Source organism: Enterobacter asburiae (assembly GCF_001521715.1).
Classification (GTDB): domain Bacteria; phylum Pseudomonadota; class Gammaproteobacteria; order Enterobacterales; family Enterobacteriaceae; genus Enterobacter; species Enterobacter asburiae.
The window spans coordinates 1-57671 of the sequence record NZ_CP011863.1; the positions used below are offsets into that span (position 1 = coordinate 1).

General features: G+C 52.8%; 51 protein-coding genes and 4 pseudogenes (1 of these 55 running past the window's edge). 30 read left to right on the forward strand and 25 right to left on the reverse strand.

Annotated features, from left to right (window positions below; translation table 11 throughout):
- Positions 1 to 2 precede the first annotated feature (2 nt).
- The 5 genes and pseudogenes from ACJ69_RS25550 to ACJ69_RS00020 form a co-directional block, all read left to right on the forward strand.
- Positions 3 to 257: pseudogene (locus tag ACJ69_RS25550) on the forward strand (hypothetical protein); the annotation flags it as partial.
- A pseudogene (locus tag ACJ69_RS00005) lies at positions 257 to 3150 on the forward strand (hypothetical protein). The pseudogenes ACJ69_RS25550 and ACJ69_RS00005, both read left to right, overlap by 1 nt.
- Before the next feature lie 64 nt (positions 3151 to 3214).
- Positions 3215 to 3556 (forward strand): hypothetical protein, encoded by a 342-nt coding sequence (locus tag ACJ69_RS00010; protein ID WP_047359753.1) that lies wholly within the window; start codon positions 3215 to 3217, stop codon positions 3554 to 3556.
- The gene (gene terL / locus ACJ69_RS00015) at positions 3553 to 5163 is read left to right on the forward strand and encodes a phage terminase large subunit (RefSeq protein ID WP_059346218.1); all 1611 of its coding nucleotides are present in this window, start codon (positions 3553 to 3555) and stop codon (positions 5161 to 5163) included. The genes ACJ69_RS00010 and terL overlap by 4 nt, the downstream gene beginning before the upstream one ends.
- Before the next feature lie 20 nt (positions 5164 to 5183).
- Entirely contained in the window at positions 5184 to 6920 is a 1737-nt protein-coding gene (locus ACJ69_RS00020; protein ID WP_059346219.1) for a phage tail fiber domain-containing protein, read from the forward strand.
- Here the strand turns inward: ACJ69_RS00020 and ACJ69_RS00025 are convergent.
- Positions 6917 to 8032, reverse strand: coding sequence for an SGNH/GDSL hydrolase family protein (locus tag ACJ69_RS00025; RefSeq protein WP_059346220.1), 1116 nt, complete (start codon positions 8030 to 8032; stop codon positions 6917 to 6919). The genes ACJ69_RS00020 and ACJ69_RS00025 overlap by 4 nt on opposite strands.
- Positions 8029 to 9099, reverse strand: a complete 1071-nt coding sequence (locus ACJ69_RS00030) for an acyltransferase family protein (protein WP_059346221.1) — start codon at positions 9097 to 9099, stop codon at positions 8029 to 8031. Before ACJ69_RS00030 ends, ACJ69_RS00025 begins: the two co-directional genes overlap by 4 nt.
- A gap of 147 nt (positions 9100 to 9246) precedes the next feature.
- Here ACJ69_RS00030 and ACJ69_RS00035 point away from each other — a divergent pair, with 147 nt between their 5' ends.
- Genes ACJ69_RS00035 through ACJ69_RS00045 form a run of 3 tightly spaced genes read left to right on the forward strand, consistent with a single transcriptional unit; the run spans position 9247 to position 10462 of the window.
- Positions 9247 to 9570 carry a hypothetical protein gene (locus tag ACJ69_RS00035; RefSeq protein WP_054830347.1) on the forward strand — a complete coding sequence of 108 codons (324 nt, stop codon included), beginning with the start codon at positions 9247 to 9249 and terminating at the stop codon, positions 9568 to 9570.
- Complete coding sequence (locus tag ACJ69_RS00040; protein ID WP_059346222.1) at positions 9567 to 10103, forward strand: lysozyme; 537 nt, start codon at positions 9567 to 9569, stop codon at positions 10101 to 10103. Before ACJ69_RS00035 ends, ACJ69_RS00040 begins: the two co-directional genes overlap by 4 nt.
- A complete protein-coding gene (locus tag ACJ69_RS00045) occupies positions 10100 to 10462 on the forward strand; it encodes a hypothetical protein (protein ID WP_022647173.1) in 363 nt (120 codons plus the stop codon). The genes ACJ69_RS00040 and ACJ69_RS00045 overlap by 4 nt, the downstream gene beginning before the upstream one ends.
- Positions 10463 to 10754: 292 nt before the next feature.
- Here ACJ69_RS00045 and ACJ69_RS25875 read toward each other — a convergent pair.
- Positions 10755 to 11157 (reverse strand): annotated as a pseudogene (locus ACJ69_RS25875) (tyrosine-type recombinase/integrase); the annotation flags it as partial.
- A gap of 187 nt (positions 11158 to 11344) precedes the next feature.
- Here ACJ69_RS25875 and ACJ69_RS25095 point away from each other — a divergent pair.
- The 3 genes from ACJ69_RS25095 (at position 11345) to ACJ69_RS00060 (ending at position 14671) form a co-directional block, all read left to right on the forward strand.
- A complete protein-coding gene (locus ACJ69_RS25095) occupies positions 11345 to 11764 on the forward strand; it encodes a hypothetical protein (RefSeq protein ID WP_155616766.1) in 420 nt (139 codons plus the stop codon).
- Between the two features lie 253 nt (positions 11765 to 12017).
- Entirely contained in the window at positions 12018 to 12320 is a 303-nt protein-coding gene (locus ACJ69_RS00055) for a hypothetical protein (RefSeq protein WP_233424639.1), read from the forward strand.
- 665 nt (positions 12321 to 12985) lie between these two features.
- Positions 12986 to 14671: a DUF262 domain-containing protein gene (locus ACJ69_RS00060; protein WP_081051404.1), complete on the forward strand. Its 1686-nt coding sequence runs from the start codon at positions 12986 to 12988 to the stop codon at positions 14669 to 14671.
- Here ACJ69_RS00060 and ACJ69_RS00065 read toward each other — a convergent pair.
- From ACJ69_RS00065 to ACJ69_RS00085, 4 genes are all read right to left on the reverse strand, one after another.
- Positions 14606 to 15303, reverse strand: a protein-coding gene (locus ACJ69_RS00065; RefSeq protein ID WP_223274117.1) for an IS1 family transposase whose coding sequence is annotated in 2 segments (ribosomal slippage) — positions 14606 to 15054 and positions 15054 to 15303 — 699 coding nt in all. Because the reading frame shifts where the segments join, the coding sequence is not laid out codon by codon here. The genes ACJ69_RS00060 and ACJ69_RS00065 overlap by 66 nt on opposite strands.
- A 346-nt stretch (positions 15304 to 15649) precedes the next feature.
- Positions 15650 to 16327: a type A chloramphenicol O-acetyltransferase gene (gene catA / locus ACJ69_RS00075; RefSeq protein ID WP_059346223.1), complete on the reverse strand. Its 678-nt coding sequence runs from the start codon at positions 16325 to 16327 to the stop codon at positions 15650 to 15652.
- A 63-nt stretch (positions 16328 to 16390) separates the two neighbouring features.
- Positions 16391 to 18322 (reverse strand): putative bifunctional diguanylate cyclase/phosphodiesterase, encoded by a 1932-nt coding sequence (locus tag ACJ69_RS00080; RefSeq protein WP_059346224.1) that lies wholly within the window; start codon positions 18320 to 18322, stop codon positions 16391 to 16393.
- A gap of 17 nt (positions 18323 to 18339) precedes the next feature.
- Positions 18340 to 18816: a putative pterin-binding protein gene (locus tag ACJ69_RS00085; RefSeq protein ID WP_059346225.1), complete on the reverse strand. Its 477-nt coding sequence runs from the start codon at positions 18814 to 18816 to the stop codon at positions 18340 to 18342.
- Positions 18817 to 18870: 54 nt separating this feature from the next.
- Between ACJ69_RS00085 and ACJ69_RS00090 the strand changes: the two genes are divergently transcribed.
- Positions 18871 to 19568, forward strand: a protein-coding gene (locus tag ACJ69_RS00090; RefSeq protein ID WP_223274117.1) for an IS1 family transposase whose coding sequence is annotated in 2 segments (ribosomal slippage) — positions 18871 to 19120 and positions 19120 to 19568 — 699 coding nt in all. Because the reading frame shifts where the segments join, the coding sequence is not laid out codon by codon here.
- A 437-nt stretch (positions 19569 to 20005) separates the two neighbouring features.
- Here ACJ69_RS00090 and ACJ69_RS00095 read toward each other — a convergent pair.
- From ACJ69_RS00095 to ACJ69_RS00125, 5 genes are all read right to left on the reverse strand, one after another.
- Positions 20006 to 20701: a potassium channel family protein gene (locus ACJ69_RS00095; RefSeq protein ID WP_059346226.1), complete on the reverse strand. Its 696-nt coding sequence runs from the start codon at positions 20699 to 20701 to the stop codon at positions 20006 to 20008.
- A 270-nt stretch (positions 20702 to 20971) separates the two neighbouring features.
- Positions 20972 to 22179, reverse strand: a protein-coding gene (locus tag ACJ69_RS00100) for an IS3 family transposase (protein WP_116799391.1) whose coding sequence is annotated in 2 segments (ribosomal slippage) — positions 20972 to 21858 and positions 21858 to 22179 — 1209 coding nt in all. Because the reading frame shifts where the segments join, the coding sequence is not laid out codon by codon here.
- A 319-nt stretch (positions 22180 to 22498) separates the two neighbouring features.
- Positions 22499 to 24043, reverse strand: a complete 1545-nt coding sequence (locus tag ACJ69_RS00115; protein ID WP_059346228.1) for a DHA2 family efflux MFS transporter permease subunit — start codon at positions 24041 to 24043, stop codon at positions 22499 to 22501.
- Between the two features lie 13 nt (positions 24044 to 24056).
- The gene (locus ACJ69_RS00120) at positions 24057 to 25199 is read right to left on the reverse strand and encodes an HlyD family secretion protein (protein WP_047648609.1); all 1143 of its coding nucleotides are present in this window, start codon (positions 25197 to 25199) and stop codon (positions 24057 to 24059) included.
- A 49-nt stretch (positions 25200 to 25248) separates the two neighbouring features.
- On the reverse strand, positions 25249 to 25821 hold the full coding sequence (locus ACJ69_RS00125) for a TolC family protein (protein ID WP_059346229.1): 573 nt from the start codon (positions 25819 to 25821) through the stop codon (positions 25249 to 25251).
- A gap of 101 nt (positions 25822 to 25922) precedes the next feature.
- Here ACJ69_RS00125 and ACJ69_RS00130 point away from each other — a divergent pair, with 101 nt between their 5' ends.
- From ACJ69_RS00130 to ACJ69_RS00140, 3 genes are all read left to right on the forward strand, one after another.
- The gene (locus ACJ69_RS00130) at positions 25923 to 26903 is read left to right on the forward strand and encodes an IS5-like element IS5 family transposase (protein ID WP_000019402.1); all 981 of its coding nucleotides are present in this window, start codon (positions 25923 to 25925) and stop codon (positions 26901 to 26903) included.
- Positions 26904 to 27545: 642 nt separating this feature from the next.
- Positions 27546 to 28520, forward strand: a complete 975-nt coding sequence (gene hemB / locus ACJ69_RS00135; protein ID WP_059346230.1) for a porphobilinogen synthase — start codon at positions 27546 to 27548, stop codon at positions 28518 to 28520.
- A 127-nt stretch (positions 28521 to 28647) separates the two neighbouring features.
- Positions 28648 to 30372 (forward strand): lysophospholipid acyltransferase family protein, encoded by a 1725-nt coding sequence (locus ACJ69_RS00140; protein WP_059346231.1) that lies wholly within the window; start codon positions 28648 to 28650, stop codon positions 30370 to 30372.
- A gap of 67 nt (positions 30373 to 30439) precedes the next feature.
- On the opposite strand, the gene tauD is transcribed toward ACJ69_RS00140, so the two are convergent.
- The 6 genes from tauD to mmuP form a co-directional block, all read right to left on the reverse strand.
- On the reverse strand, positions 30440 to 31291 hold the full coding sequence (tauD, locus tag ACJ69_RS00145) for a taurine dioxygenase (protein WP_059346232.1): 852 nt from the start codon (positions 31289 to 31291) through the stop codon (positions 30440 to 30442).
- The gene (tauC, locus tag ACJ69_RS00150) at positions 31288 to 32115 is read right to left on the reverse strand and encodes a taurine ABC transporter permease TauC (protein WP_010427972.1); all 828 of its coding nucleotides are present in this window, start codon (positions 32113 to 32115) and stop codon (positions 31288 to 31290) included. The genes tauD and tauC overlap by 4 nt, the downstream gene beginning before the upstream one ends.
- Entirely contained in the window at positions 32112 to 32879 is a 768-nt protein-coding gene (gene tauB / locus ACJ69_RS00155; RefSeq protein ID WP_029739736.1) for a taurine ABC transporter ATP-binding subunit, read from the reverse strand. Before tauB ends, tauC begins: the two co-directional genes overlap by 4 nt.
- 10 nt (positions 32880 to 32889) lie before the next feature.
- Entirely contained in the window at positions 32890 to 33852 is a 963-nt protein-coding gene (gene tauA / locus ACJ69_RS00160; RefSeq protein WP_023293188.1) for a taurine ABC transporter substrate-binding protein, read from the reverse strand.
- Positions 33853 to 34074: 222 nt separating this feature from the next.
- On the reverse strand, positions 34075 to 35007 hold the full coding sequence (mmuM, locus tag ACJ69_RS00165; RefSeq protein ID WP_054830264.1) for a homocysteine S-methyltransferase: 933 nt from the start codon (positions 35005 to 35007) through the stop codon (positions 34075 to 34077).
- Positions 34994 to 36394, reverse strand: a complete 1401-nt coding sequence (gene mmuP / locus ACJ69_RS00170) for an S-methylmethionine permease (protein WP_023334652.1) — start codon at positions 36392 to 36394, stop codon at positions 34994 to 34996. The genes mmuM and mmuP overlap by 14 nt, the downstream gene beginning before the upstream one ends.
- A gap of 363 nt (positions 36395 to 36757) precedes the next feature.
- Here mmuP and ACJ69_RS00175 point away from each other — a divergent pair, with 363 nt between their 5' ends.
- Entirely contained in the window at positions 36758 to 37867 is a 1110-nt protein-coding gene (locus ACJ69_RS00175) for an AI-2E family transporter (protein ID WP_029739734.1), read from the forward strand.
- Positions 37868 to 37987: 120 nt separating this feature from the next.
- Positions 37988 to 39772, forward strand: a complete 1785-nt coding sequence (locus ACJ69_RS00180) for a diguanylate cyclase (protein ID WP_059346233.1) — start codon at positions 37988 to 37990, stop codon at positions 39770 to 39772.
- A 12-nt stretch (positions 39773 to 39784) separates the two neighbouring features.
- Here the strand turns inward: ACJ69_RS00180 and ACJ69_RS00185 are convergent, their stop codons facing one another.
- Both ACJ69_RS00185 and ACJ69_RS00190 read right to left on the reverse strand, forming a co-directional pair.
- Positions 39785 to 40189, reverse strand: a complete 405-nt coding sequence (locus ACJ69_RS00185) for a helix-turn-helix domain-containing protein (protein WP_054830263.1) — start codon at positions 40187 to 40189, stop codon at positions 39785 to 39787.
- A gap of 123 nt (positions 40190 to 40312) precedes the next feature.
- Positions 40313 to 40957: a TetR/AcrR family transcriptional regulator gene (locus tag ACJ69_RS00190; protein WP_059346234.1), complete on the reverse strand. Its 645-nt coding sequence runs from the start codon at positions 40955 to 40957 to the stop codon at positions 40313 to 40315.
- A gap of 179 nt (positions 40958 to 41136) precedes the next feature.
- On the opposite strand from ACJ69_RS00190, the gene ACJ69_RS00195 reads away from it, so the two are divergent.
- Complete coding sequence (locus ACJ69_RS00195; RefSeq protein ID WP_071886537.1) at positions 41137 to 42069, forward strand: efflux transporter outer membrane subunit; 933 nt, start codon at positions 41137 to 41139, stop codon at positions 42067 to 42069.
- Between the two features lie 108 nt (positions 42070 to 42177).
- Here the strand turns inward: ACJ69_RS00195 and ACJ69_RS00200 are convergent, their stop codons facing one another.
- The gene (locus tag ACJ69_RS00200) at positions 42178 to 43158 is read right to left on the reverse strand and encodes an IS5-like element IS5 family transposase (RefSeq protein ID WP_000019402.1); all 981 of its coding nucleotides are present in this window, start codon (positions 43156 to 43158) and stop codon (positions 42178 to 42180) included.
- A 58-nt stretch (positions 43159 to 43216) separates the two neighbouring features.
- On the opposite strand from ACJ69_RS00200, the pseudogene ACJ69_RS00205 reads away from it, so the two are divergent.
- Positions 43217 to 44767, forward strand: a pseudogene (locus tag ACJ69_RS00205) (autotransporter outer membrane beta-barrel domain-containing protein); the annotation flags it as partial.
- Positions 44768 to 44858: 91 nt separating this feature from the next.
- On the forward strand, positions 44859 to 45482 hold the full coding sequence (locus ACJ69_RS00210; RefSeq protein WP_054830101.1) for a helix-turn-helix domain-containing protein: 624 nt from the start codon (positions 44859 to 44861) through the stop codon (positions 45480 to 45482).
- A gap of 2 nt (positions 45483 to 45484) precedes the next feature.
- On the opposite strand, the gene ampH is transcribed toward ACJ69_RS00210, so the two are convergent.
- Positions 45485 to 46645 (reverse strand): D-alanyl-D-alanine-carboxypeptidase/endopeptidase AmpH, encoded by a 1161-nt coding sequence (gene ampH, locus ACJ69_RS00215; protein ID WP_059346236.1) that lies wholly within the window; start codon positions 46643 to 46645, stop codon positions 45485 to 45487.
- A 204-nt stretch (positions 46646 to 46849) separates the two neighbouring features.
- On the opposite strand from ampH, the gene ACJ69_RS00220 reads away from it, so the two are divergent.
- The 3 genes from ACJ69_RS00220 to ACJ69_RS00230 all read left to right on the forward strand — a co-directional run bounded on the left by ACJ69_RS00220 (position 46850) and on the right by ACJ69_RS00230 (position 49831).
- Positions 46850 to 47383, forward strand: a complete 534-nt coding sequence (locus tag ACJ69_RS00220; protein ID WP_059346237.1) for an isochorismatase family protein — start codon at positions 46850 to 46852, stop codon at positions 47381 to 47383.
- Between the two features lie 115 nt (positions 47384 to 47498).
- A complete protein-coding gene (gene sbmA / locus ACJ69_RS00225; RefSeq protein ID WP_059346238.1) occupies positions 47499 to 48719 on the forward strand; it encodes a peptide antibiotic transporter SbmA in 1221 nt (406 codons plus the stop codon).
- Positions 48720 to 48733: 14 nt separating this feature from the next.
- A complete protein-coding gene (locus ACJ69_RS00230) occupies positions 48734 to 49831 on the forward strand; it encodes a DUF1615 domain-containing protein (protein WP_054830103.1) in 1098 nt (365 codons plus the stop codon).
- On the opposite strand, the gene ACJ69_RS00235 is transcribed toward ACJ69_RS00230, so the two are convergent.
- On the reverse strand, positions 49828 to 50127 hold the full coding sequence (locus ACJ69_RS00235; protein WP_008503287.1) for a DUF2755 family protein: 300 nt from the start codon (positions 50125 to 50127) through the stop codon (positions 49828 to 49830). The genes ACJ69_RS00230 and ACJ69_RS00235 overlap by 4 nt on opposite strands.
- A gap of 249 nt (positions 50128 to 50376) precedes the next feature.
- Here ACJ69_RS00235 and ACJ69_RS00240 point away from each other — a divergent pair, with 249 nt between their 5' ends.
- Positions 50377 to 50604, forward strand: coding sequence for a DUF2754 domain-containing protein (locus ACJ69_RS00240; protein WP_054830104.1), 228 nt, complete (start codon positions 50377 to 50379; stop codon positions 50602 to 50604).
- Here ACJ69_RS00240 and ddlA read toward each other — a convergent pair.
- The gene (ddlA, locus tag ACJ69_RS00245) at positions 50601 to 51701 is read right to left on the reverse strand and encodes a D-alanine--D-alanine ligase (protein WP_054830105.1); all 1101 of its coding nucleotides are present in this window, start codon (positions 51699 to 51701) and stop codon (positions 50601 to 50603) included. The two genes, ACJ69_RS00240 and ddlA, sit on opposite strands and share 4 nt — an antisense overlap.
- Positions 51702 to 51804: 103 nt before the next feature.
- Between ddlA and ACJ69_RS00250 the strand changes: the two genes are divergently transcribed.
- The 6 genes from ACJ69_RS00250 to adrA all read left to right on the forward strand — a co-directional run bounded on the left by ACJ69_RS00250 (position 51805) and on the right by adrA (position 57473).
- Positions 51805 to 52488 carry an extensin-like domain-containing protein gene (locus tag ACJ69_RS00250; protein WP_059346239.1) on the forward strand — a complete coding sequence of 228 codons (684 nt, stop codon included), beginning with the start codon at positions 51805 to 51807 and terminating at the stop codon, positions 52486 to 52488.
- Positions 52489 to 52656: 168 nt separating this feature from the next.
- Positions 52657 to 53871: a multidrug efflux MFS transporter gene (locus ACJ69_RS00255; protein ID WP_029739748.1), complete on the forward strand. Its 1215-nt coding sequence runs from the start codon at positions 52657 to 52659 to the stop codon at positions 53869 to 53871.
- Positions 53872 to 54081: 210 nt separating this feature from the next.
- Positions 54082 to 54342: an anti-adapter protein IraP gene (iraP, locus tag ACJ69_RS00260; protein WP_024906786.1), complete on the forward strand. Its 261-nt coding sequence runs from the start codon at positions 54082 to 54084 to the stop codon at positions 54340 to 54342.
- Between the two features lie 99 nt (positions 54343 to 54441).
- A complete protein-coding gene (gene phoA / locus ACJ69_RS00265; RefSeq protein WP_059346240.1) occupies positions 54442 to 55857 on the forward strand; it encodes an alkaline phosphatase in 1416 nt (471 codons plus the stop codon).
- An 89-nt stretch (positions 55858 to 55946) separates the two neighbouring features.
- A complete protein-coding gene (gene psiF, locus ACJ69_RS00270; RefSeq protein WP_023310534.1) occupies positions 55947 to 56267 on the forward strand; it encodes a phosphate starvation-inducible protein PsiF in 321 nt (106 codons plus the stop codon).
- 102 nt (positions 56268 to 56369) lie between these two features.
- Complete coding sequence (adrA, locus tag ACJ69_RS00275; protein ID WP_047648592.1) at positions 56370 to 57473, forward strand: diguanylate cyclase AdrA; 1104 nt, start codon at positions 56370 to 56372, stop codon at positions 57471 to 57473.
- Positions 57474 to 57487: 14 nt separating this feature from the next.
- On the opposite strand, the gene proC is transcribed toward adrA, so the two are convergent.
- Positions 57488 to 57671: the 3' end of a pyrroline-5-carboxylate reductase gene (gene proC, locus ACJ69_RS00280; protein WP_024906789.1), read on the reverse strand. 626 nt of this gene lie beyond the right edge of the window; only the last 184 of its 810 coding nucleotides appear in the window; its start codon lies off the right edge, out of view; it ends in the stop codon at positions 57488 to 57490.

Here is a 57671-nt window from a genome sequence, read left to right on the forward strand (position 1 = left end):
AGGATGGTATCGAGGCGGTACAACCGTTCTACGATTCGTACGGCAGGCCGATGCGCTGGAAACCGTTACTGGAAGAGTGGGCGCCATACAAAAAAATGCAGGAAGAGCGCGAAGAACATGATCGCAATGAGTTGCAACGCGGTCAGGATATTCGCGGGTTCAAAGATAAACACCGCGCGCTCGATGAACAATATAAACGTCTGCATAACGAGCGTATGGACAGGGTTAAAAATTACTTTTCGTGGAGCACTGAATAATGCCGGTATACGCCACTCCTGAAGAACTGAATAACGGATTCACTCCGGCGGGTAATGTTCTGGCAGCACCTACAGGATTTGATGTGCCTTTACCCGAAGGTACCAACCCTGAGCCTCAACAGGATGAGCCCTCTGTCTGGGGGCAGCATTTCGCCAGAATAACCTGCTTGGCGAAATGTTCCGCCCGGCCAAACAGTTTGAGCCGGTAGAGGGTTATAACCCTTATGCGGATAAAACCGAGCTGCACGGGTACGAACAGTGGGGCTCGGCGTTTGCTGATTCCCGATCGCCGGAGGAGACCGCCTGGCTGAAACAACAGATTGACGACGAAAACGAGGACCGCAGGGTACTTTCCGAGGCTGGCGGCGAAGGTGTCCTCGCCAGCATTGCAGCCGGAGTGGTAGACCCTGTCACCGTAGCTTCCATGTTTATCCCCGGTGCGCAGGGCGGCGCGGTTGCCCGTATCGCGTCGCAGGCTGCAATCGGTGCAGCTGCAACAGCAGCGAGCGAGGTTGTGCTGAATAATCAGCAGATAACACGCACGTGGGGGGAAAGCGCCTCCCACGTCGCAGCGGGTGCGTTGATGAGCGGCGTATTCGCTGCTGCCGGGGCTGCTTTATCGCCATCTGTTCGCACTGCGGCCACGCGCGAAGTGGCTGACGCGCTCGATAATATGAGCATCACGTCAGCGACGGACACAGCTGCTGCCTCGCTCCCCGAAGGGGGCAGCGTCGGCGCGGCGAGAATCAGTGAGGCAACGCTCGAGGATCTCACTCCTGCAGCTGGCGGTCCGGTTGGTAAACTGGCACGCAAGGCGGGCAGTTATCTGACGCCGTTCACCCGTCTTTATGGAGTCACCGTCCAAAACCTCCCGCCGTACGGCGCTGGAGCTGGCAGAAAATAACTACACACTGCAGGGTAACGCCCGGGGTATTGAGACACCCGTCGCGGCAGAAACCCGCGTTCGCGGGTGGCGTCGTGAAGAGGCCGCCGTCGTGGTGACGAACAAGCAGGCCTACAGCCAGTATAAAGCCGCTGGCGGTGACCTGAGTTTTTCCAGTTCCGTGAGGAAGTCGGTAACGCCATGCGCAGTGGCGATGTGCATGCTAACCCGGTGGTGCAGGAAGCGGCGCAGGCAATGCGCACCGTGGTTAACCGGGTGAAAGTGGCTCAGCAAAAGCTTGGCCTGCTGCCGCCGGACGAGGAACTGAAAGCCATCGGCCAGGAAAGCTATTTTCCCCGCGTGTACAAAGTCGGCAAGATCGTCAACGAGCGTGATAAATTCCGCGAGATGCTGGTCGACTGGTGGTCGCGCGGCGAAAAAACCATGTCCCGCGAAGAGGCGGAAATTACTGCTGATGCCACGATCAATAAAATCGGTCGGCGCAAAAATTCCTCAGGATTTTGCGAACGTCTTTATGGTGAAAGCGGCAGGCAGCACCCGTCGCGTACGCTCCAGCGTTCCCGATCGTCTGATGAAAGATTATCTGGAGAGCGACGCCAATTATGTACTCGCAGCGTCATATCCGCGAGGCGTCAGCAGAGGTTGAGCTGACGCGCGCATTCGGTAACAAATCGCTGGAAAAGCAGCTCAAGGATATTCAGGATGAATACGATGCGCTGATGCGTCAGAACCCCAAAGACCAGGCGAAGCTGGCGAAAGCCCGCGATAACGATATTCGTGATATCACTGCGCTGCGCGACCGTCTGGCGGGTACCTACGGCATGCCGGACGATCCATCATCATTTTTCGTACGTGCTGGCGCGTTCCTTCGCAGCGCTAACTTTGTTACCAAGCTGGGCGGTATGACCGTTTCCGCTATTCCTGATCTCGCCCGCGGTGTGATGGTTAACGGGTTTGGCAATACCATGCGCGGCTACTCTGCGCTGATAACCCGGTCGCCGGCATTCAAGGCCAGCCGGGCCGAACAGTTAAAAATGGCCGTCGGGCTGGAAAACCATCCTGCATACCCGTGCGCGTACGATGGGTGACCTGGTAGACAGTTCCGCCCGCACTACAGCGGTAGAAGCGGGAATGGAGCGCGTCACCGATGCGTTCGGCAAGCTCACGCTGATGGGCCACTTCGACGATATGAACAAATCGGTAAACGGGATGATCACCTCCGACGGCATTTTGTCCGGCGCGTTCGCTGGCCGCCGCCTTGCCAAGCTCGGCATTAACGACAATATGGCCGCGCGTATCCGCAGCGAATTCGAAAAGCACGGCGAGGTAATCAATGGCTGGCATATCGGCAATTTTGAAAAATGGGACGATCAGCATGTGGCTGGTGTCTTCCAGTCGGCGGTGCTCAAAGACGTTAACAATACCGTTATCACACCGGGGATCGGTGATACACCACTGTGGGCCAGCACGCCGCTGGGTAAAACTATCTTCCAGTTTAAATCGTTCGCTACCGCGTCCTACAACCGCGCAACGCTGGGCGGCCTGCAGGAGGGAACCGGCCAGTTTTATTACGGTACCGCTTTCCAGATTGGCCTCGGCGCACTGACGTACGCACTTAAACAATCTGCAAATGGTAAAGAGGTTGACTGGTCGCCTCAGAAACTGGCCATTGAGGGTATCGACCGATCCGGTATTCTCGGCCCGCTGATGGAATATAACAACATGGCAGAAAAAGCCTCCGGCGGTATGGTGGGGCTGGGTGCACTGCTCGGTACCGGAACGCAGTCACGTTATGCCAGCCGTGGTTTTATTGGCTCTGCGCTTGGTCCAACGTTCGGCCTGCTCGATACCGTTACCGATGTGACCGCTGGCGTGCTCAACGGTGATGCTGGCGATCGGGTACTGCATAACGTGCGTACGCTGCTGCCGGGTAATAATCTTTTCTGGATAGCGCCGCTGATAAATCAGGTTGACCCCGGCATGCGGTAATCGGTCGGGATTCCGACCTCTGGACTGCTCCATCATAGCCCTGTATTCACTACGGGGCTTTTTTATGCATCAGGATTACAAAACACGCCTTACCGCACTGAGTGATAAACTCACCGACGTGGTGCTCGAAGAAGCCGATCCGGAAAACTGGCCGGGGGCGGGGAAGAAACCGAGCGAACTGACCAAGGATGAACGCGGCGATCGCTACTGGGATAAGAAGAATGCAGCCGCATCGCTGACGCTGCTGATTAAGGTGCACTCCCTGATTGGCATGCAAACGCGCGGCGGTACGCCATCCGATAATCCAGGTCAGGATGATGAAGCCTTTGCGCTGGGCCAGCAGGTTTCAAAAGCTGAGCGAGAGGCGGCCGCCATTATTGAGCGCCTGCAGAAAGGGAAAAAATGATTTCGTTCCTCGCCTTCTTTTTAATGTGGGCGGAGCGAATGAACTGGGACGTTCCGGACTGCCACTATCAGGCCTGCCACTGGCTGGAGCATCGCGGAAACCTCGCGGTGCTTCGTTGTTTCCGTGGTTTCGGTAAATCAACGATCCTTGCGGTCTATAATGCCTGGCGATACTACTGCGATCGTCAGTACCGCATTCTTCACCAGTCGGAATCAGACGGAACCGCGTATAAAACCAGCCGTGACACTCAGAACGTCCTGCGTAATCATCCGCTGACCAAAGGCATGCTCCCTGACGGGCAGGGAACCGTTGAGCAATGGTGGGTTAATGGCGCGCTGGATTTACGTAACGGCAGCATGTACGCAAAAGGCATCCTGTCTAACGTAACTTCGGCGCGCGCCAACGAATGCCAGAACGACGACGTGGAGGTACCACGTAATATCCAGACTCCGGAGGCGCGCGAAAAGCTGCGCTATCGACTGGGAGAGCAAACCCACATCCTGATCCCCGGCGGCCGCAAGCTTTATATCGGTACACCGCACACACATGACAGCCTTTATGATGAGGTGGAGTCTATGGGGGCCGACTGTCTTACCATCCGGTTATTTGATAAAGAAAAGCGCATTGAAGCGAAAGAGGCCTCGCAGCTGCGCTACGCCGTGCCTTTTCGCCCGGATTATGTTTTTGCTGGCATCCACAAGGCGGCGCGGCTGTTGGTCGAAAATGTGGATTATAAGCTGACCGCCGACGGCGTTGAGTTTGCGGCCGCACCGGACACGGTTATCGATTTTTATGCAGACTGCGCCTGGCCTGAACGGTTCACCCGTGAAGAAATGGAAAACCGCCGCAAAGAAACCCGCACGATTAACGAGTGGGATAGCCAGTATCAGCTGCACAGTAAACCCGTTGGAGACGTTCGCCTCGACCCTGACCGCATCCGGGAATACAACATTCATCCTCAAATTCGCTATGCGAACCGTACGGCTTCGCTGTGGCTGGGTAACGTGCAAATCGTTGGTGCGGTCGCCTGGTGGGATGTGGCAACCGGTAAAGTTAAGGCCGACGCCTCGGCGTTCTCTCTGATACTTACCGACGCACGCGGCCACCTGTACTGGCATGTCTGCCAGGAGCTTACGGGGGAGCTGGCCGAATTCGACGACAACGACAAAATCACTGGCGGCCAGGTGGCGCAGATAAAAGAGTTGGTGCTCAAATATCAGATCCCGGTTGTGTGCGTTGAGGTAAACGGACCCGGCAGCTTCGCGGGTAAATTGCTGCGTCAGGCGCTCAAGGGTACCAGCTGTGGTGTTCGGGAAGAATTCAGCATCACTAACAAGCAGAAACGTATCCTTGACGCGTTTGAAGCGCCGCTGTCGTCGCGATTCCTGTGGGCACATACTGACGTGCTCGACGGCCCTGTGTACGACCAGATGCGTGACTTTAACCCGGCGTTGACCAACCAGCCGGACGACTTTATAGACTCTGGCGCGGGAGCAATAAGTCAGACCCCTGTACGCATCGGGAAAGTGGTCGGGATTCCGACCGGGCATGCGCGCGAAGATTGGCAGTTAAGTGACGGAGATCATCTGGTCGACGTCGATTACTAACCTGCCAGAGGTTTCCCATCATGTCGGTACCGAACCAGACTCCGTACATAATTTACAACGCTAACGGTCTGACGACCGTTTTTCCCTTCGAATTTTATATTATCAACGCCAGTGATATACAGGTGACCATTAACGGGACACCGGTCACCAGCGGTTATAGCGTCTCGGGTGCGGGCAACGTCGGTGGCGGAGATGTCATTTTTATCACTCCACCCGCCAACGGTTCTGTCGTGATGCTGGAGCGCGTGGTACCAACATACCGGCTCACAGATTACCAGGACAACGGCGACTTATTGGCTGATACGGTTAATAAAGACTTTGATCGTCTATGGATGGCTATTCAACGGTCATTTATTTATCTTGGGCTGGCACTTCGCCGGCCGCTTTTCGGTGGTCCATTTAATGCCGAAGGGTACCGGATTGAAAAGCTTGCGGATCCGGTGAACCCTCAGGATGCCGCTACAAAAAATTATATCGATAATTTCAGCCTGGTTCGCACTTTGCGAGTGCCTGAAAGTTCGATTGGTATGCTGCCAGGAGTGTCTGGCAGGCGAAACCTGCTTCTTGCTTTTGATAGTAACGGTAACCCCATAACGGTCCTGCCTGAGAGTGGTAGCGCAGCTGACGTTCTCATTTTATTAGCTGAGCTGGACGGTCTGAGGCGGATCGGCACGAAAGTTAATTATGGGATTCCGGCAGGGTCTTCACTGACAGAGGGGCTTACATTCGCATTTGATAATGTAAAAGGCTGGCTTCGGGTTGGCGGGGCTGACGTTTTGCCGCTGGATGATGAGAGAAACTTCTGGCGCGGTCTTCCAGATCCTAAAAATTCATGGTGGAACCCTGCTCTGATTGGGGATTATTCGGTTTCATTTAACCGTAATGGTGCTGCTTACGCAGTTTACTCATCTACTTTCGGGCATGACTGCGTTACTTATGGTGTTGCCTCATTAGCTGGTGGTGCCGGTAGTGCTTCTGGTGATCCGGATAACCCAATCAACCCATCCGAATCTCAGGGATATTGCTCATTTGCCTTCGGGAAAAATGTTATCGCCCTTGGCGCAAAATCTGCGGCTTTCTGTGAAGAAAGCGATGCTTTGTCTCGAGCTGCATTCGCTGCGGGTTACAGAACGCAGGCGCGTAAAGGGCTAAGCACAGACCCGGGCGGTGAGGCGAGCGACGGTATCGGAGCTACAGCTTTAGGTGAGAATACTCGAGCTGCAGGTGATGGGGCCTTTGCCGCAGGGAAAAACGTTCAGGCTTACGGTGGCTCGATTGCGATTGGGAGTGGTATCAATGACGGTAATCCAGCAGTCAATTCACATAAAGACTCAGTGATGCTGTTTGCAAAATCGCTTATTCCAGGTATTGCCGTTGTACCTGGTGGCGGCGGGCTGGGGGACCCCTCGCGTGTAGGGGTGCACACAAAATACCCTAAAGAAATCGTGGACGTCGTACTGGAAGGGGGAGGCCGCGCAGCCCTCAGAATACCAGGGACAGGAACTGGTAAGCTCTTGCTGCAAGGGACAGATAACAACGGCAATCCACTTACTATCGCGACGCTTGAATGGACAAGTGCCAATGGTGGTAGCGCAGTAGGAACCCTGAAAATCAATATGAACAATGATGCTGCATGTATTGAGCTATCGACCGCTGGAATGGTTGCGCTAAAGAACGTTAAAACACTGGGTGAAATATCTGGTGCCCCGGCGGGCACCATTTACAAAGACGCTTCTAACTTCCTTAAGATTGTTTAAGAGAAGTCATCGCCAAGGAAGGCGGTGAGTAGCGCCTCGGCTATTACTCTGTGACCAAAATCACCAGGGTGATTTACCCCATTTCCTGTTATTGCCCATATATTCTTGCGTTTCAGAATCTGATTCCACACATCTGTAATATCTATGAAGGTGGTGCGCTCATATTTTTTTGAGAGTCCTCTCAGCCCCTTCCTGTATCCTTCAAAGTACTCTTTCTTAGGCAATACCCATTCTGGGTTTGGGCGTGTTGGTGACATTAATACGATTCGCGCATGGTTATTTTTGGTTTTAATGTCTTTGATAAGCTTTTCAATGTTAGCAACGAATGTTTTAGGTTCTATATCATTGCTGTCATTCACGCCAAATGCAATCACATACACATCTGAATCAAACTTTAGCATTCGACCAGTTTCATCGCTAACTGCATTAGCACTGTTCCATCCTGGTACAGATGGATTGTACCACTGCACATCCCCGCCACGAATCATCGCAAGGTACGCTGAAGTAAGGTCAGTAAAAGGTGGTTGGTTGGGAGCGGAGTAGATCCCAGTAGCATTTGCGCCAAACGTTATGCTATCCCCGAAGTAAGTTATCTTTAGGTTTTTCTTATCTTTAATTATTTTTCTCAGGTCTGTAATGCTACCACTCATTAAAAGGCGCATACTTTCATTTTTTTTGTATGACACAGACATCTGATGGAATGGATATTCAAGTGTGACTCTTACGTTAAAATCCTTATCTTCTTTATCCGGCTTGCTGAAACCAACAGGTGCAAGGTCAACGGTTGTTGAAGAAGGGAACGACACATGATCGCCATGGACGGAAAAATCTTTACCGGCAACTAAAAGTTTGCCTGTCATCTGATTAAACATCATCACTGGACCTTCAGGAGTAAAAAGCAACCCTTCGTTCTTGTATTCCTTGGATGCATAAACCATGTCCGAATAAACATAATGACCACCAAAGAATGAAGGGTGGATGTTGAATTTATTAACGACATAATTGCTGCAAGAATCATCATTGCACGTTGTGTATTTATCAGCCAGCGCTGGAAGCTCCGCGCTAGCGGAAAGAGAAATAAACAGGCATGCAAGTATCTTTAAGTGTTTCATTTAGCTTTTCCGTATGCTTTTTTCTTTATCCAGCCATTAACAGGCTTTTCAATAAATTTGTAGCAGGCAAGGGCGATAACCTGACAGTAGATGTAATAGACGATTACATAAGGCACGATGCTAACAGTCTTATCGAGGCCAAACTGTGTCCAGATAAACAGAAATACCGGTGCTGAGATACCGTGAGACAGATACAGGCTGTACGAGGAATCGCCAAGCAGCAGGAAAGAGCGGTTATGAGGAATGACCCCCTCAAGGCTCAGAGCCGACCAGACAATCACGAACGCCGGGATGCCCCATGTGAGCAGCCGGGAATAATCGTTATAAGCGAAAACACCCGAGTTAGCGAACGCAAAAAGCGGAAAGAAAGAAGCGATGCCCACCCACGCTAGCCACTTCGGCAGTACGCATCCTGCGGAATACATACGGTACAGATACATGCCAAGGATAAATTCGATAAACATCTGGCTGGATAGCGTTACCAGAACCTTACTTTCGCCATGAACCAGAGCATTGCCAGCACCGAAAACTACAAGAGCGCAGACTGAATAAAACTCGAGTGAGTTGGCTTTTTTAATACCAATCGCAAGCAAGCCAGCGAGTAAGAAATAGAACAAGAATTCAAACTGTAAAGTCCAGCCGATACCAAGAATAGGGGGCTTGTCGAAGTTCATGAACGTCATTGTTTTGACGAACCACATCATGTCCAGTCTCGAGCCATTAAAGATATAAGCAAAGTCTGCGGTTGGTTGAGAAATGACGCCAGAGTCAACAAACCATGATATGCATATGACCACCAGCGTTGCTACAAGGTACAAAGGCCATATGCGAGTGATGCGGCGTTTAATGAACCCCACCGGCGTTAACTTCGGCATCATGCCATCATTATAGAGCCCGCCGTAAATGATGTACGGCATGATAAATCCGCTGATGATGAAGAATATATCCACACCGACACCACCCAGGTTTGTTATCTGAGGCGTGATGCCGTAAACAGCTAAGTTGGCATATGCATATATCACGAGGAAAGCAGCAAGAAACCGCAAATACTGAATGTTGGCAATCATGAATAAGATCTAATTATTAAGAAGGGGGAAAAGTATACCAACGAACCCGAAGCAGTTCATTACCTTTCATATGGTCAGGATTCCGACCTTAGCCTAACCATACTCTTGCGGGACTACATAAATTTCCCTCCGGGGTAAGGTTTGGGGATGAATCCGCAAAACAACTGGCTGTCCTGGATCGGCAATGGGTTAACCACCCTTGCAGCTTATCTCGGCATTACCACTCTTGATTTAACATATCTCGTGCTTGCAGTTCTCGGTTTCCTGCTCTCGTTTCTTGGCTGGCTTGACCGCCGGGCAAAGATTAAAGCTGATCGCCACGCATCCGCAGAACGTCTGGCATTAGACCGCCAGCGAACAAGAGCGGTTATCGAGTTCCTGAGCAAGTCGGATTCACACAACCTCGAACAAGCCGACGAAGTTGTCGCTAAAGTCCAGCGGGTGATGACTGAAACGGAGATTCAATCATGAATAGCCGGGCGAAACTAAGTGCCGCCGTTCTGGGGCTGGTACTCGCTGGTGCACCAGCATCGGTCATTCTCGATCAGTTCCTGAATGAGAAAGAGGGAAACAGTCTCACCGCGTACAAAGATGGCAGTGGCATCTGGACGATCTGCCGTGGTGCCACAATGGTTGATGGCAAGCCGGTGATACCGGGCATGAAAATGACGCAGGCGAAATGCGACCAGGTAAACGCCATTGAACGCAATAAGGCTCTGGCATGGGTAGACCGCAACATCAAGGTACCGCTGACAGAGCCGCAGAAAGCCGGGATTGCATCCTTCTGTCCGTACAACATCGGACCCGGCAAATGCTTCCCGTCAACGTTCTATAAGCGAATGAATGCCGGTGACCGAAAAGGTGCATGTGAGGCGATCCGCTGGTGGATCAAAGACGGGGGCCGTGACTGTAGACTGACCAAAGGCCAGAAGAATGGCTGCTATGGTCAGGTTGAGCGCCGGGATCAGGAAAGCGCGTTAGCGTGCTGGGGGATAGACCAGTGACGATAAAAGCAAAGCTGTTAGCACTGGCCGTTCTGCTGGCGTTTTTTGTCGGTACCTTTTATGTAGGTTACCTCAAAGGGTGGTATGCGCACAGCGAGCACGTTAACAGCCAGGCAAAAGCGAAGCAGAAGAAAGCTGAGAAAGCCGTCGCCATCGGCGAGCAGAAAGCGGCGGCGGCCAGTGCAGAGGGTAAAGTGATTTACCGGACCATTTACCGAGACGTGGTGAAATATGTTAACGACCCGAATCATGTTAAGTGTGATTTTGACGATCACGCTGTGCAGCTGCGTCAGCGAGCCCTCGACGCGGCTAACTCCATCAGCGGATTTGATGCAGGAGCCGTGCAAGGGAGCGAGTAAAGCTGGAACAGACAGCGACGAAGATCTGCAAGCAGACATCGAAACAGCGGAATGCCTGCGCCAGTTACGGCTGGATAAGTATCGTTGGCAAGCGTGGTACAGGGCTACGGAATAGCGTGTTTTGTTCCTCAATCGGGAGCGAAAACAAAACGGGTATCAATTCGGGTATCTATCTCATTGTTAAAAATAAATCACAGTAAATACATGTATTTATTTGCTGTGTTTTACTCCTATTATCGGCACCAGTCATTTCAAGTACTTATCTAAGATTTAATTAAACCACCTTCTCCTTTTAAGCCGTATTTGTGACATTTCGACTAATAGTTGAGTCTATTTTGCTTGCGTGTTCTGTTAAGTGTCCGGCTGAAAGATGAGCGCACCTCTGAACCATTTCGAGCGTTTCCCACCCACCCATCTCTTTAAGTGTAAGAAGGGACACGCCAGACTGAACCAGCCAGCTTGCCCTCGTATGCCTGTGGTCATGACAGCGGAAATTGCTAATGCCTGCCGGCTTTCGTTTCATCATGGGGCATCCATGCCATCCGTTTATCTAAGTCAACCAGTGACCATTCAAGACTCGTAACATTAGACCGGCGTAGCCCTGTTGTGATGGCGAATATTTCAACCGGAAAGAAGTAACGTGCTATCTCTTCAAACAGACGCTTCGATTCTTCCTCTGTAAACCATCTTATCCGCAACGATCCGGATCTGAACGAACAGGCAAAAAACCGCAGGGCAGGTGAAGCCCGGAACCCGGACACGCTCAAAGACTTTACCCGCTGGGTGGCAGCCGTAAGCGAGCAGGCCGCAAACATTCTCGATTACCTGAAGAATAAGCTCGCTCCGGTTAATCCCTTGGCAACTGATGATGTTCAGGGATTCATGCGTGACAGTGAAATGCGTCAGGCATTCGCCCGACTGGATCGCCGCAGCCAGGAAAAAATGCTGCTGTCGATGCACAGTGGAAAGCATCAGGAGCTGGCGAACGCTTTACTAAGGGCGCACGCAGTGTGTTCTGGACTCGATACGGAACAGCTAAAACGTCTCGGCTTCTCCCGTATCGCATCGGAGAACGGGCTGGTGATTAGCGCGGTTGCCGAGCTGGTCGATGCGGTAAGGAAAGACGTCGCACAAATTACAGCTGTCCGAACCTGGTATAACAATCTCCTTTACGGGAAGAACGACGATCCATCAGTAGTTCTGCCCCGTATGACAGGCCTTGATCAGTTAAGCGAACATGTCAGCGCGATGCTCAAAGGCAGCCAGCGCCAGATAAATTCAGAAGAGAAGCAGGCCGCCTGAGGGCGGCTTTTTTCTGCCCGGAGGGAAACATCACGATGCTGTTAAGTAAATCAGCCTACGCCAGGCATATGGGCGTCAGCCGGCAAACTGTTTACGGCTGGATAGCCCGCGGTGAAATTGTAATTTCAGGCGATAAAGTGGATGTCGAAGCATCGCAGGCTAAACAAAATTCTGCTGGTACTGGTACTGGTACTGGTACTGGTACTGGTGCTGGTGATCATCACAATGCAATGACGTGGGCGCAGGCCGCCGCGTGGGTATGGGGCATGACGGCGGGAAAGAGCTGCCGGCTGATATTAATGCTGGCCAGCGAATAGAGGCAGCAGCCGCTGAGCTGGGTTTTGATGTTCAGCACGAGCCCGATGAACAATTTCTGATTCTCTTCCGGCCGGATGAAGAAACCCACAGCTTCTATGGCAAAGACCGTGCAGCAGGCGCTTTACGGTTTCTTCGTTCTGAGCTGGCTTACGTTGCCACAATGCACCCCGATACGCCGGATGACTGGAACAAAACTGGTTTAATGTCACTCTGCCTGCTGGACGGCGAAAAACTGTAAACCCCCAGCCCCTCAAACTTGACACTTTTTCGCGAGAAACTGGGAAAAGTGTCAACCCAACCTAACGGATCCTGACGCCTACGAACAGCAGCTACAGCAGAAGTGTAAAGGGCTGGCGTTGAGATTTGTTGAGCCTTGGCTGTTAGCTTTTGTTCATCCTGATGCGAAGCAGGGCAGGTGTCAGCCTGTTATGGTTTGTTATGCCTTACCAGGGAAAACTAGGGGGAAAGTGTCAACCGCTACCGCTTCAGAAAACTTCAGGTACACGAACTCGTGAAGGGGAGGTGTTAAGCACACCCGCTCTGCAACCATCCTCGAGCCTCTTTCAGATCGATGTTCCAGTTTACCCGGAAGCTGGCGTTCAGATTGAGTTGTCAAAAGTTGTCACCCACCGGCAGCGCCAGTGGGGATTTTTGGCAGAACGCGCTCTAAGTTACAGTTGCTTCAGTCAGTAATTTAGATATATTTAGAATAACTTTTAACCTTTCTACTGCTTGTTCAAAGCGGCCAAGTTGATTGTCTCTGATGATGTAGAGCGCCAGAAGTGTCTCTTAGTGCTCGAATCGTTTATCGTGCATCATAGCTATGAAACTCTCATCATAATGTCTTGTTAATAATTAACAGCCTTATGATAACGTCATTTTAAAATAACGGGATTTGATTAAATGGCAAAGCAATTTATGTTGATGGAACCAAAAAATGAGAATTTTAATGAATTAATAGGTGGGCCTAACAAATATATTGTGCCTAGATTCCAGCGAGACTATGCATGGGATGTGGGACAATGGGAGGATTTGTGGGCAGATATAAATTCTCTTGATGATGAAGGTTTCCATTATATGGGCTACATTGTCCTTCAACAAAAAGAACAGTATCAGCATGAAATTATAGATGGGCAACAACGCTTAGTTACGTTATCGATTATAGTTCTGGCTGCAATGAAAGCGATCAAAACTTTAATTAATAATGGGGAGGATGTTCAGGGCAATACTGAACGACTCGATGGTATAACTCAGAATTTTGTCGGAAGTAAGAACTTCGTTACGCTTAAAGTAATTAATAAATTAGAACTAAATAGAAATAATAAGAGTTATTTTCAAAGAATGTCATCTCATTTAGAGGCTCAAAATTCTCGCGGTATAACATCAACTAATAAATTGATACGTAAGTGTTTTGACTTTTTCTGTAAGAAAGATTACGGCAAAACAGGTGCGGAGATTGCTCAGTTTATTGCAGATTTTTCTTCAAGTATGATTTTTACAAAGATAATTGTACAAGACGATCTTAATGCCTATAAAGTTTTTGAAACTTTGAATGCTAGAGGGGTCCAATTGTCTACTCCGGACCTACTAAAAAACTATTTGTTTTCAATTGTGACTAAAGATGATCAAATCGGAGAAGAAGAGCTCAATGATTTGGACGAGCAATGGTCAGAAATGATTGTCCAACTTGGAGAGAGCAATGTTTCTGATTACATTAGATATCACTATAATTCACAGAGAAGAATGGTTACTAAGAACAACCTTTTTTCCTCAATGAGAAAAATATTAACGAAACCGGAAGAAGCGTATCAGTATTTGAAGTCATTAATTGACTACTCACCTATCTATGCATCATTGATCAATCCCAATGATGCATGGTGGGGAGATCAAGATGTGAAATACAGAAATGTATTGCACTATCTTAATGGCATAAGATTATTTAATATCAAGCAACCACTAACAATATTTCTTGCTGCCTTTGGTAATTTTTCTCCAGAAGAGTTTGTTAAGCTCGTAAAATATATATATGTATTATCTATTCGATATAATATTATCTGCCATTTATCACCTAGTGAACAAGAGAATATTTATAATCAAATTGCGAACAAGGTTTATAATCGAGAGTTCTTAAGAGCTAGTCATGTGAAAAATAGCGAGGAATTTAAACGTTTGTATCCCGATGATAATACATTCTTTAATGCTTTTGAATTTCATAGAATGCCAAGTAGACAAACAGCGAAAAAAATACGTTTTTTACTTTCTGAAATTGAAGGCTATTTAGGTAATCCATGTGATTATGAAAAAACGACATTAGAGCATATTTGCCCTTATCATCCAGAAAAAGAGTGGAGCGGATCTTTTGGTGAAGGAATTAATGATGTAAAAGATAGACTTGGAAACATGATCTTAATGGATAAAGATAATTTAAAACGCTCATCCTTTGAAGAGAAGAAAAAAGAATATACAAAATCCGGATATAATTTGGCCTTAAAAGTGACAGAATATGCAGGTAATGACTCCAACTTACTGATAGTGTTTTATGTTCAGATAATGCCCGATGACTTTGTCATGCAGCTCCACCGATTTTGAGAACGACAGTGACTTCCTGCCCAGCCTTGCCAGATGCTGCCTCAGATTCAGGTTATGCCGCTCAATGCGCTGCGTATATCGCTTGCTGATAACGTGCAGTTCTCCCTTCAGGCGTGATTCATACAGCGGCCAGCCATCCGTCATCCATACCACGACCTCAAAGGCCGACAGCAGGCCCAGAAGACGCTCCAGCGTGGCCAACGTGCGTTCACCGAATACGTGCGCCACAACCGTCCTCCGTATCCTGTCATACGCGTAAAACAACCAGCGCTGGCGTGATTTAGCGCCGACGTAACCCCACTGTTCGTCCATTTCCGCGCAAACAATGACGTCACTGCCCGGTTGTATGCGTGAGTTTACCGACTGCGGCCTGAGTTTTTTAAGTGTCGTAAAATCGTGTTGAGGCCAACGCCCATAATGCGTGCACTGGCGCGACATCCGACGCCATTCATGGCCATATCAATGATTTTCTGATGCGTACCGGGTTGAGAAGCGGTGTAAGTGAACTGTAGCTGCCATGTTTTACGGCAGTGAGAGCAGAGATAGCGCTGATGTCCGGCAGTACTTTTACCGTTACGCACCACGCCTTCAGTAGCTGAACAGGAGGGACAGCTGATAGAAACAGAAGCCACTGGAGCACCTCAAAAACACCATCATACACTAAATCAGTAAGTTGGCACCATTACCGAATATGCAGAGTGGAATTTAGAATCTGTCAATGATTTTCAAAAGTGGATGTCACAACAAGCAGTTAACGTTTGGAAGGTTGATTAGTATCTGTAAAAACATCAACCATGCTGGCGGGCTGTCTATTAGACAGCCCGCAATTTTTTTGCTGTCAGAGTTCAGACGAGATCTGATTGGGGGTACTTTTGGGGGTACATTAAAAATCATGATGAATATAAATTACTGAAAATAAATAGGATGCATGGCTACGTTATGTTCCTATTATCCCATTTTAAAATAGCCTTCGGCTTATCAGCTATTTAATCCCTCCGACAGCTCCGGCAAACCATCACACATCTCCTGCAACTCATTAAACATCCTTGCCACATGGAAACCATCGCACACGGAATGATGGACCTGCACCGCCATAGGCAACAACACTTTCCCGTCCTGCTCGTAGTATTTTCCAAACGTGAACATAGGAGAAAAGAAGTTCTTCATGTGCGCAATGTTCATCGTAAAGTTCGTAAACGTTACCCAGGGAATAGATGATACGAAAAAGACATTTTCCCGTGACTCTTCCTTCGGCCAGTAAGAAAGGTTATTGCCATAGCGCGCAACGTCTTCTGCATAGGTGTTCTGGAAGTGCTGAATATTGCCGTCGAAGTGGCTCCACAATGACGAAAAAGTCTCGGTTTCAGGGTGGAAAATGGTATAGCTGGGATGAATTTCATTCCATATGACAAGCTCATTGTCCTTAATGGCCATACGGAATTCCGGATGCCGGTTCATGATTTTAGAGAGGAGGAAAATAATCGTCGGGTAAAACTTCCAGCCGACCTTTTTGATATGTTTCCGCAGCGCGGTGATGTCGATCAGAACCGTTTGGTTAATTGTACACTCGGCAAATGACTGGAATACTTCAAAATGCTCCTTCCTGGCCCAACGAGATAAATCAACAGGCGTATATTCTGGGGCTGTTTTTTTCATTGTTTAACCTTTGATTATCAATCGCCTAAAGGGTTTTGGGCCAGAAAAAGCCGCGCAACCATTTCAACCGTATCTAATCTTCCTGTCAATCTCAGCCTGTGGTTTTCCGAACAGATATCCCTGGACGAGATCGCAGCCAAGCGCCTGAAGACGTTCAAGCTGCGCTTCTGTTTCAACACCTTCTGCAATTACCCTCATATTGAGGCTCTTCGCCATGCCGGTTATCAATTTAACGATATTAAGGGCATCATCCTGCGTGGATATCGGGTTCACAAAGGATTTGTCGATTTTAATTTTATCAAAATTCAGTTCACTCAGACGTGAGAGCGACGAATAACCCGTTCCGAAATCATCGATTGAGATTCTTACACCCAGCGTTCTCAGCTTTTTGAGAATAGTAAGCGGCGTGTTGCTGTCGCTGAAGAGCGATGACTCCGTAACCTCTAATTCAAGACGGTTTGCCGGAAGTCCAGTCTCCTTCAGGATGGACTGTACCATCGCCGTAAATGATTTCGTGCCCAGCTGAACGGGTGAGACGTTCACAGAGATCCTTGCCGGAACCGCCCAGGAAACCGCTTCCCGGCAGGCAAGCTCAAGCACATTTTTACCGATCTGATTGATCATCCCCGTTTTTTCAGCGACAGAAATAAAGTAATCAGGTGACAGTATCCCCTTCACCGGGTGTATCCAGCGAATAAGCGCTTCATAGCCGTAAATTTCATTGCTGAATGAATCGACAATAGGCTGGTAATAAACAACGAATTCATGGTTATCGATCGCCAGTGCCATATCATGTTCAAGGGTTCGGCTTTCCTGTAACTTTTGCAGCATCCACTGACGGAAGACTTTTATCTGCTGTGAACCCTCTTTTTTGGCTTCGTAGAGCGCCAGATCGGCAAATTTATAAAGGTAGTCAGAGCGCCGCTCATTATCAGATAATACGATACCCACGCAGGTGGCGATTTTTATCAGCTGGTTATTAATCGTATAGGGCTGGCTGATGTGTTCGCTGATTTCTTTGGCGCGCGAAACGGCGGCTGCTTCGGTAAGCCCACTGGAAAGCAGGGCAAACTCGTCTCCGCCCAAACGGTAAAATGTATCCGTGGCGCTGCTCATTGAGGTGAGGCGTCTGGATACCTGATTCAACAGCAAATCTCCGGCATCATGGCCATAGGTATCGTTGACCTCTTTGAACCGGTCTAAATCAAATAACATCACCGTGACGGGGACGTGGTTTTTATCTGCCTGAAGATTAATTTTATTGAGATCGTCCCAGAAGAAAAGGCGGTTTTTCATGCCGGTGAGGGAGTCATGATAAACATCATACTCAAGCTTCGAGTTCTGAATTTGCAGCGTTTCTTTTGATATCTGCAGTTCGTCAGCAAGGCTTTTAACCTGCATGTGTGCTTTGAGAATGTTTTTATTCTGGTAGATCATTAAGAAACCAAGAATAAAGCTTAATATCACCAGGAGTAATGAAAGTGCGGAGTAAATATAGTAAAGGATCTGTATTTTATGGTTGGATTCATTAACCGTGTTAATATCTTTCGTCAGTGCCGTTGCAGAAAGCTGGCTCAGCGGCGCGTCGAGAGCATGCATATTTGTCAGGTAAGCCTGTAACTCTGGATGGCTCATTTTCTCTAGATGGCTATCCAGATAAGTCAGTATTTTCTCTAAGCGCAAAGCAAGCTCCTGATGCGCTTTATCGCTGTCAATATAGCGACCTAAATCTCCACCCTTCATTAAATCGCTCTGGCTGAGCATAATTTCGAGACGCATGCGGACCTGGTCTATCGTAACGTCATCGGTATCGGTTGCGTATAGACCAAGCCATGATTCAAAACGGTAATACTCTGATACCAGTTGTGCCACGGACCAGGACTCGGTGTATTGAGTCAGTTTTTGCAATTCTTGCTGTCGATCGTAAACAAGGAATGCAATATATCCTGTCGTGATAAAAAGAGAAAAAATGATACCAACCAGTATCCTGTTCATTATGTTCTCCTGAACGACTACTCAATCTTCATTTTGCTAACCTGCCATGCTGAACGCGAGTAATAAATCTGATTATTCAACTCAGGAAGACTGTCATAGGGGTATACAATGAATGATGGGCCTTTATCGCGGATGCGCATATATTCGCCATTGATCTTTAAGGCAAGTATGGCGTTGTATTTTTTAAAGTCGCTGAGAGGGATCACGGTAGAGTAATCATTGAGCGCAATAACATTAACGTTAGTTCCCTTCGCACCCACATAATCCATGAGTTTATTCATGGGAACACCCTCAAACTTCGTACGACCGTTATACCAGGGAGATGTCGTCTCGAAACTCACCACACCCAGTTTTTCTAGGCTGGCGAGATCAAACACTGCTTTCCCATTTTCATTGGTATTTTCTATATTACCGTAAATCGTTAAAATGGGTTTACCAACTGGTTTTGGCAGTTCGCCAGCCCAGGTTACACTTTGTACGAGACAGCATAACAGGTAATGGTGCCAACTTACTGATTTAGTGTATGATGGTGTTTTTGAGGTGCTCCAGTGGCTTCTGTTTCTATCAGCTGTCCCTCCTGTTCAGCTACTGAAGGCGTGGTGCGTAACGGTAAAAGTACTGCCGGACATCAGCGCTATCTCTGCTCTCACTGCCGTAAAACATGGCAGCTACAGTTCACTTACACCGCTTCTCAACCCGGTACGCATCAGAAAATCATTGATATGGCCATGAATGGCGTCGGATGTCGCGCCAGTGCACGCATTATGGGCGTTGGCCTCAACACGATTTTACGACACTTAAAAAACTCAGGCCGCAGTCGGTAAACTCACGCATACAACCGGGCAGTGACGTCATTGTTTGCGCGGAAATGGACGAACAGTGGGGTTACGTCGGCGCTAAATCACGCCAGCGCTGGTTGTTTTACGCGTATGACAGGATACGGAGGACGGTTGTGGCGCACGTATTCGGAGAACGCACGTTGGCCACGCTGGAGCGTCTTCTGGGCCTGCTGTCGGCCTTTGAGGTCGTGGTATGGATGACGGATGGCTGGCCGCTGTATGAATCACGCCTGAAGGGAGAACTGCACGTTATCAGCAAGCGATATACGCAGCGCATTGAGCGGCATAACCTGAATCTGAGGCAGCATCTGGCAAGGCTGGGCAGGAAGTCACTGTCGTTCTCAAAATCGGTGGAGCTGCATGACAAAGTCATCGGGCATTATCTGAACATAAAACACTATCAGTAAGTTGGAGTCATTACCGTAATCATCTTACACCACTTATTTTACCCGTGATGAAACGGCGAGCGTGCAACCGCTCAGCATGGGTATCGCCCTCTTGAAAGCGGCGCGGCCGGCGCTGTGCACAATTCGTCCACCTCACGTGAAAAGCCACTGGTTACGCAGCTCCCGACGGGATGAATACTATCCTGCCGGTTTGCGCGGGCAACACGCCTGCTAAAAACGTTAACGCCTGCAGAATGAGCTTTTTCTTAAGCCATGGCAGAAAATGTAAATAATGAAGAGAAGGGGGTGTGAGATATTATCGATGAGATCGTCAGTTTACGGTTTCAATCTGTGTCTGAATAATTGCCTGATTTTTGGACGCTTCTTCCACTGGGAAGCGTCCACTTTTTTCTGCCAGCAAAATGATATATATCCGGCATGTTAAAAATAGCGTTTATTCACTTTTTTGACGCAGGAGTCCTCTGTGCTATATGTAAACCGACTAAAATAGCGATCATTGTTCCCATATAGAATTGACCCATCACCGCTTCAAGCATCGCCAGATTGCGTGCAAAAAGATGTATTGCCAGAATATCTCCATAGCCAAGGGTGGTTAGCGTGGTGAGGCTGAAGTAAAGCATCGTTTCAATTGAGTTATCGTCCGATATTCCTGTATATGCATCTGGAATGAATCCCACCAGTAAACAGTCCAGCAGCGCAAACAAAAGTGAGATATTCAGATAGATAACCATGGCGCCGCGAATGCGATGCAGCGTCACAACACCCTCATCGAAAACCTGTTTCGCCACAATCCAGCTAACGTTGAGACAGAAAAAAATCCCTGACAGGAGAACCAGTACCCCTGTGGTTTTGTGCGTGGTCGTTGTTGACCCGACGGCCAACCCGACCAGACAAAAAGAAAAACTGAGGATAGCCAGATACCTTTTTATATCCTTCGAAACAATGAATACCGAAATCAAGGCCATTGCTGAGAACAGCGCATTGTTAAGCCAGTGATAGTTTTTATGTTCGCTCTCCGTAACGGGTGAAATGATAAAAATGGTTAAAACCTGCAGTATTAGAAGAATGGTGAGACAAACATCCTTATAATCGCTATTCTTTTCAATAAGACATTGAAAGTCACTCATTTTCATGATGTTAACCTGAATTTAGAGTTTTTATATATGTCACATCCGGAATGTTAATCAGCCGGGAAACGGCTTGCGGTTTATTACGTTACTTGCCTGATGGTTTCAAATCAGGAAGCCCGTCAGCCATGTTCTGTCAGGATGATTTTCAGGTAATTGTTCAAGGATATGAATTAACGTATTCTGGTTGTCCTGTCCGCTGTTGATAAATCTAAAGAAATTGCTGTCACATTTGCTTTTGATCTTGACCCTCCATCTCCGGACAGCTTTTGTATCTTAAGTTAACGATGTCCGCTGCCGCCGGTATTCCCTCGGGGAGTGATATCCCAGCGCGCTGTGCGGGTGGTTTTCATTGTAATGCGTGAACGCTACTGCAAGGTTTCGCAGTGCTGTTCTCACATCCGGTTTTGGCATGAACGCGATATAGTCTTCTTTCATCGTTTTCACGAACCGTTCGGCCATGCCATTACTCTGCGGGCTGCTCACCGCTGTTGTGCAGGGCTCCAGATTCAGCTCTCTCGCGAACCTCCGCGTTTCATACGCGGTATACGCTGAACCGTTATCCGTCAGCCACTGCACTGGTGTTTCCGGTAGCCTGTCGCCGAAGCGCTTTTCCACCGACCTCAGCATCACATCCTGCACGGTCGAACTGTCATAGCCTCCCGTGCTTGCTGCCCAGTCTATGGCCTCACGGTCGCAGCAGTCCAGCGCGAACGTTACCCGCAGTTTTTCGCCGTTGTCGCAGCCGAACTCGAAGCCATCTGAACACCAGCGCATATCGCTTTCTGCCACCGCTATCTTGCCCTTATGTTCACGCTTCGGTCGCTCTGGTTTGTCATGCAACAACAACAGGTTATGCTCGCTCATTATCCTGTAAAGCCGTTTGGCGTTCACAGGTGGCTGTCCCTCTGTGCGACGTTGCTTGCGCAGGATGCCCCACACGCGTCGATAACCATAACTCGGCATATCGCTGATGATGTCGAGGATAGCCGACAGTATTTCTTCGTCTGCTTCGTCATTACGCCGGTTACAGCGCCTGTCCTGCCAGTCGGCAGAACGGTTAATCCGCAGTGACAGCTGCGCACGCGACACGCCCATGGTGCGGCTGACCAGGGCTATTCCCCGTCCTTTGGCAACAAGGGCGCGTGCGCTATCCATTTTCGCGACTGGCCGTACTCCACGGCTTCTTTCAGGATCTCAACTTCCATCGTCTTCTTGCCCAGAAGGCGCTGAAGTTCCCGGACCTGCTTCAGAGCAGCAGTAAGCTCAGAAGCAGGAACGACTTCCTCTCCGGCCGCAACGGCGGTGAGGCTGCCTTCCTGATATTGCTTCTTCCACTTAAACAGCAGGCTGGGCTGGATACCATGCAGGCGGGCGACATGGGAGACATTCATGCCCGGCTCCATCGTCTGCTGGATAATGGCGATCTTCTCCTGAGGAGTTTTACGTTTACGGGCTTCTTGCCCTAACAGGATCCCGGTCATCTCAAAATTGGCGTTAGTGTTAGACATATATTCAAGCCTATCTCTTATCTGGAGATACAGCTACTGTCCGGTGTTTCAGGGGGCTACATCACTGTCACATTTGCTTTTGTGATATTGCATTTTATAGAACTCTTTTTTCCTTAAAAAAGTACGTTCTAGCCAGTTGAACTTTTTTATTTCCCTTTCAAGGTATTTCATTTCGGAAATTGAAAGGAATATTTTCTTGTACAGAATATCCCGGCTGCCCGGCGTATATGATTTACTGTCCATCAGATTTTCTCTGTTTTTTTGATACTCACGTCCTTGTGCTGAATAAATATCAGTGTCCTACAGATGCGGCATCCACCACGCGCGAAGGTTTAGGTGCTAATGCAATTGCAAATGCAGCGATAAAAAATATCACGCCGATCGACATCATCAGATTATTGGTCGAAAGCATCATGCTCTGGCTGTTTACCATCTTGTCAAAAAGCTCGCGCACAAATTGTCCACCTTGCTGAGGGGCCGAACTAATGTAGTGCGAAAGATCGCCAGTAGGGTCGACGACGGACGCCAGTTTGTCATGTGCTATATAGCGCTGGTCCTGCCATGACGTCGTTACGAGCGATGTGGCAAACGCACCCGATAACGTTCGAACAAAGTTCATTAGCCCCGCGGCTGAAGCCATTTCCGTTTCATCTACAGAGCCCATTGCAAGCCCCGTAATAGGGACATAGTACAGCGGCATGCCAACGCCCATGAATAACAAAGGTACGCAGATGGACCAGTAGTCCATATCGGTCGTCGCATAGGATCGCCAGAAGGTGTCGAGACCCAGCCAGGCGCAGCCAAAGAAGATAAGAATGCGCGGATCGATTTTGTTAGAAAGGTTAGCGGCAACCGGAGAAAATACTACCTGCAGAAGTCCGCCCCAGGCCACCACAATCCCTGCCCATGTTGTTGTATACCCTAAGTTATATTGTAGCCACAACGGCGTGAGGACATTCAGACCAAAAAAACATCCAAACGCGAGTGCGAGCACAAACATGCTGGCCGAAAAACCGCGATGGCGAAACACTCTGATATCGACAATCGGATGTTCAGCGGTCAGCTCCCAGATACAGAAACTTAAAAAGCCAATACAGGCAATAATCGCCAGAACGCAAATTTCCTCTGAGGCAAACCAGTCAAGGTCTTTCCCTTCATCGAGCATGATCTGCAGGGCACCAACCCAGATCACCAATAAAATAAACCCAACGATATAAATAGAGTTGTTTATCAGCGTATCTTCGAAGATTTTCAGTACTGACCACGCCACGACTGAAAAAGCGATTGCCATCGGAACGTTGATGATAAACACCCACGACCAGCTGTAATGATCGCAAATCCAGCCACCCAGCACCGGGCCTATCACGGGCGCGAGCAATGTTGTCATCGCCCATAGTCCCGTCGCCTGCATGGATTTTTCTTTCGGAAAAATACGCAGCAGTAACGTTTGTGATAAGGCCATCAGGGGGCCTCCCGCCATGCCCTGAAAAACCCTCATCAGCAGCAGCATTCCCAGCGAAGTGGAAAGGCCGCAAAGCAAAGAGAAAATACCGAACATGAACACGGAAACGGAGAAAACGCGCACGCCGCCGAACCGTGTGGTTAACCATCCTGATAGCGGCACCGTGATGGCTTCAGCCACGGCATAGGCCGTGATGATCCACGTGCCCTGGCTGGTTCCTGCGCCCAGGGCACCAGCCATGTTGGGTTGAGTGACGTTTGCAATGGTCATGTTGAGCACGGCTAAAAAGTTAGCCATTGCAAGTACCAGGGCACCAATCCATAACATACCGCCTTTCAGCGAAGGCGGCTGATTATCGATAACTAATGTAGACATGGCCTGGTTTCCGTTATTCACTTTTTAAGTTAACTGTCGCTTTCATGGACAGACCAACCCGCAACGGATGCGCTGCAAGCTCATCAGCATTGAGTTTGATGCGCACCGGCAAACGCTGAACAACCTTAATCCAGTTACCCGTTGCGTTCTGCGCAGGAATAATTGAAAACGCTGCGCCGGTGCCGCCATCAAAGCCTTCTACCGTTCCATGGAAAGGCACGCTATCGCCATACAGATCGCTTACCAGTTCTACCTTCTGTCCCACTTTTACATGCTGGAGCTGAACTTCCTTGAAGTTGGCATTGACGTGAATTTGCTGCACCGGCACCACGGACAGTAACGGTGTGGAAGGCTGGACGCGTTGTCCAAGCTCGACCTGGCGACGAGCAACCACGCCATCGACAGGCGAACGGATCACGGTTCTTTCCAGATCCAGTCTGGCCTGATCGCGCTTGGCTCTGGCGAGAGCAACTTCCGGGTTGGTCTCGGTATTTGCATCCTCAATCATCACGGCATTCGCCTGTCTTGCACCCACCGCCGCCTGTCTTGCCGCATCTGCTTGCGCCACGGCGGCTTTAGCGGCATTCAGGTTTGCCAGTGCGGAAGCATAAACGTTTTGAATACGCGTCAGTTCGTCGCCTGAAATCGCGCCCGTCTGCATTAAGGCTTCGCGTCGCTTGAGATCAACCGTCGCGCGCTGGAAGTCAGCGTTTGCGGCATCAACCTGGGCCAGCAGACGTTTTTGCTCTTTTTCATTCGCCACAACTTCTGCGCCGAGTTTTGTGTCAGTGGCCTTATATCCATTTACCCGCCGAATGGCCAGGTTCAGGTTTGCTTCCGCCTGATTAAGCGCTAACTCTGCGTCAGTAGGATCCAGCTGGATCAGAACATCGCCTTTTTTTACCACCTGAGAATCCGTGACCAGGATGGCACTGACCGTACCGGTGATCGCGGAAGAGAGCTGAGCGGACTCGACATCGGTATAGGCGTTATCGGTTTCAACATATCGGGAACCCACTAATTCCCAGTATGCGAACGAGCCTGCGCCAGCCAGCGCGATGCTTAATGCGAGATAAGAGAATAAACGTTTTCTTTTTTTCTTTTTGATATCGGATGATTCAATATTTTGATTTTCAATAGCTGCAGAATGACTCATTTTATTTCCTTTCTTTCCACTATTTAGTAATTAACCTGGTGTTAAAAAATCACTGTTTGCTCGAGGTATATCCGCCGCCTAATGCGCGCGCTAATGCGACGTCAATCGTAAAGGCGCGAGAATTTACATCGGCTAATTTTCGGCGGGCCGCGACCAGTTCATCTTCCGAGGACAAGACGTCGAGATAGTCAGCAACCTTTCCTTCATATCTTTGTTTGGTGAGGGAATACGCTTTTTCTGCCGACGTGACTGCCCCCTGGGAATAAAGCATCTCGTCTTTCAGTGAGGCTCTGCTGGTGAGCGCATCGCTCACTTCCCGAAGTGCATTCGTTAACGTGTCGTTATAAACCTGCACCGCAATGTCATATTCACCGCTGGCGTATTTCAAATCACCCTGGAGCTTCTGCGTATTAAATATTGGCAACGATATGGCCGGGCCAAAGCTGCCAATTGCTGAGCCACTCCGGGTAAGGTTGTTAATACCCAGTGACTGGAACCCGGCAAAGGCAACCAGATTAACGCTTGGGTAAAAACCGGCTTTTTTCTGTTTGATTTGCTCTGCTGCCGCCTCGGCGCGTAAACGTGCCGCGACAATATCAGGACGGCGACCAATCAGATCCAACGCAATATTCGGAGGAAGTTCCTCATGCGCTAAGGAAGGTGCGAACAAGTCCCTGATATGAGATCATGTTTGTCATCTGGAGCCATGGAACAGGGTTCATCATGAGTCATCAACTTACCTTCGCCGACAGTGAATTCAGCAGTAAGCGCCGTCAGACCAGAAAAGAGATTTTCTTGTCCCGCATGGAGCAGATTCTGCCATGGCAAAACATGGTGGAAGTCATCGAGCCGTTTTACCCCAAGGCTGGTAATGGCCGGCGACCTTATCCGCTGGAAACCATGCTACGCATTCACTGCATGCAGCATTGGTACAACCTGAGCGATGGCGCGATGGAAGATGCTCTGTACGAAATCGCCTCCATGCGTCTGTTTGCCCGGTTATCCCTGGATAGCGCCTTGCCGGACCGCACCACCATCATGAATTTCCGCCACCTGCTGGAGCAGCATCAACTGGCCCGCCAATTGTTCAAGACCATCAATCGCTGGCTGGCCGAAGCAGGCGTCATGATGACTCAAGGCACCTTGGTCGATGCCACCATCATTGAGGCACCCAGCTCGACCAAGAACAAAGAGCAGCAACGCGATCCGGAGATGCATCAGACCAAGAAAGGCAATCAGTGGCACTTTGGCATGAAGGCCCACATTGGTGTCGATGCCAAGAGTGGCCTGACCCACAGCCTAGTCACCACCGCGGCCAACGAGCATGACCTCAATCAGCTGGGTAATCTGCTGCATGGAGAGGAGCAATTTGTCTCAGCCGATGCCGGCTACCAAGGGGCGCCACAGCGCGAGGAGCTGGCCGAGGTGGATGTGGACTGGCTGATCGCCGAGCGCCCCGGCAAGGTAAGAACCTTGAAACAGCATCCACGCAAGAACAAAACGGCCATCAACATCGAATACATGAAAGCCAGCATCCGGGCCAAGGTGGAGCACCCATTTCGCATCATCAAGCGACAGTTCGGCTTCGTGAAAGCCAGATACAAGGGGTTGCTGAAAAACGATAACCAACTGGCGATGTTATTCACGCTGGCCAACCTGTTTCGGGCGGACCAAATGATACGTCAGTGGGAGAGATCTCACTAAAAACTGGGGATAACACCTTAAATGGCGAAGAAACGGTCTAAATAGGCTGATTCAAGGCATTTACGGGAGAAAAAATCGGCTCAAACATGAAGAAATGAAATGACTGAGTCAGCCGAGAAGAATTTCCCCGCTTATTCGCACCTTCCCTAATGCAAGTTGAGATACAACGAGTTTCTTTTTCCATGTTTGCATTGGGTCATCCCTCCTCAGGGACGTAAGCAAGTTTGTCCATCAATGATTTTGCAATGTTTAATTGCGGAGGGAATTATGCATTTTCATTTCGAAAAGGTTCAATGAATGTTTCCATTAAGTCCGTATCCAGACTAATAACACATCAAAACCGAGAAAGCATCTATCACTACAGATAAACACCATAAAAACAAAGCATTAAAATAAACATGAAAAAACGAGATACATATAAAAATAAATAATGAATCATTTTAGATGATGTATTCTATTTATTATAAAAACAACATGAATATCTCATCTCACTTTCAGCGTTATACTGACCTATATTATATATTGATGCCAGAAAACCAGGCCCATCACATTTTACAAAATAAAATGCCCACTTTTACCAAAACACCTGTCTTCACTTTGAGGTACACTAGCCTTCTTTGTTCCACAAACATCAGGCATACCATGACCGATTTAATTGCACGTCCCCGCCGCCTGCGCAAGTCACCTGCACTGCGCGCTATGTTTGAAGAGACAACCCTGACCTTAAACGATCTGGTGTTGCCGATTTTTGTCGAAGAAGAGATCGATGACTACAAAGCCATCGAAGCCATGCCGGGCGTAATGCGCATTCCGGAGAAATATCTGGCGCGTGAGATTGAACGCATCGCCAACTCGGGGATCCGCTCGGTGATGACCTTCGGCATCTCTCACCATACCGATGCCACCGGCAGCGACGCGTGGAAAGAAGATGGCCTCGTCGCCCGCATGTCCCGCATCTGCAAAGAGACCGTGCCGGAAATGGTAGTAATGTCAGACACCTGCTTCTGCGAATATACTTCTCACGGCCACTGCGGCGTGCTGTGCGATCACGGCGTGGATAACGATGCCACCCTGCTGAACCTTGGCAAGCAGGCTGTAGTCGCTGCCGCTGCAGGTGCGGACTTCATCGCGCCATCTGCGGCGATGGACGGACAGGTTCAGGCGATTCGTCAGGCGCTGGACGCGGCGGGCTTTACCGACACCGCCATCATGTCTTACTCCACCAAATTTGCCTCCTCCTTCTACGGCCCGTTCCGTGAAGCTGCGGGCACGGCGCTGAAGGGCGATCGTAAAACCTATCAGATGAACCCGCTTAACCGTCGGGAAGCGATTCGTGAATCCCTGCTTGATGAAGCCCAGGGCGCAGACTGCCTGATGGTGAAACCAGCGGGCGCGTACCTTGATATCCTGCGCGACATCCGCGAGCGCACCGAGCTGCCGCTGGGCGCTTACCAGGTCAGCGGCGAGTACGCGATGATCAAATTCGCCGCGCTGGCCGGTGCGATTGACGAAGAGAAAGTGATCCTCGAAAGCCTCGGCGCCATCAAACGCGCAGGCGCGGATCTGATCTTCAGCTACTTCGCGCTGGATCTGGCCGAGAAGAAAATCCTGCGTTAATCCGCTTTAGCGCCGGGTGGCGGCTTCGCCTTGCCCGGCCTGCTCTCTGCGCTAATCTTCACCAAACTGCAATACAACCGACATCTGCGCCTTCTACTGTCTTCGCAAGACGGCAGGAGGAGTAATCATGTTTAGCCTCGATAGCGTTCTCGACGATCTTTGGCCTCAGGCGAGGCCTGCACCCTGGCAAAAAAGTCTGTTAAAAAGACTGTTTTACGAAGACGAATTTCAGCAATTTGCAGCAGCACACCGCCACCTGAAAGGACTGGATATGGTGGAGCAAGTTCTGGAACACCTTGATATTCTCTGCACCGTTTCCGCCCGCGATCTTGAACAAATCCCTGAACATGGCCCGCTGGTCATTATTGCCAACCACCCGACGGGTACGCTGGACGGTCTGGCGCTGATGTACGCCGTTTCCCGCGTGCGACGCGATGTTAAAGTCGTCACCAACAGGATGCTGACCCACCTTGAGCCCCTCAGCTCGCTGTTTATTCCGGTGGATAATATGGGCGGCAGGACGGCGAAATCGTCGCTAGTGCAGATGGAACAGCATCTGCAAAACGCGGGCGTGCTGATCTTCTTCCCGGCCGGAGAAGTTTCCCGCCCCACGCGCAAAGGCATTCGCGACAAAAAGTGGCACTCTGGCTTTATCAAACTCGCCAGCAAGCTGCGCGCCCCGCTGCTGCCGGTGCATATTCAGGCGCATAACAGCCTGCTCTTCTATGCCAGCACGCTGGTCTCCCCGACGCTGTCAATGCTGCTGCTTATGCAGCAGATGTTCCGCCGTCGCCATAGCCAGCTGCCGATTAAGATCGGCCAGCAGATTGCGTGGCATCACTGGCATAGCGCCACCCTTTCATCGCGTGAGATGGCCGAACAGTGCCGTCAGCACGTGATGCGTCTTGGCAAGGGAGTGCCTGGCGTCTTTAAAACCCAGTGCGCCATTGCCCGTCCGGAAGACCGGGCCACCCTGAAACGCGCGCTGGCGCAGGCCGAATGTCTGGGCAATACCAGCGACGGTAAAACCATCTATCTTTGGCAGCGCAACGGGCAGGAAGACGCCCCGCTGCTGCGCGAGCTGGGCCGCCTGCGCGAGATTGCCTTTCGCGCGGTGGAGGAAGGGAGCGGCAAGCGCCGGGACACTGACTGCTACGATGATGATTATCTGCACCTGATCCTCTGGGATGATGAAGATCTGGAGATCGTCGGCGCGTACCGCTTTATGCCGACCGCCAGACAGGTTGAACGTCGCGGTCTGGAGGGGTTGTACAGCTATAGCCTTTTCCACTACGACGACAAAATGCAGGACGTGCTGGAGCACGGCATTGAGCTGGGTCGCAGCTTTATTCAGCCGCGCTACTGGGGACGCCGCGGCCTGGATTATTTATGGTCCGGCATTGGGGCCTACCTGGCGCGTTATCCGCACTATCGCTACCTGTTTGGCCCGGTCTCGATTTCAGGCGGCTTACCGCCTGCCGCGCGGGATCTGCTGGTGGCCTTTTACCGCCTGTGGTTCCCGGCGACGCATCCGCTGGCCGCGTCTCGTCAGCCGTATCCCGCATCGCTGCCGGACGTGCTCGCGCAGTTTGGCGGCGTGGATTACGTGGACGACCTGACAAAGCTGAAATCTCTGCTCGGCAATCTGGGCTGCGGCATTCCGCCGCTCTACAAGCAGTATTCCGAGCTTTGCGAACCCGGCGGCGTGCAGTTTATTGATTTTGGCAGCGACCCGGCGTTTAACGACTGCGTCGACGGGCTGGTGCTGGTGGATTTGTGTTACCTGAAGGCGAACCGCTATCAGCGGTATATTGAGGCGCATTTAATGCCCTCACCCCAGCCCTCTCCCTAAAAGGGAGAGGGTGAAAACCGCACCGGCAGTCCCCTCGCCCCTTTGGGGAGAGGGTTAGGGTGAGGGATCAAGGCGCACGATAAAACGGCTTATCCCCCAAAATCGTCGCCCGCTGCATAATCCGGCGCTGCGGCAGATAGTCCGCATTGGCATAATGCTGCGTTACGCGGTTATCCCAGATCGCCAGGTCGTTCTCCTGCCAGCGCCAGCGCACCTGAAACTCCGGCTTGGTAATATGCGCGAACAGGAATCCCAGCAGCGCCTCGCTCTCTTTCTCGGACACGTCCACAATGCGCGTCGTGAACCCTTCGTTCACGAACAGCGCCTGCTTGCCCGTGACAGGATGGGTCCGCACCACCGGGTGCAGCAGCGGAGGATGCTTCGCAACCGCCTCCTGCCAGCGCTGATGCTCCTCTTCACTCTTGCGGTACTTGTACTCCTGGAACGATTTTTTGAAGTCGTGCTCCGCCCGCAGACCGCTCAGCAGCGTCCGGAACGGCGCGGAGAGCGCCTCATACGCCGCAATGCCGCTGGTCCACAGCGTATCGCCGCCGGTTTCCGGCAGCAGCTTCGCCGCCAGAATGGCCCCGGCGGGCGGCGTCTCGATAAAGGTTACGTCGGTGTGCCAGTTGTCGTTATCCGGCGGGTTATCGTTGTGGGTGTCCAGAACGATAATCTCCTCCACGCCTTCCGCATGTGGATAGACGGGGTGGATATGCAGATCGCCAAAGCGCAGAGCCAGCGCGCGCTGCTGCTGCGGGGTGATCGCCTGTTCGCGCAGGAAAACGACCTGATGGCGCAGCACCGCGTGGTACAGCTGCTCGAACTGGTTATCGCTCAGCGGACGGGTCACATCCAGGCCCGACACCTGCGCGCCAATGTACGGCCCCAGCGGGGTAATGGTCAGACGTTCACTCATTGTATTTCTCCATGCCAGGGCGTCAGGCGGCGCTGTAACGCGCGCAGCCCCAGTTCTAATCCGAAGGCGATCGCGGCGATCACCGCGATCCCTGCCAGCACCACGTCAGTCGCCAGGAACTCTCCCGCCGACTGCACCATAAAGCCAAGGCCGCGCGTGGCCGCAATCAGCTCTGCCGCCACCAGCGTGGACCAGCCCACGCCGAGGCCGATGCGCAGCCCGGTTAAAATTTCCGGCAGCGCGCCCGGTAAAATCACAAACAGCAGCACCTGCGTGCGGCTGGCACCCAGCGACTGCGCCGCGCGGATCCGCACCTGCTGGGCGCTCTTCACGCCCGCCAGCGCCGACATGGCAACCGGGGCGAAAATCGCCAGATAAATCAGCAGGATTTTTGACGTTTCACCGATGCCGAACCAGATCACCATCAGCGGCAGATACGCCAGCGGCGGCACCGGACGGTAAAGCTCGATCAGCGGATCGAGGATGCCGCGCACCGTCGGGCTAAGCCCCATCGCAATGCCCACGGGAATGCCGATGATGACGGCAGCCAGAAGCGCCACCAGAATACGCGCCAGACTTGCACCTAAGTGCTGCCAGAGCGTGGCATCCATAAAGCCCTGCGGCCCGGCGATGGTAATGAGCTTGGCCAGCACCTGGCCCGGCGGCGGCAGAAACAGCGGGCTGACCCACTGCTGGGCAGCAACCGCCCACCACACCGCCAGCAGCACCAGCAGCGTACCGACGCTCAACGTGATTTGGCGCGAGAAAGGCCAGCGCAGCGCCAGACGCGTGCGGCGCGTTTTTTCACTGAAGACGATGCTCATGAGAAAGCCTCCCGTTGTTCAAACACGCGGCTTAAGACGTATTCACGCTGTTCGATAAACAGCGGATCGGATTTGATGCTGCGCACGGGTTCTCCCGCGACGTAGCGGCGAGCGAAATCCAGCGGCAAACGCTCCAGCACGCGGCCCGGCCCCGGCGAGAGCAGCACCAGCTCCGTCGCCATAAACACCGCCTCTTCGATATCGTGGGTAATCAACAGCACCTGCTTGCCCGTCTCGTGCCACAGGCGCAGCAGCAGGGTTTGCATCTGCTCGCGGGTGAAGGCATCCAGCGCCCCGAACGGCTCGTCCAGCAGCAACAGCTGCGGGTTCGCGGCCAGCGCGCGGGCAATACCTACGCGCTGTCGCTGGCCGCCGGAAAGCTGCCAGATAAAGCGTTTTTCCGCCCCTTCCAGCCCCACTTTTTTCAGCATCGTCCGCGCCGTTTCCAGCCGCTGTTCGCGATTGATGCCCGCAAGCTGCAGCCCAAACGCCACGTTTTCCTGCACGTTGCGCCAGGGAAGCAATCCTTCGTTCTGGAAGACCACGCCGCGCTCGGCGCCCGGGCCTTCCACCTTTTTGCCTTCCAGTTGGATGGTGCCATGCTGATAAGGGACAAACCCGGCGATCAGATTCAGCAGCGTGGTTTTTCCGCACCCGGACGGGCCCAGCACCACCAGCAGCTCACCGCTGTCCAGCGTCAGGTTGATGTCCTCCAGCGCGGGCTTACCACCGTAATCGGCGTACAGGTTCGTAATATTCAGCATGGCGGACTCCTTATTTCACAAAACGATCGGTCACGTACTGGCTGTAATCCGCCGCCACCGCAGGCACTTTGCCCTGCTCTTTCAGGAAGGTGGCGGTATCCACAATCGCTTTGTTCACCGGCCCGGTCAGCTGCTGCACCTGCTGCGCGGGGGTCAGATAGGTATTGCCTTTCACCAGACCCGGCACGTCCGCTTCCGGCACGCCGCTCAGGCGGGAGAGTTTTTCCAGGTTGGCGGGCTGCTTCAGCCATTCATCCGGGTTAGAGATGTACGGCTGCTGGGCATCAATCGCGCTTTTGGCGAAGGCTTTCACCACCTCAGGATGTTTCTCGGCGAAGTCTTTGCGCACTACCCACACGTCGAGGGTTGGCGCGCCCCACTGACCCACTTTTTCAGAGTCGGTCAGCACGGTGCCGTCTTTTTCCAGTTCGTTCACTGCCGGTGCCCACACGTAGGCCCCGTCAATATCCCCGCGCTGCCAGGCCGCGATAATCGCCGGCGGCTGCAGGTTGATAATTTGTACCTGACCCGGCTTGATGCCCCAGTGTTTCAGCGCCGCCAGTAGGCTGTAGTGGGTGGTGGAGATAAACGGCACGGCGATGCGTTTGCCGATCAGATCTTCCGGTTTGGTGATGTTCTTCTTCACCACCAGCGCTTCAGAGTTACCGAGCTGCGAGGCGAGCAGGAAAACCTCGATTGGCACCTGCTGGCTGGCCGCAACCGCCAGCGGGCTGGAGCCGATATTGCCGATCTGCACGTCGCCAGAGGCTAACGCACGCACGACGGACGCCCCGCTGTCGAACTTGCGCCAGTCGACTTTCGCGCCGCTCTCTTTGGCAAAGGTGTTGTCCGCCTGCGCGACTTTCGCCGGTTCCGCAGAGGTTTGATACGCGACGGTGACGTCCACCGCCTGCGCCTGAAATGCCCACAGCGCCAGTGCGCCGAGAAGTGTGATTCGCGATGAAATTGCCATAGTGCCTGCTCCCCTTGTTGTTATGAGGGCAGTATTTCCGGCGCGGGAATTTTGATAAAGGAATAAAAATGAATCGCTCATAACGATTCGTTTTTAGATAAAAAGCGGGAAAGGATAGTGAATTTTGTGCGGTTGTTTCGCCGGGTGGCGCTGCGCTTACCCGGCCTACGGTTCGTGCAATTTGTAGGCCGGGTAAGGCGTAGCCGCCACCCGGCAAAGCACTCAGCGCTGCGCGTTCAGCTCAGCAATGTCTTTCGGCGTGGTCCGGCAGCATCCGCCAATCAGCTTAGCCCCGGCAGCCAGCCACTGCGGCAGATACCCTGCCAGCGTCTCGCACGCTTCACCGTGGTGGTGCCAGGTTTTGGTTACCGCGTCATAATGCTCGCCCGAGTTCGGGTAGACCACCAGCGGCAGGGACGTCAGGCTTTGCAGATGCTTCAGCGCCGCCGTGGTGTTTTCCAGGGCGATGCAGTTAATGCCCAGCGCGACAATGTGCGGAGAGTTTGCCAGCACGCTGACCACCTCACGCAGCGGCGTACCGTCGCTCAGGTGCTCGCTGTCGCGTAAGGTGAACGAGAACCACGCCCGGGCACGGGGGTACTCGGCAAGAAGCGCCGCCAGCGCCTTAATCTCCACAAACGAGGGCAGCGTTTCGCAGGCCAGCAGGTCAGCGCCCGCATCCAGCAGCGCTTCCACGCGCGGACGGTGGAAGGTAATAAACTCCTCAGTGCTGCGCACGTAGTCGCCGCGATACTCTGAGCCATCCGCCAGATATGCGCCGTACGGCCCAACGGATCCCGCCACCAGCAGCGTGCCCGCATGCGGGTTTTCGGCCAGATACGCTTCGCGCGCCTTACGCGCCAGCTCAACGCTTTTGCCGATCAGCGCGCGGGACTGCGCTTCGTCCAGGCCGCGCGCCGCAAACCCCGCAGGCATGGCCTGATAGCTGGCGGTGATCGCCACCTGCGCACCCGCGCGGTAGTAATCAAGATGCACTTCACGGATGAGTTCCGGGTTTTCCATCAGTACTTTGGCAGACCAGAGGCTGTCTGCCAGGTTACAGCCGCGCGCTTCCAGCTCCGTCGCCATCGCGCCATCCAGCACCACAAACGGCTGCTTTTCAAGGATGGCGGTAAGCGGGTTATTCTGCGACATGTTCAGGCTCCTGCGATGTCATATTTCGGGTCAGGTAATACGCACCATAACACAGGGCGACAAACGGAAGCCCGCAATAAAGGGCAATGCGCTGGCTTGGGTCAAACCAAAGGCCGACACAGGCCACCACGCAGAGGATAAAACCGAGCACCGGCACCAGCGGATACCACGGCGCGCGGTACTGCAGCGCAGACAGCGGCTGGCCGGACTGCAAATGGCGACGACGGAAAACAAAGTGCGACGCGCAGATGCTGATCCACACCGCCACCACCGCAAAGCCAGAAATCGCCGAGAGCGCGACAAACACCGTGTCCGGGGCCACGACGCTTGAGAACAGCGCCAATACGCCGCCGAGCATAGAGACAGACAGCGCCGTCAGCGGCACGCCGTTTTTGTTCACGCGGGCAAAGCAGCGCGGCAGCGTTTTCTCATTCGACAGCGACCACAGCATGCGCCCGGAAGCGTACAGGCCCGAGTTCGCCGCCGAGAGGATCGCCGTCAGGATCACGAAGTTAACGATGTCTGCCGCGTAAGGAATACCGACCTTTTCAAACACCAGCACGAACGGGCTCTTTTCCACGCCCGCCTGCTGCATCGGGATCAGCGCCGCCAGCACAAATACGGTGCCGATAAAGAAGATAATCAGGCGCGCGATGGTGGTGCGGATCGCAACCGGAATCACCTTGTGCGGATTTTCCGTTTCGCCCGCCGCGATGCCGATAAGCTCCGTCCCGGAGAAGGCAAAGTTCACTGCCACCATAGTCATCAGGATCGGCAGGCCGCCGTGCGGGAACCAGCCTTCGGCAGTGATGTTGCTTAAGCCCGGCGCGGGGGAACCGTCCTGCATCGGAATAAAGCCAAAGACCGCCGCCCCGCCAAGGATAATAAAGGCGATGATGGTAATGACTTTCACCAGCGAGAACCAGAATTCGCCTTCAGCAAAGAAGCGCGTCGAGATAACGTTCAGGCCAAAAATCACCACGCAGAAGACCACGCACCAGGCCCAGACGGGCACCTGCGGGAACCAGTACTGCATACAGAAGCCCGCGGCGGTGAAGCTGGAACCAAGCGCCACCGTCCAGGTGAGCCAGTAGAGCCACGCCACGGTGTAGCCCGTCGCCGGGCCAAGATAGCGGGCGGCATAGACGTGGAACGCGCCGGTTTCCGGCATCGCCACGGAAAGCTCGCCCAGACACTGCATCACCAGCCAGACCACCAGCGCGCCTATCAGGTACGCCAGCAGCGTGCCCGCCGCCCCGGTCGTGGAAATGATGTATCCGGTATTGAAGAATAACCCTGTCCCAATCACGCCACCCAGCGAGAGCATAATCAGGTGGCGTGTTTTCATGGTGCGCTTAAGCTGCCCATTTTCTTGTTGTGTTTGCATATTACCTTCTATACGTATGGACATCTAAACATCCAAAGAAGGTGTGTTATACCGCGATTGTTAATAAAAAGCTAGATGACCAGACGCAAACGGGCACGCCTCGCGCTGAGTCTGGGGTGGGTGGTGAGGATCACATAGAGAATCGGACGCCAGGCCATAAGCACCTCCGCAAGCAGATACTTACAGCATGGTGCGGGAAAAGGCGATCTTCGGTCAGTCGAAAGTGGTATCCGTGAAGAGCAGATTCATACCGCAACACTGCCCGCAGGACGGTTAAGGCGCAGCCGCTAACCGGCGCAAGGTTGGTAATTCTCACAATCAGTTCTATAGTCGACACAGTTTCTTAGTAACCAGGACTGACTGATGCGCTTTAACGGACTGACCAAAGGTTTCTTTATCTTCATTCTCGCCCTTGTGACCTGGGCCTTCTTCGACGTGCTGTCGCCCTACTTCTCCGCGATACTCTGGGCCGCAATTCTGACCGTCATCTTCAACCCGGTAAAAAACAGGCTGCGCGCCGCGCTGGGGGATCGCAACGGGCTTGCCTCGCTGTTGACCATTGGCATTATCTGCCTGATCGTCTTTATCCCGTTGATGGTGATCCTCTCCTCGCTCGCCATTGAGCTGAACATGGTGTACACGAAGCTCCAGGAGAACAACACCCAGTTTCCGGAAGTGGTGGCGAGCATCTTCAACCATCTGCCTGACTGGGCCAGCGGCTTCCTGGCGGATCACAACCTGACCAACGCGGCGCAGATCCAGAAAAAACTCTCCGACGTCGCCCTGCAGGGCGGGCAATATCTCGCCGGCAGCGCGTTTCTGATTGGCAAGGGTACGTTTGGCTTTGCGATTAGCTTCGGCATCATGCTTTATCTGCTGTTCTTCCTGTTGAAAGACGGCCCGTATCTGGTGCGCCAAATCCTCGACTCCCTGCCGCTGTCTGATTTCGCCAAGCAGCACCTGTTCGCCAAATTCGTCGGCGTGTCGCGTGCCACGGTAAAAGGTACGGCGGCGGTGGCGGTGGTTCAGGGCATCCTCGGCGGGATTGCGTTTGCTATTGCCGGTATTGACGGCAGCGTGCTCTGGGGCGCGCTGATGGCCTTCCTCTCGCTGGTGCCCGCCATCGGCTCGGCGATAGTCTGGGTGCCCGCCGCCATCTTCCTGTTCGCCACCCACCAGCTGTGGCAAGGGCTGTTTATTGTCGGCTTCTTCGTGATTATCGTCGGGCTGGTGGACAATATCCTGCGCCCGCTGCTGGTCGGGAAAGACACCAAAATGCCGGACTACCTGATTCTGATCTCCACCCTCGGCGGCATGGAGCTGTACGGCATTAACGGCTTTGTGATTGGGCCGCTCATTGCCGCGCTGTTTATCGCCTGCTGGAACCTCTTCTCAGGGCGCGATCACGAAGGTAACGCCGAAGAGCTGGACCCCGACTTCATCGAAGAAGGAAAAAATCCTCCAGAATTGTGAGGATGTGACGATATAGACCACACCAGGCGGCGCTGTGCCGCCTTTTTTTTCGCCTTAAATCAAACGTTTTCTATAATTTGAAAGAACGCCATCCTACTCATGTCGTAAAAGGATCATCAGGTGCGAATCGCAACGATTACAAACTGGGCCTATGGTGCCACGGTCTGCCTGACCATCGCCTCCGGCATTATCATGCTGATGGCGTCCAGTGCTGACACTGCTGAACGTCAGGCCGTTGAACAACGCCAGCGTTTTGATGAACTTACGGAAGATATCGAAACCGATGCCTGGGCGCAGTCGGATTTAGCACGCCTTTACGTCATCAAAAAAGATCCGCAAACGTTAAAGGAATATAGCCAGTCAGAAAACAACCTAAAAAGCGTTGAACTCCGGCTTGAAAAGCTGCGGGACAACGGCGCATCGGATGATGAGCTGTCCCTGCTGCGCGAAGGCATAAAAATTATCGATGAGCTGCAGGACGAACAGCAAACCGCCCTCTCAAGCCTTGAACGAGGAGAAGACGCACAAGCCGTTGCGCTGCTCTACGGTGCGCCCTATGAGCAGGAGCTGGAGCGCGCGCAGAACCAGATCGATCACTTCCGCCAGATACTCGACAAACGCGTCATCGCCTCCGTTCAGGACGCGACAAAAAAATCGAAAGCGCTGCGTACGGCCTCTGAGCTGATGGTCGGCCTGACCGCCCTGCTGTTCCTGTTTGTTCTCGGCTTTATATTGAAGCGCCGCGTGCTGCGTCCCGTGGTGCGCCTGAGCGACGTGGTACACCGTCTTGCATCCCAGGATTACGCGGTTGAAACGCCCAATTTCAACCAGATTGATGAGATTGGCGATATGGCCCAGGCCATCCGCATCTTCCGCGAAAACGGCCTGGCGCGACAGCGTCTGGAAAAAGAGCGCGATGCCGACTGGGCCATCCGCGAGCTGCTGGCGCGCATGACCCAGCGGCTGCAGGGGTGTGAGAACTTTAACGATGTGATTAACGTGGCGGAGCTGTTTGCGCCTAATATCGCGCCGGGGATCGCGGGCCGACTTTACGTCCTTGACCGGGAGCCGTGGCAGATGCGCTGCGTCGCGCAATGGCTTTCACCGGTTGGTGAAGAGACGTGCTTCCATCCTGACGAGTGCTGGGCCGTACGCCGCGGGCAGAGCCACCCGCCGGTAAACGGTGAGCCGGATATCGCCTGCTATCATCTTCCAGCCCCCCAGGCGGATAGCTCGCTGTGCGTGCCGCTTATCGCCCAGGGCGAGGCCATTGGCCTGCTCTCCTTTCAGAATATTACGACGGACAACGCCCCTTCCCGCGCGTATCTGGAACTGATGGCCGAAGCGCTCGGGCTGGCGCTGGCCAACCAGCGTCTGCGCGACGCGCTGCTGGAAAAAGCCTTGTTCGACCCGCTCACCGGCCTGCGTAATCGTCATCATCTGGAAGATACCCTGCAAACCCAAACGGCACAGGCGATGCGCACCGGCGAGCCGTTAAGCTGTATGATGATCGACATCGATCACTTCAAGAGCATCAATGACCGCTTCGGCCATGAAGCGGGCGATCAGGTGATTAAAAGCGTGGCGTCAATTGTTCAGCGGGCCGCACATGATAACGGGCTCGCATTCCGCTACGGGGGCGAGGAGTTTCTGGTGCTGCTTCCCGGAGCCGATGAACCAGAGGCGCACGCCTGCGCGCAGAAGATTTACAATAGCGTGCATGAGCTGTCGCTTCGCTACGGGCTGACCGAGATTGGGCCGGTGGATGTGTCGATTGGCATTGCCAGCTACCCGCAACATGCCCAGACTGACAACCTGCTGCGCGCCGCGGATGTGGCCTTGTACCGGGCGAAAGAGCTGGGCCGCGCGCGGATTGTGAGCTTTGGGATGCTGGAGGCGGGTTAGCGGATTATCGCTTTATTCGCGCGTTACCTCAGTAATCACCATCGACAATCCATTCATGTAATGACTTTTTTTAGCCTGCTCGCGGTATTTGGTTGGGGAGAGCCCATATTGATTCGAGAACGCTCTGCTGAACGTTGACGGCTCCTCGTATCCTAACATCGTGAATATATCTGAAACAGAGAGCTGCGTATGTCTGAGCATATGCGCGGCCTTTTCAAGTTTCCGGCTTCGGATATAGAGACCTATACTTATGCCACACTCCTGGCGAAAGTTCCGTTGAATGTAAGCCAGTGAATAACCGGATTTCCGCGCCACATCTAAAACGGTAATGGGCCGGTATAAATTCGAGTCAATCCAGTGAGTAAGAGACTTAATTACAGCTTCACGATCTTTTAAGAGAGTAAACTTTATACACATAAGTATCCACGAAATTTTATTTACAAGAAGGCCGCTGGCAAAGTCATCCAATGACAATTGAAAATAAATATTCCCAAAAGAAAAATCACCCTAATAATAGGGTGAAAGAACACTTACTGTATTTTATAAAGATGTCTTTGCTACATCTTCAATTTTTTCAGGACCATACAGTTTCATAAATGCATTAACGGAGGCTTGCGCCTTCATGACGATTTCACTTTCGTCAGGCTGATCCTTTCTTGCTTTTAAAAGCAAGGGTTCCAGTATGTCGGCCTGGAGAAGAGAACGAAAATACTCAGCCGCCAGCACAGGATCATCTTTCCTTAAGATGTTTTGATTCATTAAATCGGTAAACAGCGCCGAAACGTTTGAACGCAGTTTTTGCATTCGCGCATAATATAATTCTCCGATACCCGATCTTCCGGCCTCGGAAATCATTAATCTTTGCAAATCCACAATATCCGGAGAGCAAATATAGCGTAAAAAGGCAACGGCAAATTGCTCGATGACCAGCTGTGGTGATTTTCTGAAAAGGCGCACCTGCCCCGCAGTTTCAATAGTCATGCTCTTTATATACTGTTCAGTTTCTGAAGACATGCATTCTACAAATAGCTCTTCTTTCGAAGAAAAGTGACTGTAAATTGTCGATTTTGAGCCACCAACAATCACGTTAATTTCTGAGATAGACGTGGCATCAAATCCTTTTTGTCGAAACAGTCCGGATGCGACTTCCAGAATCTGTTGCCGTTTAAGCGCTCTTTTATCCATATGTTTCCTCGTTAGTTTAGGTGCCTGGCCGGGGCCAACACTTTTTGTTCTCTGATTTCGGAATCACGTCAGATAGTAGGGTTCGTAATCGTACTGTCGAGTACATTTTCATTTGACGGCGCTCAGAAGTCAAGATATAAAGTGTACCGTACTGTACGGTACTGCATTTGGACTTCTCTATGAACAGCATGACGAGCGTACTGATGAAAGGTTTTCAGGAGACACTCCTGGGGTGTCGTATTTCCGGTTTAACCCGGTCCAGCATAGTGATGGGCTGTGTTGTCATTTCCGCCATCAGTATGAGCGGATGCGCCATAATCCCCGATCTTGGCACCCCACCGTCTATGAAGACGGTCTCACAACTTAAAAGCGATCAAAGTTTCCCACACCAGAACGGCCAGTGGCCGAAAGATTACTGGTGGAAGAAATACGGTGACGAGCAGCTCAACGGGCTGATTGATGACGCGCTTAAAAATTCCCCTACGCTTAACATCGCCGAAGCTCGCGTGAAGCAGGCGCAGGCGATGACGCAAAGCGCGAGCGGATCGCTTTTCCCTGAGGTCACCGCAAACGCCAGCTTTATGCGGGACAAAATGAGTTACAACTATGTGACGCCTGAAAGCGCAACGCCTCAAAACTGGAACAGCTATGGGCGCACCACGCTTGATATGAGCTGGGAAATTGATTTTTGGGGTAAAAACCGCGCCGCGCTCGCGGCTGCGACGTCTGGTGAAATGGCGGCTGTAGCGGAAGAAGCACAAACAAGACTGGTGCTCTCTTCTTCTATTGTTACCGTTTACGCGGAGCTGGCGCATTTATACACCGTTCGCGAAACGCTTAACGACACCCTCACTATACGAACCAGTACGCTCGCGTTGTTCCAGCAACGACATGACGCGGGGCTTGAAGATTTATCCAGCCTTCAACAGGTCGAGACGCGTCAACTCAACGCAAAAGCAAACCTGGTGGCAATAGATGAAGCTATTGCGATCAAAAAACATGAGCTCGCGGCACTGATCGGCGATGGGCCTGACAGATCGCTGGCAATCACCGCGCCTAAGGCAACGCTTTTAGGGAAGGTGCGAATAAGCGGGGAAATTCTTCTCGGCTGACTCAGTCATTTCATTTCTTCATGTTTGAGCCGATTTTTTCTCCCGTAAATGCCTTGAATCAGCCTATTTAGACCGTTTCTTCGCCATTTAAGGTGTTATCCCCAGTTTTTAGTGAGATCTCTCCCACTGACGTATCATTTGGTCCGCCCGAAACAGGTTGGCCAGCGTGAATAACATCGCCAGTTGGTTATCGTTTTTCAGCAACCCCTTGTATCTGGCTTTCACGAAGCCGAACTGTCGCTTGATGATGCGAAATGGGTGCTCCACCTTGGCCCGGATGCTGGCTTTCATGTATTCGATGTTGATGGCCGTTTTGTTCTTGCGTGGATGCTGTTTCAAGGTTCTTACCTTGCCGGGGCGCTCGGCGATCAGCCAGTCCACATCCACCTCGGCCAGCTCCTCGCGCTGTGGCGCCCCTTGGTAGCCGGCATCGGCTGAGACAAATTGCTCCTCTCCATGCAGCAGATTACCCAGCTGATTGAGGTCATGCTCGTTGGCCGCGGTGGTGACTAGGCTGTGGGTCAGGCCACTCTTGGCATCGACACCAATGTGGGCCTTCATGCCAAAGTGCCACTGATTGCCTTTCTTGGTCTGATGCATCTCCGGATCGCGTTGCTGCTCTTTGTTCTTGGTCGAGCTGGGTGCCTCAATGATGGTGGCATCGACCAAGGTGCCTTGAGTCATCATGACGCCTGCTTCGGCCAGCCAGCGATTGATGGTCTTGAACAATTGGCGGGCCAGTTGATGCTGCTCCAGCAGGTGGCGGAAATTCATGATGGTGGTGCGGTCCGGCAAGGCGCTATCCAGGGATAACCGGGCAAACAGACGCATGGAGGCGATTTCGTACAGAGCATCTTCCATCGCGCCATCGCTCAGGTTGTACCAATGCTGCATGCAGTGAATGCGTAGCATGGTTTCCAGCGGATAAGGTCGCCGGCCATTACCAGCCTTGGGGTAAAACGGCTCGATGACTTCCACCATGTTTTGCCATGGCAGAATCTGCTCCATGCGGGACAAGAAAATCTCTTTTCTGGTCTGACGGCGCTTACTGCTGAATTCACTGTCGGCGAAGGTAAGTTGATGACTCATGATGAACCCTGTTCCATGGCTCCAGATGACAAACATGATCTCATATCAGGGACTTGTTCGCACCTTCCCTAATATCGACACGCTGACGGTAAACAATCAGTCTCAGGTTAACGTTGAAGACTCTGGTCTGCTGGCGGACTCCATCACCCTGACCAATGCTTCATCAATGAATATTGGAGACAGCGGTGCTGTGGCGACCGACCATCTGTATCTGGACAGCTATAGCCGTGCGGCACTGACGGAAGAAACGGCCCAACTGTATGCCAACACCATCACCGTGGATAACGGTGCTGAGCTGGCGCTGGGGCTGGGTCAGGTTGATACGCACAATATGGAACTGACCGATGGCGGGGTGCTGAACGTTGCCAGCCGTGATTACGTCCTGAACAGCGATCTGAACAACGCACGCTATATCACTAACGATAAGTACAATGCCGATTACGACTACGGTGTTGTGGCGATTAACTCAGACGGCCATCTGTCAGTGAACGGTAACGTTGCGGGTAACTACCAGGTGCGCATCGACGATGCGACCGGTGCCGGTTCCGTTGCTGATTACAAAAACAAAGAGATTATTCGCGTCTATGACAATAACGCGGATACTGCAGCCAGCTTTACTGCCGCAAACAAAGCCGATTTAGGCGCTTACACCTACCAGGCGCAGCAGCAGGGTGATTCCGTTGTCCTCCAGCAGAAAGAGTTGACCGACTCTGCCAACATGGCGCTGAGCATCCCATCTGCCAATACCAATATCTGGAATCTGCAGCAGGATACCGTCGGCACACGTCTGACCAACAGCCGTCACGGCCTGGCGGATAACGGCGGGGCGTGGGTGAGCTACTTCGGTGGCAACTTCGACGGTGACAATGGCGTTATCAGCTACGATCAGGACGTGAGCGGCATTATGGTGGGTGTGGACACCCTGATTGACGGTAATAACGCGAAATGGATCGTCGGTGGTGCGGCAGGTTTCGCGAAGGGTGATACCAGCGATCGTACCGGTCAGGTCGATCAGGATAGCCAGACTGCGATGATCTACGCGTCAGCGAAGTTCATGAACGATCTGTTCCTCGACAGCTCCCTGAGCTACACCCGCTTCAACAGCGATCTCTCCGCTAACATGAGCAACGGTCAGTATGTTGACGGCAATACCACTAATGATGCTGTTGGTTTTGGGCTGAAGCTGGGCTATGACTGGAAACCAAACCTCTCTGGCTACGTTACGCCATATGCAGCCGTATCTGGCCTGTTCCAGTCTGGTGATGATTATCGTCTGAGTAATGACATGCGCGTTGATGGACAATCTTACGATAGCCTGCGTTATGAACTCGGCGTTGATACGGGTTACACCTTCAACTACGGCGGCGAACAGGCTCTGACGCCTTACTTCAAACTGGCCTACGTCTATGACGACGCCGATAACAATGCCGATATTAACGGCGATAGCATTGATAACGGCGTGAAAGGCTCCGCTGTGCGGGTAGGGCTGGGCACCCAGTTCAGCTTCACGAAGAACTTCAGTGCGTACACCGATGCCACATATCTGGGCGGCGGCGACGTTGATCAGAACTGGGGCGCAAATCTGGGCGTGAAATATACCTGGAAATGAATAAAAGCGGGGGAGTGGTTATCTCCCCCGCTTTATACACAAGTAATAAAAATAATATTGAACCGACAAATACGGATGACTTGAGGTCTGCATGAACGTTAATGCGAAACCGCTTTCTGAATTACGCCGGCTCGAACAGCATTTAACAGCGGCCAGTACCCCTTTTACATGTGCGCCCCAGCAATTAATTACGTCAGACGAATGGAATGAGCCTTGTACGATCGTATTACAAACCGGTGTTATTGAGGTTTATCGAACTTCTGATGAACTGCTGGTGGGGATTGCAACTGCCCCTTTTATATTCGGGCTGTCTACGGTGGTGATTAATCACTCTCACGAATACAGGGTGATTGCTAAAACAGCCTGTACCGGTTTTTATTTGCCCACGGAAACCACCCGTCAACTCATCCAGCAGTATTCACTCTGGAAAGAGGCCTTCTGCTGGTTATCCTGGATAACTTACATTCTCGAGAAACGCGATAAGCAGCTGGTGGGAAATAACTCCTATCACCAGATCCGCTCGATGCTGCTGAATATGGCGGAATGGGATGAAACGCTGCGTTCAAAAATCGGTGTGATGAATCATATTCAACAGAGCACACGAATTTCACGCTCCGTTGTTGCCGAGGTGCTTGCCGCCCTGAGGCAGGGAAACTATATCAATATGAGCCGGGGCAAGCTGGTCAGTATCAACCGCTTGCCCACGGAATATTAAGATTAGTTAGACGCGGTGAGAACCTGTGCTTTATTGGCGCTCAGTTCAGCCACCAGGTTATTAATCCCGTCACTCATATTGACGAAACGCGTATGCGGGGAGCGGGTGACCACCACAAACGCGCCGACGTTTGACTGCGGGATCATGGCCATGTAGGTGATGAATCCACCGCCGCCGCCGGTTTTCTGAATAATACCCGGACGGCCATTTTTCGGTGCCATATAGACCCAGCCCATGCCTAGCGCATCGGCTTTACCCGGCACATCCATCCCGATGACGCGGTGAAGCTGAGTGCGCTGATAAATCAGGGTCTGCATGCGATCGGCCTGGCTGCTGCGGGCGTAGAAATCTGAGGAAAGGAACTGCTGCATCCAGCGCATCATGTCGCCAGGCGTGGAATAGACCCCGCCGCTGCCCACGGCCGCGAGCGTGTTATTACAGGGGCTAGCGCCTTTCTCCGCCACCATCAGGCGACGGCACTGATCCGGGGACGGGGTAAAGGTAGTGTCTTTCATACCCAGCGGACGGGTTATCTGCTCTTCAAAAAGCTGCGTGTAGGGTTTACCAGCCGCCGTTGAAAGGGCGTCCGCCAGCAGGTCAAAGGCCAGGTTTGAATAAGAGGCCTGCGAACCCGGAGCCGCCTTCAGCGTGGCGGTACTCAGGTAGTTCCAGCGCTGGTCGCGCGTTGGCCAGACAAATACGTCACGGTGCGCCGCCCCGCCCGGCTGCTCGCGCGGCAGGGCGCTGGTGTGTGTGGCGAGGTTCACTAGCCGGATCGGCGTACCCTGATAGGTCGGAACCCGGGCGCCTGGAGGCGCGTATTTGCTGAGCGGGTCGTCGAGTTTCACCACGCCCTGGTCGAGCAGCTTCACCAGCATTTCGCTGGTCATCAGCTTGGTTAAGGACGCGATGCGGATAACAGAATCCAGCTGCGGGTGAACGTTATTTCCTGGGCGCGTTTCGCCAAAGCTGCGGAACACACGCTGGTTGCCGTCGATGACGACCATCGCCATCCCGGTCGCGCCGCTGCCGTAATAGATAAGGTTCGCGTAGCGATCGGCAATATCTGAAGCTAAAACGGGCGCCGTCAGCGGTTGGGCTGCCTGGGCGGTAGAAAAGCTCACCGCACACAGCGCGGCAAAAGAGAGCAGACAACGTTTCAACGAAAAGCATCCATGAAGTGAATGAGGAAAGTAATGGGTATTTATACTACTAAACGGTACCGCGCAATGCCCCGAATTGCATAACGATAGCGAGAAAAACGTAACCATGGGTAAATATGAACAATTTACTTACGAGCCATCTCCCATTTTGTGACATCGGGCTTATGATAGGCACCAGTGTCACTCAATCTTACGGAGAACGGTATGTCTGAGAAGCGTGTGGTTATGGTTGTCGATATGCAGAACGGGGTATTTGAAACCCCTCGTCATCAGCGAGAAAAGTGTGTCTCTCTGATCAGCCAGCTTACGCAGGCAGCCGACAAGGTCATTTTTATTCAGCATACCGAGGCCGGGGGCCTGGAAGAGGGAAGTGAAGGGTTTGCGCTACTGCCTGAACTCCATCAGCCTGCTGACGCGCTTTACGTCACTAAAACCGCCTGTGATGCCTTCTATAACACCGCGCTTGAGGCGCTGCTGCGTGAGCAGGGCATTCGCGAGTTTGTCATCTGCGGCTGCGCCACCGACTACTGCGTCGATGCGACGATCAAGAACGGCGTTAGCCGGGGTTACCACATTACCGTGGCGGAAGATGCCCACACTACCGCCAATCGCCCGGCGGCAGATGCGCAGATCCTGATTAACCACCACAACGACGTCTGGCGTAACTTCATCGCGCCGGCGAATCCTCTCGCAGTGAAACGCACCGAAACAATTCTCGAAAACTGGAAAGCGAACTAATAATCAACCCTCGGGTCTGACCTTTTTGCCCGGGCCGGGAGGCTGGCTTGGGCAGGTTTTTCGTGTGGTAACGTGTTGTGCACAGCAACAGCCATAACAACAAGAAGGAAGCATTATGTTTAAGTCTTTTTTCCCAAAGCCGGGGCCTTTTTTCCTGTCGGCATTTATTTGGGCACTCATCGCTGTCATTTTCTGGCAGGCGGGCGGCGGCGCATGGCTGACGCGCATCACGGGAGCAACGGGCGAGGTGCCGATTAGCGCGGCGCGCTTCTGGTCGCTCAGCTATCTGCTGTTTTACGCCTACTACATGGTGTGCGTAGGGCTGTTTGCCCTGTTCTGGTTTATGTATTCTCCGCACCGCTGGCAGTACTGGTCAATTCTCGGCACATCGCTGATTATTTTTGTTACCTGGTTCCTCGTGGAGGTGGGCGTGGCGGTGAACGCCTGGTATGCGCCGTTCTACGATCTAATCCAGACCGCGCTGAGCTCGCCGCATAAGGTGACCATCAACCAGTTCTATCATGAAGTCGGCGTCTTCCTCGGTATCGCCCTTATTGCGGTGATCATCGGCGTGATGAACAACTTCTTCGTCAGCCACTACGTTTTCCGCTGGCGTACCGCGATGAACGAACATTATATGGCGCACTGGCAGCACCTGCGCCATATCGAAGGCGCCGCACAGCGCGTGCAGGAAGACACCATGCGTTTTGCCTCCACCCTTGAAGACATGGGCGTAAGCTTTATCAACGCCATCATGACGCTAATCGCCTTCCTGCCCGTGCTGGTAACGCTCTCTGCGCATGTGCCGGATCTGCCGATTGTCGGCCATATTCCTTATGGTCTGGTGATTGCCGCGATCGTCTGGTCGCTGATGGGCACGGGCCTGCTGGCGGTGGTCGGGATCAAACTGCCGGGCCTGGAGTTTAAAAATCAACGCGTGGAAGCCGCTTACCGTAAAGAGCTGGTTTACGGTGAAGATGATGCCAACCGCGCCTCGCCGCCGACCGTCCGCGAGCTGTTTGGCGCCGTGCGTCGTAACTACTTCCGACTCTACTTCCACTATATGTATTTCAACATTGCCCGTATTTTGTATCTGCAGGTCGATAACGTTTTCGGTTTGTTCCTGCTGTTCCCGTCGATTGTTGCGGGTACGATTACGCTCGGTCTGATGACGCAGATCACCAACGTTTTCGGTCAGGTTCGCGGGTCGTTCCAGTACCTGATCAGCTCCTGGACCACCCTGGTAGAACTGATGTCCATCTACAAACGTCTGCGCAGTTTTGAACGTGAGCTGGACGATCGTGACCTGCAGGAAGTCACCAACACATTTAGCTAATACAGGAAGTTGCTATGTCTTTTGCCGTACCGCGCGCGTTACCGTTGTCCTTGCTGGCCGCTCTTGTGCTGGCAGGCTGTGCCGAAAAAGGGGCCGCTCCGCTCAAAAAGGGGGAGAAGCCCGTAGATGTGGCGAGCGTTGTGCGGCAGAAAATGCCCGCCAGCGTGAAGGATCGCAACGCGTGGGCAGATGCGCTGGCAAAAACCTTTGAAAGCCAAAAGATCGCGCCGACCGAGGAGAATATCTGCTCGGTGCTGGCGGTGGCGCAGCAGGAGTCGATGTACCAGTCAGACCCGGTCGTGCCGGGCCTGAACAAAATTGCCTGGAAAGAGATCGACCGCCGCGCGGAATCTATGCATATCCCGGTGTTCCTCGTGCACACCGCGCTTAAAATCACCTCGCCGAACGGCAAAAGCTACAGCGAACGGCTGGACGCGGTGAAAACCGAAAAACAGCTCAGCGCCATCTTTGATGATTTCATCAGTATGGTCCCGATGGGGCAGAAGCTGTTTGGCTCGCTGAACCCGGTACACACCGGCGGCCCGATGCAGGTGAGCATTGCGTTCGCGGAGAAGCATACCGACGGCTACCCGTGGAAAATCGACGGTACGGTGCGTCAGGAGGTCTTTTCCCTGCGCGGTGGGCTGTGGTTCGGCACGTATCATCTGTTGAACTATCCGGCGAACTATAATGAGCCGCTGTACCGCTTTGCCGACTTTAACGCGGGCTGGTATGCCAGCCGTAATGCGGCGTTCCAGAGTGCGGTCAGCCGCGCAAGCGGCGTCAAGCTGGCGCTGGATGGCGATCTCATCGCTTACGGCAGCAGCGAGGCGGGAAGCACCGAGCTGGCAGTACGGAAATTATCGAACACGCTTGGCTTGAGCAACAGCGACATTCGCCGTCAGCTTGAGAAAGGCGACAGCCTGGCCTTTGAGAAAACGGATCTGTACAACAAGGTGTTTGCGCTTGCGGAGCAGAAAAGTGGGAAAACGTTACCGAGGGCGATCCTGCCGGGGATCCAGCTGGAAAGCCCGAAGATCACGCGTAACCTGACAACCGCATGGTTCGCAAAACGCGTGGACGATCGCCGGGCGCGCTGTATGGGGCTTTAACGGCGACGGCGAAAGCGCAACACTAACGCCACAACGCCCAGAATCATACATCCCGCGAGGAAGGGGATCAGGCCGAATAGGGTGCTGACGCCAAACCCAATCTCAACTCGCGGGCGTCCGTTATCCTGCACCTGCATCAGGTGTTCATAAACGCCTGGCGCATGGACCAGCATATTGAGCAGCTGGGAACCGGCCCAGAAGCAGAACAGGACAAACAGGGCATAAGCAATATTACCCGCCGTGGAGGTTTTTGGTTTGCCGCCAAAAATCGGTTTCGACAATGTAAAGTCAGCCATGTTGACCTCCCGTGGTATCACTCTGTTTTAATACGCGTCTTACGGGGTGAGTTTGACAGGTCATCGCATTTGTCAATATCAGAATCGTGGTAATTTGCGCTCAGGAATTCTCCTGGATTGTCGATTTCTGCAGCACATCACAATTTCATCACTTAAGTGAAATTGCGTCGCGTTTCAGAATTTCCGTATCTGCCACAGACCTGGCCGTAAAACTGTGAGAGGATGTCTTTTTTTCCTGCCGGAGTTGTTATGAAGCTCACGTCCAAACTACGCCGTGACTGGCACTACTACGCCTTTGCTATCGGGCTGATCTTTATTCTTAACGGTGTCGTGGGCCTGTTGGGGTTTGAAGCAAAAGGATGGCAAACCTATGCCGTCGGGCTGTTGACCTGGGTGATTAGTTTCTGGCTGGCGGGGCTGATTATCCGCCGTCGTCCTGAAGAGACGACAGCGGATGAGGCGAAGAGCGCCGATTAACCGTTTACGGAACTTTTAAGCGCGCTGTCGGCGGCGTGACGCTCCAGCGCCAGTTCGATCAGGCGGGTGATCAGATCCGGGTAGCTCAGGCCGCTGGCCTGCCACAGTTTTGGATACATGCTGATGTTAGTGAACCCCGGCAGCGTGTTGATTTCATTGATCACCACTTCGTTTTCCGGCGTCAGGAACACATCCACGCGCGCCATGCCGCAGCAGCCGAGCGTCTGATAAGCGCGAATGGCGATCGCCCGGATCTTATCGTTGATCGCCGGATCGATATCCGCAGGAACGACAACCTGCGCGCCTTTGTCATCGATGTATTTGGTGTCGTACGAGTAGAAGTCGCTGTTTAAGACCACTTCGCCGCAGGTGCTCGCCTGTGGGAAATCGTTGCCCAGCACGGCGCACTCAATTTCACGGCCTTTAATACCCTGCTCAACCACCACTTTATGGTCGAACTCAAACGCCTGACGGACGGCCTGCGTGAACTCTGCTTCGCTGGTGACTTTGCTGACGCCCACGGAGGAGCCCTGGTTTGCAGGCTTCACAAACAGCGGCAGACCCAGCTCTCCGCTGATTTGCGCGAAGCTGTGCTTGTCGCGGTTGGCGCGGGTGAGGGTCACAAATGGCGCAATATTCAGCCCGGCATCGCGCAGCAGGCGTTTGGTGACGTCTTTGTCCATGCACGCGGCAGAGCCGAGGACGTCCGAGCCGACGAACGGCAGGTTGGCCATGCGCAGCATCCCCTGCAGGGAACCATCTTCGCCCAGGGTGCCGTGAACGATAGGGAAGACGACGTCGATCTGGGCCAGAGCCTGAGCGTTGCCAGCGTCGATGAGCTGCCCCTTCACGACGCCGGGTACGGTGGCGACGCTTACTTCCGAAGGATTTAGGGCGATATGCGCCGGATCGTGAGCATTCAGCAGATACTGGCTGGCATCGTTAACGTGCCACTGGCCCTGCTTATCAATGCCCAGCAGCACGACGTCGAAACGGCTTTTATCGATCGCATCAACGATATTTTTGGCCGATTGCAATGACACTTCGTGCTCCGCTGATTTTCCCCCAAAGACAATACCTACGCGCTGCTTAGCCATCTCACTCTCTTCCAGTCTGACGAAAAGCCAATAACATACCACGATGCCCGGCGGGTTTCGCGGCCTTCTGCCATAATGTTTTGGGGAATGTTGAGGGGGGAGAGTGAAAGGAAAAACGCTGCTGACCGTATTCATCATTGTGGCCGTTTCAACGGTGGGTTACCGCTGGTTGCCGCCTTACTACAACCCTTTTATGCCGCTGACGCTTGACGACCCGCCGGGCCGAATCACCCAGTATAAGCTTCGGCGCCTAACCCCCGAGGCGTGCGCGAGCCTGCTTTCGCAGGCTAATCAAAGAGATCTCATCCGCACCCAGCCGGTGGCCGACAGCGGTGGCGCGTGTCCGCTTAACAACGTCGTGCGCGTGCGTGATTTCGGCCCGGTCGGCCTGAACAGCAGCTTTCTTGCCAGCTGTCCGCTGGCGCTCAGCTCTGCGCTATTTATCAGCCAGCAGGCCCGGCCGCTGACAAAACGCTATACGGGCAGCGACCTGGAGCGTATCGACCACCTCGGCAGCTATGCCTGCCGCAATATTTATCACCGCCCTGACGCGCGACGCAGCGAGCATGCCACGGCGGAGGCGCTGGATATCGCCGCCTTTCGGCTGGCGAACGGGGAGCGCGTCACGGTGCTGAACGGCTGGAAGGCGGCAACAACGCAGCCATGGCTGAAGGCCATGCTGGCGGCAAGCTGCGGCTACTACGGAAACGGCCTCGGGCCTGAGTATAACGCGGCGCATGCCAACCATTTTCATCTGGGAATGCGCGGTTTCGGACTCTGTCGGTGAAGCATAATATTCCGCCAGAAAATGGATGAATTGTGACTTATTTCACAAATATGATGACTGGGAAGATAAAACACCAAAGTCAGTCAGGCCGCATCTCTGGTGCGACGTCAAAACGCGTAACTTGCTAATCTGTAGGCGAATTCGCCTAAAAATGAAGACTATTTCTTTATGGAATCCTGGAAAGTTAATCTCATCTCAGTCTGGTTCGGCTGCTTCTTCACCGGGCTGGCCATTAGCCAGATCCTGCCGTTCCTGCCGCTGTACGTCTCGCAGCTGGGGGTGACTTCGCATGAAGCGCTCTCCATGTGGTCCGGCCTGACGTTCAGCGTCACGTTTCTGGTCTCCGCCATTGTGTCACCGATGTGGGGGAGCCTGGCGGATCGAAAAGGCCGAAAACTGATGCTGCTGCGCGCCTCGCTCGGGATGGCGATTGCCATTCTGCTGCAGGCCTTCGCCACCAACGTCTGGCAGCTGTTTTTCCTGCGCGCGGTGATGGGGCTGACGTCCGGGTACATTCCGAATGCCATGGCGCTGGTCGCCTCTCAGGTGCCGCGCGAGCGTAGCGGCTGGGCGCTGAGTACGCTCTCCACGGCACAGATCAGCGGCGTCATCGGCGGTCCGCTGCTGGGCGGCTTTCTGGCGGATCATGTCGGGCTGCGCGCGGTATTTATCATCACCGCGATCCTGCTGGTGGTCAGTTTTCTGGTCACGCTCTTTCTTATCAAAGAGGGGGGCCGCCCGGTTATCAGTAAATCTGAACGCCTGAGCGGCAAGGCCGTCTTCGCCTCGCTGCCCTATCCGGGACTGATGATCAGCCTGTTTGTGACCACTATGGTTATCCAGCTCTGTAACGGTTCGGTCGGTCCGATTCTGGCGCTGTTTATCAAATCGATGGAGCCGGAAAGCACAAATATCGCTTTTCTGAGCGGCATGATTGCCGCCGTGCCGGGCGTATCCGCCCTGATTTCCGCGCCGCGTCTGGGAAAACTGGGTGACAGGATCGGCACGGCCCGCATCCTGATGGCGACGCTGATCTTTGCGGTCGTGCTCTTCTTCGCGATGTCGTTTGTCACCTCTCCGCTTCAGCTTGGCGTATTGCGATTTCTGCTCGGGTTTGCTGATGGCGCAATGTTGCCTGCGGTACAAACTCTGCTGGTTAAATATTCCAGCGACCAGGTGACGGGGCGTATCTTTGGATATAACCAGTCATTTATGTATCTGGGGAATGTTGCCGGTCCGCTTATTGGCGCATCCGTTTCCGCGATGGCCGGTTTTCGTTGGGTATTTGCGGCCACGGCGATTGTCGTTTTAATCAATATTATCCAGCTGGCTATTGCGCTGCGTCGCCGCAGACAAATGGCGGAAGCGAAATCGTCGAGATAATCGTTTCGTTGATGTATTATATATTCTTATGGTAGCCGCATTTTTATATAACAAAATGCGGCGCTTTTTTATAGAAAAACGTTTCGCTCACCGCGTCGGTCCTTTATTTTTATTCCTGCATCACTTTTGCATACCATAATAAATTTCTTCTCTTTGCATTATGGATTCAGAATGCTAACTTCAGACAAAACTGAAAAAGGAACTGGCACGATGAAAAATCTCATTGCTGAATTGCTGGTCAAGCTGGCACAAAAGGAAGAGGAGTCAAAAGAGCTGGTTGCTCAGGTCGAAGCGCTGGAAATTGTGGTCACAGCGCTGCTGCGACAAATGGCGAAAACCGATCAACAGGCGTTGATTGAGAGCGTGGAAGGCGCGCTGGACAGCGTCAGGCCTGAATCGCAGGTTCCGGTTGAGGATGCCGAGATGCTCCACCAGTACGTAAAGAAGCTGTTAAGGCATCCGCGCAGCTAAACCGTCACAGGACGTAACGACGTGTCATAGAATTGTCATGCAGGATGCCTATAGTCGCTCTGTTTTTATTTTTATGTATTTGTACATGGAGAAAATAAATTGAAACAGAGCGCACTTTTCATCGCATTACTTCCCCTGTTAATTACCCCTGCCATTTATGCCGATACTGCCCAAACCAGCGTGCTGGATAATCGCGCGGCAAAAGGGGATATCACCCAGCCTGGCGGCGCACGCCGTTTATCAGAAGATCAAACTGCCGCTATTCGCGCTTCGCTGAATGATAAGCCGGCGAAAAATATTATTCTGCTTATTGGCGATGGAATGGGGGATTCCGAAATCACGGCGGCGCGAAATTATGCCGAGGGTGCGGGCGGCTTTTTTAAAGGCATCGACGCATTACCGCTGACCGGACAATATACCCATTACGCGCTGGATAAAAAAACCGGTAAACCGGATTACGTCACGGACTCCGCGGCCTCTGCTACGGCGTGGTCCACCGGCGTGAAAACCTATAATGGCGCGCTGGGAGTGGATATTCACGAAAAAGATCATCAATCCCTTCTGGAGATGGCAAAAGCGGCGGGCCTTGCGACCGGCAACGTCTCCACCGCTGAACTTCAGGATGCCACGCCCGCGGCGCTGGTGGCGCACGTGACCTCGCGTAAATGCTACGGCCCGTCAGTGACCAGCGAAAAATGCCCAACGAACGCGCTGGAAAAAGGCGGCAAAGGGTCGATTACGGAACAGCTGCTGAACGCGCGTCCTGACGTGACCCTGGGCGGCGGCGCGAAAACCTTCGCAGAAACCGCGACGGCGGGCGAGTGGCAGGGCAAAACGCTGCGCGAGCAGGCGCAGGCCCGCGGCTATCAGCTGGTGAGTGACGCAAATTCGCTGGCAGCAATCACCGACGCGAACCAGGACAAACCGCTGCTGGGGCTGTTCTCTGACGGCAACATGCCCGTGCGCTGGGAAGGACCAAAAGCCTCTTATCACGGCAATATCGATAAACCTGCCGTAACCTGTACGCCTAACCCGAAACGCACGGACAGCGTACCGACGCTGGCGGCGATGACTGATAAAGCCATCTCTCTGCTGAGCAAGAGCGAAAAAGGGTTCTTCCTGCAGGTGGAAGGCGCGTCGATCGATAAGCAGGATCATGCGGCGAATCCGTGCGGCCAGATTGGCGAAACCGTCGATCTGGACGAAGCGGTGCAGAAGGCGCTTGAGTTCGCGAAAAAAGACGGCAACACCCTGGTGGTGGTCACCGCGGACCATGCGCACGCCAGCCAGATTATTCCGCCAGATACCAAAGCCCCGGGACTGACGCAGGCGCTGAATACCAAAGATGGCGCCGTTATGGTGTTGAGCTACGGTAACTCTGAAGAAGAGTCCATGGAGCACACCGGCACCCAGCTGCGCATTGCAGCCTACGGTCCGCACGCGGCAAACGTGGTAGGCCTGACCGATCAAACGGATCTGTTCTACACCATGAAGGCGGCGCTGGGTCTTAAATGATAAAATCCCGGCGGAAATCACATCTGCCGGGTGGTTTTTTTCCTGTCACGAACCAGACTTACAGGGAATGTTCACAAAAGGATGGTGCAATGAAAACAACATTACTGGTTACTCTGCTCTCTGGCCTGTTCCTGATCGCATCGGCGAACGCGGAAGAGAAAACGTTAACGCCTCAACAACAGCGTATGACCACCTGTAATCAACAGGCGACGTCTCAGAGTCTGAAGGGAGATGCTCGCAAGACCTACATGAGCGACTGCCTTAAAAACGGCGCCGCGAAACCGGCTGAAAAAAGCCTGACGCCGCAGCAGCAAAAAATGCGCGAGTGTAATGCGAAAGCAACCGAACAGTCCCTTAAAGGGGACGACCGCAGCAAGTTCATGAGTGCGTGCCTGAAGAAAAAAGTGTAGTTCTAACGGGTGAGCGGCTCCGGCGGCTCACCCGAAATTTCATACTTTCCCCGCAGACCCCCTCTCTATAATTTGGGAAAATGTTTCAGAATATTCCCAAAAATGATGAATGATGAAACGTATTACAACAAAAAGCGCATTCGGGAAGAGTGGAATTTAACCCTTTCTCAGGATGACCCTCACCGCGCCGGCATTCAGTTTGCCCGGCGAGTTCGGCTGGCGCGCGCCGTCGGGCTGGCGGCGATGTTTTTCCCCGTTGCGGGGATGCTGGTCACCCATTTTTTACCCGGTGGCTGGTGGCTTTTACTCGTGGGGTGGTCGTTCGTCTGGCCCCATTTTGCCTGGCAGCTGTCATGCCGTGCCGCTTCACCCCATCAGCAGGAAATTTTCAATCTTAAAATCGATGCCATTATTGCCGGGCTCTGGATCGGCATGATGGGCATGAATGCGTTACCCACGGCAGCGCTGGTGATGATGGTAGGGATGAATATGATGGGCTCCGGCGGCTGTCGTCTGTTCATCCCGGGGATTGCGTTGACGCTGCTCTCCGCGCTGGTGACCCTGCCACTCGCCGGGAAGGTGGTTATCTTCAACCCCGACCCCATAGAGTGGAGCCTAACGCTGCCCGTACTCATGCTTTATCCCATGCTGTTTGCCTGGCTCAGCCACCGCACCGCCGTCAGGCTTGCGGAACATAAGCAGCGGCTGGAAATGATGAGCACACGAGACGGGATGACCGGGGTCTTTAACCGTCGGCACTGGGAAATGCTGCTGCGAAATGAATTTGAGCATTGTCGGCGCGACCACAGCACCGCCACGATATTGCTGATTGATATCGACCACTTTAAAAACATCAATGACACCTGGGGGCACGACGTGGGCGACGAGGCGATCATCGCCATTACGCGTCAGCTCCAGCGGTCGGTACGGTCAGGCGATGCGATCGGCCGGTTTGGCGGGGATGAGTTTGCGGTAATCATGTCGCAGACGGCGGCAGAAAGCGCCATTGCCGTGATGTCGCGGCTGCATGAGCGGCTGGAAAAGCTGACGTTACCGTGCGCGCCAAAAGAAGCGCTGCGCATCAGCGTCGGCGTTGCCCCCTGGGGACCGCAGTTTGGACACTATCGGGAATGGCTGAAGGCGGCTGACGTGGCGCTGTACAGGGCGAAAAATGCCGGGCGCGGCCGCACCGAGGTGGCCGCCTGACGCCCGGTCAGAAATCAGGATTTACTCAGCTTCTCTGATTTTTCCATGCATTTTGCCATCGCTTCAATGACGGCCGAGCGGAATCCGCGCTCTTCCAGCACCCGCACCGCTTCGATGGTGGTACCGCCCGGAGAGCAGACCATATCTTTCAGTTCACCCGGATGTTTGCCGGTTTCCAGCACCATTTTGGCGGAACCC

What these genes read in the sequence shown, in the direction of transcription:
- ACJ69_RS00010 (WP_047359753.1), top strand. Translation starts at nt 3,215, where the DNA reads ATGCATCAGGATTACAAAACACGCCTTACCGCACTGAGTGATAAACTC.
- terL (WP_059346218.1), top strand. Translation starts at nt 3,553, where the DNA reads ATGATTTCGTTCCTCGCCTTCTTTTTAATGTGGGCGGAGCGAATGAAC.
- ACJ69_RS00020 (WP_059346219.1), top strand. Translation starts at nt 5,184, where the DNA reads ATGTCGGTACCGAACCAGACTCCGTACATAATTTACAACGCTAACGGT.
- ACJ69_RS00025 (WP_059346220.1), bottom strand. Translation starts at nt 8,032, where the DNA reads ATGAAACACTTAAAGATACTTGCATGCCTGTTTATTTCTCTTTCCGCT.
- ACJ69_RS00030 (WP_059346221.1), bottom strand. Translation starts at nt 9,099, where the DNA reads ATGATTGCCAACATTCAGTATTTGCGGTTTCTTGCTGCTTTCCTCGTG.
- ACJ69_RS00035 (WP_054830347.1), top strand. Translation starts at nt 9,247, where the DNA reads ATGAATCCGCAAAACAACTGGCTGTCCTGGATCGGCAATGGGTTAACC.
- ACJ69_RS00040 (WP_059346222.1), top strand. Translation starts at nt 9,567, where the DNA reads ATGAATAGCCGGGCGAAACTAAGTGCCGCCGTTCTGGGGCTGGTACTC.
- ACJ69_RS25095 (WP_155616766.1), top strand. Translation starts at nt 11,345, where the DNA reads ATGCGTGACAGTGAAATGCGTCAGGCATTCGCCCGACTGGATCGCCGC.
- ACJ69_RS00060 (WP_081051404.1), top strand. Translation starts at nt 12,986, where the DNA reads ATGGCAAAGCAATTTATGTTGATGGAACCAAAAAATGAGAATTTTAAT.
- catA (WP_059346223.1), bottom strand. Translation starts at nt 16,327, where the DNA reads ATGAAAAAAACAGCCCCAGAATATACGCCTGTTGATTTATCTCGTTGG.
- ACJ69_RS00080 (WP_059346224.1), bottom strand. Translation starts at nt 18,322, where the DNA reads ATGAACAGGATACTGGTTGGTATCATTTTTTCTCTTTTTATCACGACA.
- ACJ69_RS00095 (WP_059346226.1), bottom strand. Translation starts at nt 20,701, where the DNA reads ATGAAAATGAGTGACTTTCAATGTCTTATTGAAAAGAATAGCGATTAT.
- ACJ69_RS00115 (WP_059346228.1), bottom strand. Translation starts at nt 24,043, where the DNA reads ATGTCTACATTAGTTATCGATAATCAGCCGCCTTCGCTGAAAGGCGGT.
- ACJ69_RS00120 (WP_047648609.1), bottom strand. Translation starts at nt 25,199, where the DNA reads ATGAGTCATTCTGCAGCTATTGAAAATCAAAATATTGAATCATCCGAT.
- ACJ69_RS00130 (WP_000019402.1), top strand. Translation starts at nt 25,923, where the DNA reads ATGAGTCATCAACTTACCTTCGCCGACAGTGAATTCAGCAGTAAGCGC.
- hemB (WP_059346230.1), top strand. Translation starts at nt 27,546, where the DNA reads ATGACCGATTTAATTGCACGTCCCCGCCGCCTGCGCAAGTCACCTGCA.
- ACJ69_RS00140 (WP_059346231.1), top strand. Translation starts at nt 28,648, where the DNA reads ATGTTTAGCCTCGATAGCGTTCTCGACGATCTTTGGCCTCAGGCGAGG.
- tauD (WP_059346232.1), bottom strand. Translation starts at nt 31,291, where the DNA reads ATGAGTGAACGTCTGACCATTACCCCGCTGGGGCCGTACATTGGCGCG.
- tauC (WP_010427972.1), bottom strand. Translation starts at nt 32,115, where the DNA reads ATGAGCATCGTCTTCAGTGAAAAAACGCGCCGCACGCGTCTGGCGCTG.
- tauB (WP_029739736.1), bottom strand. Translation starts at nt 32,879, where the DNA reads ATGCTGAATATTACGAACCTGTACGCCGATTACGGTGGTAAGCCCGCG.
- tauA (WP_023293188.1), bottom strand. Translation starts at nt 33,852, where the DNA reads ATGGCAATTTCATCGCGAATCACACTTCTCGGCGCACTGGCGCTGTGG.
- mmuM (WP_054830264.1), bottom strand. Translation starts at nt 35,007, where the DNA reads ATGTCGCAGAATAACCCGCTTACCGCCATCCTTGAAAAGCAGCCGTTT.
- mmuP (WP_023334652.1), bottom strand. Translation starts at nt 36,394, where the DNA reads ATGCAAACACAACAAGAAAATGGGCAGCTTAAGCGCACCATGAAAACA.
- ACJ69_RS00175 (WP_029739734.1), top strand. Translation starts at nt 36,758, where the DNA reads ATGCGCTTTAACGGACTGACCAAAGGTTTCTTTATCTTCATTCTCGCC.
- ACJ69_RS00185 (WP_054830263.1), bottom strand. Translation starts at nt 40,189, where the DNA reads ATGTGTATAAAGTTTACTCTCTTAAAAGATCGTGAAGCTGTAATTAAG.
- ACJ69_RS00190 (WP_059346234.1), bottom strand. Translation starts at nt 40,957, where the DNA reads ATGGATAAAAGAGCGCTTAAACGGCAACAGATTCTGGAAGTCGCATCC.
- ACJ69_RS00195 (WP_071886537.1), top strand. Translation starts at nt 41,137, where the DNA reads ATGAACAGCATGACGAGCGTACTGATGAAAGGTTTTCAGGAGACACTC.
- ACJ69_RS00200 (WP_000019402.1), bottom strand. Translation starts at nt 43,158, where the DNA reads ATGAGTCATCAACTTACCTTCGCCGACAGTGAATTCAGCAGTAAGCGC.
- ACJ69_RS00210 (WP_054830101.1), top strand. Translation starts at nt 44,859, where the DNA reads ATGAACGTTAATGCGAAACCGCTTTCTGAATTACGCCGGCTCGAACAG.
- ACJ69_RS00220 (WP_059346237.1), top strand. Translation starts at nt 46,850, where the DNA reads ATGTCTGAGAAGCGTGTGGTTATGGTTGTCGATATGCAGAACGGGGTA.
- sbmA (WP_059346238.1), top strand. Translation starts at nt 47,499, where the DNA reads ATGTTTAAGTCTTTTTTCCCAAAGCCGGGGCCTTTTTTCCTGTCGGCA.
- ACJ69_RS00230 (WP_054830103.1), top strand. Translation starts at nt 48,734, where the DNA reads ATGTCTTTTGCCGTACCGCGCGCGTTACCGTTGTCCTTGCTGGCCGCT.
- ACJ69_RS00235 (WP_008503287.1), bottom strand. Translation starts at nt 50,127, where the DNA reads ATGGCTGACTTTACATTGTCGAAACCGATTTTTGGCGGCAAACCAAAA.
- ACJ69_RS00240 (WP_054830104.1), top strand. Translation starts at nt 50,377, where the DNA reads ATGAAGCTCACGTCCAAACTACGCCGTGACTGGCACTACTACGCCTTT.
- ddlA (WP_054830105.1), bottom strand. Translation starts at nt 51,701, where the DNA reads ATGGCTAAGCAGCGCGTAGGTATTGTCTTTGGGGGAAAATCAGCGGAG.
- ACJ69_RS00255 (WP_029739748.1), top strand. Translation starts at nt 52,657, where the DNA reads ATGGAATCCTGGAAAGTTAATCTCATCTCAGTCTGGTTCGGCTGCTTC.
- iraP (WP_024906786.1), top strand. Translation starts at nt 54,082, where the DNA reads ATGAAAAATCTCATTGCTGAATTGCTGGTCAAGCTGGCACAAAAGGAA.
- psiF (WP_023310534.1), top strand. Translation starts at nt 55,947, where the DNA reads ATGAAAACAACATTACTGGTTACTCTGCTCTCTGGCCTGTTCCTGATC.
- adrA (WP_047648592.1), top strand. Translation starts at nt 56,370, where the DNA reads ATGATGAATGATGAAACGTATTACAACAAAAAGCGCATTCGGGAAGAG.